General features: G+C 67.4%; 40 protein-coding genes (2 of these 40 cut by a window edge). 25 read left to right on the top strand and 15 right to left on the bottom strand.

What is annotated here, in order from left to right; genetic code table 11:
- The 4 genes from CAP40_RS13630 to CAP40_RS13615 form a co-directional block, all read left to right on the top strand.
- A protein-coding gene (locus CAP40_RS13630) for an ABC transporter ATP-binding protein/permease (RefSeq protein ID WP_086130029.1) crosses the window boundary here: on the top strand, positions 1-825 show its 3' portion. It extends 720 nt beyond the left edge of the window; only the last 825 of its 1,545 coding nucleotides appear in the window; its start codon lies off the left edge, out of view; the stop codon is at positions 823-825.
- Complete coding sequence (locus CAP40_RS13625; RefSeq protein ID WP_086130028.1) at positions 822-2,399, top strand: ATP-binding cassette domain-containing protein; 1,578 nt, start codon at positions 822-824, stop codon at positions 2,397-2,399. The genes CAP40_RS13630 and CAP40_RS13625 overlap by 4 nt, the downstream gene beginning before the upstream one ends.
- Before the next feature lie 528 nt (positions 2,400-2,927).
- Positions 2,928-3,245: a hypothetical protein gene (locus CAP40_RS13620; protein WP_086130027.1), complete on the top strand. Its 318-nt coding sequence runs from the start codon at positions 2,928-2,930 to the stop codon at positions 3,243-3,245.
- Positions 3,246-3,287: 42 nt separating this feature from the next.
- A complete protein-coding gene (locus CAP40_RS13615; RefSeq protein ID WP_086130026.1) occupies positions 3,288-4,754 on the top strand; it encodes an aspartyl protease family protein in 1,467 nt (488 codons plus the stop codon).
- Positions 4,755-4,850: 96 nt separating this feature from the next.
- On the opposite strand, the gene CAP40_RS13610 is transcribed toward CAP40_RS13615, so the two are convergent.
- A complete protein-coding gene (locus CAP40_RS13610) occupies positions 4,851-7,700 on the bottom strand; it encodes a TonB-dependent receptor (RefSeq protein WP_256924190.1) in 2,850 nt (949 codons plus the stop codon).
- A 210-nt stretch (positions 7,701-7,910) separates the two neighbouring features.
- On the opposite strand from CAP40_RS13610, the gene CAP40_RS13605 reads away from it, so the two are divergent.
- Complete coding sequence (locus CAP40_RS13605) at positions 7,911-9,113, top strand: histidine-type phosphatase (RefSeq protein ID WP_256924189.1); 1,203 nt, start codon at positions 7,911-7,913, stop codon at positions 9,111-9,113.
- A 9-nt stretch (positions 9,114-9,122) separates the two neighbouring features.
- Here CAP40_RS13605 and CAP40_RS13600 read toward each other — a convergent pair whose 3' ends face one another.
- Positions 9,123-9,878, bottom strand: a complete 756-nt coding sequence (locus tag CAP40_RS13600; protein WP_086130113.1) for a DeoR/GlpR family DNA-binding transcription regulator — start codon at positions 9,876-9,878, stop codon at positions 9,123-9,125.
- A gap of 119 nt (positions 9,879-9,997) precedes the next feature.
- Between CAP40_RS13600 and CAP40_RS13595 the strand changes: the two genes are divergently transcribed.
- Together CAP40_RS13595 and CAP40_RS13590 are read left to right on the top strand one after the other, a co-directional pair.
- Positions 9,998-12,040 carry a phosphocholine-specific phospholipase C gene (locus CAP40_RS13595; protein ID WP_086130024.1) on the top strand — a complete coding sequence of 681 codons (2,043 nt, stop codon included), beginning with the start codon at positions 9,998-10,000 and terminating at the stop codon, positions 12,038-12,040.
- Positions 12,037-13,068, top strand: coding sequence for a Ca2+-dependent phosphoinositide-specific phospholipase C (locus CAP40_RS13590; RefSeq protein ID WP_086130023.1), 1,032 nt, complete (start codon positions 12,037-12,039; stop codon positions 13,066-13,068). Before CAP40_RS13595 ends, CAP40_RS13590 begins: the two co-directional genes overlap by 4 nt.
- Here CAP40_RS13590 and CAP40_RS13585 read toward each other — a convergent pair.
- From CAP40_RS13585 to CAP40_RS13550, 8 genes are all read right to left on the bottom strand, one after another.
- Positions 13,052-14,377 (bottom strand): MFS transporter, encoded by a 1,326-nt coding sequence (locus tag CAP40_RS13585; protein ID WP_086130022.1) that lies wholly within the window; start codon positions 14,375-14,377, stop codon positions 13,052-13,054. The two genes, CAP40_RS13590 and CAP40_RS13585, sit on opposite strands and share 17 nt — an antisense overlap.
- A gap of 133 nt (positions 14,378-14,510) precedes the next feature.
- Positions 14,511-15,953: a glycoside hydrolase family 125 protein gene (locus CAP40_RS13580; RefSeq protein ID WP_086130021.1), complete on the bottom strand. Its 1,443-nt coding sequence runs from the start codon at positions 15,951-15,953 to the stop codon at positions 14,511-14,513.
- 13 nt (positions 15,954-15,966) lie between these two features.
- Positions 15,967-17,526: a tryptophan halogenase family protein gene (locus CAP40_RS13575; RefSeq protein ID WP_086130020.1), complete on the bottom strand. Its 1,560-nt coding sequence runs from the start codon at positions 17,524-17,526 to the stop codon at positions 15,967-15,969.
- Between the two features lie 185 nt (positions 17,527-17,711).
- Positions 17,712-20,684, bottom strand: a complete 2,973-nt coding sequence (locus tag CAP40_RS13570; RefSeq protein ID WP_256924188.1) for a TonB-dependent receptor — start codon at positions 20,682-20,684, stop codon at positions 17,712-17,714.
- Positions 20,685-20,967: 283 nt separating this feature from the next.
- Positions 20,968-22,725 (bottom strand): glycoside hydrolase, encoded by a 1,758-nt coding sequence (locus CAP40_RS13565; protein WP_144034356.1) that lies wholly within the window; start codon positions 22,723-22,725, stop codon positions 20,968-20,970.
- Entirely contained in the window at positions 22,726-25,308 is a 2,583-nt protein-coding gene (locus tag CAP40_RS13560) for a glycoside hydrolase family 2 protein (protein ID WP_086130017.1), read from the bottom strand.
- Positions 25,305-28,340 (bottom strand): GH92 family glycosyl hydrolase, encoded by a 3,036-nt coding sequence (locus CAP40_RS13555; protein WP_086130016.1) that lies wholly within the window; start codon positions 28,338-28,340, stop codon positions 25,305-25,307. The genes CAP40_RS13560 and CAP40_RS13555 overlap by 4 nt, the downstream gene beginning before the upstream one ends.
- A complete protein-coding gene (locus CAP40_RS13550) occupies positions 28,337-30,232 on the bottom strand; it encodes a sodium:solute symporter family protein (protein WP_086130015.1) in 1,896 nt (631 codons plus the stop codon). Before CAP40_RS13550 ends, CAP40_RS13555 begins: the two co-directional genes overlap by 4 nt.
- A 229-nt stretch (positions 30,233-30,461) precedes the next feature.
- Between CAP40_RS13550 and CAP40_RS13545 the strand changes: the two genes are divergently transcribed.
- From CAP40_RS13545 to CAP40_RS13490, 12 genes are all read left to right on the top strand, one after another.
- Positions 30,462-31,445, top strand: a complete 984-nt coding sequence (locus CAP40_RS13545; RefSeq protein ID WP_086130112.1) for a LacI family DNA-binding transcriptional regulator — start codon at positions 30,462-30,464, stop codon at positions 31,443-31,445.
- A 166-nt stretch (positions 31,446-31,611) separates the two neighbouring features.
- Positions 31,612-32,529: an ROK family protein gene (locus tag CAP40_RS13540; RefSeq protein ID WP_179188164.1), complete on the top strand. Its 918-nt coding sequence runs from the start codon at positions 31,612-31,614 to the stop codon at positions 32,527-32,529.
- 65 nt (positions 32,530-32,594) lie between these two features.
- Complete coding sequence (locus CAP40_RS13535; protein WP_256924187.1) at positions 32,595-34,874, top strand: GH92 family glycosyl hydrolase; 2,280 nt, start codon at positions 32,595-32,597, stop codon at positions 34,872-34,874.
- Positions 34,874-35,596: a copper homeostasis protein CutC gene (locus CAP40_RS13530; RefSeq protein ID WP_086130012.1), complete on the top strand. Its 723-nt coding sequence runs from the start codon at positions 34,874-34,876 to the stop codon at positions 35,594-35,596. Before CAP40_RS13535 ends, CAP40_RS13530 begins: the two co-directional genes overlap by 1 nt.
- The gene (locus tag CAP40_RS13525; protein ID WP_179188161.1) at positions 35,593-36,600 is read left to right on the top strand and encodes a N(4)-(beta-N-acetylglucosaminyl)-L-asparaginase; all 1,008 of its coding nucleotides are present in this window, start codon (positions 35,593-35,595) and stop codon (positions 36,598-36,600) included. Before CAP40_RS13530 ends, CAP40_RS13525 begins: the two co-directional genes overlap by 4 nt.
- Positions 36,601-36,625: 25 nt before the next feature.
- Positions 36,626-37,972: an MFS transporter gene (locus tag CAP40_RS13520; RefSeq protein ID WP_086130010.1), complete on the top strand. Its 1,347-nt coding sequence runs from the start codon at positions 36,626-36,628 to the stop codon at positions 37,970-37,972.
- 251 nt (positions 37,973-38,223) lie between these two features.
- Positions 38,224-38,946 (top strand): GDSL-type esterase/lipase family protein, encoded by a 723-nt coding sequence (locus CAP40_RS13515; protein ID WP_086130009.1) that lies wholly within the window; start codon positions 38,224-38,226, stop codon positions 38,944-38,946.
- The gene (locus CAP40_RS13510; RefSeq protein WP_086130008.1) at positions 38,943-40,892 is read left to right on the top strand and encodes a glycoside hydrolase family 97 protein; all 1,950 of its coding nucleotides are present in this window, start codon (positions 38,943-38,945) and stop codon (positions 40,890-40,892) included. The genes CAP40_RS13515 and CAP40_RS13510 overlap by 4 nt, the downstream gene beginning before the upstream one ends.
- A gap of 78 nt (positions 40,893-40,970) precedes the next feature.
- A complete protein-coding gene (locus CAP40_RS13505; RefSeq protein WP_086130111.1) occupies positions 40,971-41,414 on the top strand; it encodes a cupin domain-containing protein in 444 nt (147 codons plus the stop codon).
- A 17-nt stretch (positions 41,415-41,431) separates the two neighbouring features.
- Positions 41,432-42,577, top strand: a complete 1,146-nt coding sequence (locus CAP40_RS13500) for a Gfo/Idh/MocA family protein (RefSeq protein ID WP_086130007.1) — start codon at positions 41,432-41,434, stop codon at positions 42,575-42,577.
- Between the two features lie 19 nt (positions 42,578-42,596).
- Positions 42,597-43,940, top strand: a complete 1,344-nt coding sequence (locus tag CAP40_RS13495) for a Gfo/Idh/MocA family protein (RefSeq protein WP_086130006.1) — start codon at positions 42,597-42,599, stop codon at positions 43,938-43,940.
- A gap of 108 nt (positions 43,941-44,048) precedes the next feature.
- Complete coding sequence (locus CAP40_RS13490; protein WP_086130005.1) at positions 44,049-45,071, top strand: oxidoreductase; 1,023 nt, start codon at positions 44,049-44,051, stop codon at positions 45,069-45,071.
- An 85-nt stretch (positions 45,072-45,156) separates the two neighbouring features.
- On the opposite strand, the gene CAP40_RS13485 is transcribed toward CAP40_RS13490, so the two are convergent.
- Positions 45,157-47,376, bottom strand: coding sequence for a beta-glucosidase (locus tag CAP40_RS13485; protein WP_086130004.1), 2,220 nt, complete (start codon positions 47,374-47,376; stop codon positions 45,157-45,159).
- 280 nt (positions 47,377-47,656) lie between these two features.
- Positions 47,657-49,708 carry an NAD(+) synthase gene (locus tag CAP40_RS13480; protein WP_086130003.1) on the bottom strand — a complete coding sequence of 684 codons (2,052 nt, stop codon included), beginning with the start codon at positions 49,706-49,708 and terminating at the stop codon, positions 47,657-47,659.
- Positions 49,709-49,805: 97 nt separating this feature from the next.
- On the opposite strand from CAP40_RS13480, the gene CAP40_RS13475 reads away from it, so the two are divergent.
- Entirely contained in the window at positions 49,806-51,317 is a 1,512-nt protein-coding gene (locus CAP40_RS13475) for a hypothetical protein (protein ID WP_086130002.1), read from the top strand.
- Positions 51,318-51,322: 5 nt separating this feature from the next.
- On the opposite strand, the gene CAP40_RS13470 is transcribed toward CAP40_RS13475, so the two are convergent.
- Positions 51,323-52,036: a murein L,D-transpeptidase catalytic domain family protein gene (locus CAP40_RS13470; RefSeq protein WP_086130001.1), complete on the bottom strand. Its 714-nt coding sequence runs from the start codon at positions 52,034-52,036 to the stop codon at positions 51,323-51,325.
- A gap of 263 nt (positions 52,037-52,299) precedes the next feature.
- On the opposite strand from CAP40_RS13470, the gene CAP40_RS13465 reads away from it, so the two are divergent.
- The 5 genes from CAP40_RS13465 to mtnA all read left to right on the top strand — a co-directional run bounded on the left by CAP40_RS13465 (position 52,300) and on the right by mtnA (position 56,015).
- Positions 52,300-53,016, top strand: coding sequence for a L,D-transpeptidase family protein (locus CAP40_RS13465; protein ID WP_086130000.1), 717 nt, complete (start codon positions 52,300-52,302; stop codon positions 53,014-53,016).
- 44 nt (positions 53,017-53,060) lie between these two features.
- A complete protein-coding gene (gene mtnB / locus CAP40_RS13460; RefSeq protein ID WP_086129999.1) occupies positions 53,061-53,678 on the top strand; it encodes a methylthioribulose 1-phosphate dehydratase in 618 nt (205 codons plus the stop codon).
- Complete coding sequence (locus tag CAP40_RS13455) at positions 53,675-54,217, top strand: acireductone dioxygenase (protein ID WP_086130110.1); 543 nt, start codon at positions 53,675-53,677, stop codon at positions 54,215-54,217. Before mtnB ends, CAP40_RS13455 begins: the two co-directional genes overlap by 4 nt.
- Positions 54,218-54,333: 116 nt before the next feature.
- Positions 54,334-54,972: an acireductone synthase gene (gene mtnC / locus CAP40_RS13450; protein WP_086129998.1), complete on the top strand. Its 639-nt coding sequence runs from the start codon at positions 54,334-54,336 to the stop codon at positions 54,970-54,972.
- Positions 54,969-56,015: an S-methyl-5-thioribose-1-phosphate isomerase gene (gene mtnA, locus CAP40_RS13445; RefSeq protein ID WP_086129997.1), complete on the top strand. Its 1,047-nt coding sequence runs from the start codon at positions 54,969-54,971 to the stop codon at positions 56,013-56,015. The genes mtnC and mtnA overlap by 4 nt, the downstream gene beginning before the upstream one ends.
- 67 nt (positions 56,016-56,082) lie before the next feature.
- Here the strand turns inward: mtnA and CAP40_RS13440 are convergent, their stop codons facing one another.
- Positions 56,083-56,778, bottom strand: coding sequence for a hypothetical protein (locus CAP40_RS13440; protein ID WP_144034355.1), 696 nt, complete (start codon positions 56,776-56,778; stop codon positions 56,083-56,085).
- Between the two features lie 113 nt (positions 56,779-56,891).
- On the bottom strand, positions 56,892-57,671 hold the 3' portion of the coding sequence (locus CAP40_RS13435) for an aminotransferase (RefSeq protein WP_086129995.1). Its footprint extends 381 nt past the window's final position; the window shows 780 of its 1,161 coding nt (coding positions 382-1,161); its start codon lies beyond the right edge, outside the window; the stop codon is at positions 56,892-56,894.

Here is a 57,671-nt window from a genome sequence, read left to right as displayed (position 1 = left end):
TATTGCGGCTTCGCGCTGCTCGGGCTGCTGCCTTTTCCGGCGCCCGAGAAGCTCTCGCTCGGCCAGGCCTTTTTCGCGCTGGCCATGGCGCCGGAATTCTACCTGCCGATGCGGCGCCTGGCCGCCACCTATCACGAGAAGCAGCTCGGCGACGCCGCCATGGCCGCGCTGGCGGAAGTCGAGGCGCCGGTGCCTGCCCTGCCCGCGCCGGCGCGCTTCGACGGCCTGCGCGTCGCGCAACTCGCCATCGCCTGGCCGGGCCTGCGCATCGGCCCGGTCGGCTTCGAACTGGCCCAGGCCGATTTCGCCGCGCTCACCGGCCCCACCGGCAGCGGCAAGTCGAGCCTGCTCGCCGCGATCGCCGGCCAGGTCGTGCCGGCCGGCGGCACCGTCACCACCGCGCGCGGCGGCGGCCTCGATCCCGCCGACATCGCCTGGGCCGCGCAGACGCCGCTACTCCTCCCCGGCACGCTGGCTGAGAACATCGCGCTTGCCCGCCCCGAGGCGACGCCCGACGAGATCGCGCGCGTCGCCGGCCGGGTCGGCCTGGATACCGTGATCGCCGCGCGCGGCGGGCTTGGCCTGATGCTCGACCATCGCGGTTCGGGCCTGTCGGGCGGCGAGCGGCGGCGGATCGGCCTTGCCCGCGCGTTGCTCTCGCGCCGGCCGCTCCTGCTCTGCGACGAACCCACCGCCGATCTCGATCCCGAGAGCGCGGCCGCGATCGTCGCGCTGCTGCGCGAAGTCGCGGCGGAGCGCGCGGTGCTGGTGGCCACGCACGATCCCGCGCTCGTCGCAGCGGCGCGGCTGGTGGTGGCGCTGTGAGCGCGCTCGCCCTCGATCCCGCTGGCCGCCGCTGGCTGCGCCGCGCGAGCATCGCCGCGATCCTCGCCGCGATCGCGGGGGTGCTGCTGCTCGCGGTCTCGGGCTGGTTCCTCACCGCGGCGGCGCTGGCCGGCGCGGCGGGCCCGGTGGCAGCGCTCGGCTTCAACTATCTGATCCCCAGCGCCGCGATCCGCGGCCTCGCGATCCTGCGCACCGCCGGCCGCTATGGCGAGCGGCTGTTCTCGCACCAGGCGGCGCTGGGCGCGATGGCGGCCCTGCGCGCCGGCCTGTTCGCCAGGCTCGCCGCGCAGGATGGCCGCATCGGCCCGGACCTTGCCGGCGGCGATGCCAGCGCCCGGCTGATCGGCGATATCGACGCGCTGGAGGAACTGATCGTCCGCAAGCCGGTGCGCCCGGCGAGCTGGGTCGCGGCGGGAACCGGCGTGCTGCTCGCCGCGCTCGCGGGCTGGGCGGCGGCGCTGGCGCTGCTGCTGCTCCTCGCCGCGCTGCCGCCGCTGCTCGATCGCGCCGCACGCCGCCTCACCGAGCGGCCCGCACACGACGCAGCCGAGGCGCTGGGGGCGCTGCGCACCCGCTATGTCGAATATGCCGCCGCCCGGGCCGAGATCGCCGCCTATGGCCTTGCCGATCGGGTGGCGGGCGACCTGTCCCGCTTCACCGCCGATCTCGATGCCGCGCGTGCGCGCCTGCATCGCGGCGAGGGGGCGATCGCGGCGCTGCTCGCCGGCTATGCCGCGCTGGCGGTGGCGCTGGTGCTGCTTTTCGCCGACGCGCCCGCGCCGCGAGTCGCCCTCGCCTTGCTGGCGGCCGCCGGCGCGGTCGAGGCGATGGCCGGCCTTGCCCGCACCGCCTTTCGCCGGGCCGGCGTGGCTACGGGCCTGCGCCGGCTCGACGCGCTCCTGGCTCTGCCCGAACCCGTTGCCGCACCGGCTTCCACAGAAGCGATGCCGCTTCGCCTGGGCGGGCTCGATCTCGCGCCGGGGGCACGGGTGGCGATCACCGGTCGCTCGGGCTCGGGCAAGACCCTGTTGCTCGAAACACTGGCCGGGCTCCGCGCGGCCATGGTCGATGCGGCCATCGGAGGGCTGGCGCCGGCCGCCTGTTCCGGCGCGATGCTGCGCGCCCAGTTCGCGCTCGCGCCCCAGGATCCGGCGCTGATCGCCGGGACGATAGCCGACAATCTCCGCCTGGCGCGTCCCGGCGTCGACAAGGAGTCGATATGGGCCGTTCTGCGAGCCGTCGCGCTCGAGGGTCGTATCGGGGGTTTCCCCGAAGGGCTCGATACGCGGCTCGGCGAGGCGGGCGGAACGCTCTCCGGCGGCGAGCGCAAGCGCCTTTCCCTCGCCCGCGCGCTGCTTGCCGGCCGGCCCTGGCTGTTGCTCGACGAGCCGACCGAAGGTATTGATTCTGCAACGGAATCGGAGATGGTCGCGCGGCTCGACGCCTGGCTGGCGGATTCAAACACCGGCCTGGTCCTGGTCTCCCACCGCCGCGCGCCACTGGCATTGGCCGGGAATGTGGTAGCGATTGAGGATATTACGCCAAGTTCATGAAAAGCGGCCATTATCGGCTCGCATCAAAGTGCCTCGGCCCTGGCGTGCGCAGCAGGCGGAATCATCATCCCGAACTGCCCGTCGCTCGGGCTGCAAGGCACGCGGCTGCGCACTCCTCATGAATATGTGCGACGCCGCACCGGCCGCGCCTTTCGAGAATATTCGTGCCGGCATCGCAACACATTATCCATTCAAAACAAACAGATAATCAATTCCTAGTTTTTATCTATAAAAATTGCATTCGCATCTGTCAATTCGGTGCAAATAGGACTTCATAAATCTCGATTCTCGCGCATTTTACCTGACATGCAGCGCGAGTTAGGGACCCGTCTCTCGCACATTACAGTAATTCTTCGCACATGAACGCCGTTCGCGTCATGCATTAAAATAGATTCCTGCGGATTTGGATGATTACGCACATCATACATCATAGACACCAACATAGGAGAATCCCGAGTAAGACAAATATTTTACCAGATGCGTCAGAAACTCAGGCAGGTTTTCACTAGTAGGAGAAGGATTATTCCCATGATCCGCGAACTTACTATGGACGAGATTGGCTTCGTGGCCGGTGGCCGCATGCAGGACCGCAGCCCCATGCCGAAGCCCATGGGCCCGGACGCGACCTCCGATGTCGGCGGCGGCGGTGGTATCCCCGTCTGGAACGGCGGTGGCGTGTCGGTCGGTGTCGGCCCGGTGGGCGGTTTTCCCCCGAACGGCGGCGTCGTGACCGTTACCGTCGGGGGCAGCTCCGGCGGTAGCAGCGGTGGTAGCACGGACTGGGCTGCAGAAGCTGCTCGCCTCCGCGATGTGAATGAGCGCAACAGCGGTTCGCCCAACGACTGACGGGGCCGCCGGCAATCCTGCCACTGGTAGGTGGGTGGCGGCATGTTCGCCGCCCACCGTTTCGAGAAGATCGGGTCTCTCATGAATCGCATGCTTCCCCTGGCGATCGCCAAGCTCTGCCTCGTCGCGTTCCCTCCGTATACTTATGCCCAGACCCAGACCGAAACCCAGCCGACCTTCAGCTTCAACGCGACCCGGGCGATGCAGTGGCTTCCACTGTCCGGCGACGAGGCAGACGGCATCATCTTTCCGGTTACGGTGAATGGGCAGGCAACCTACGCCGATATCGATACCGGCTCGACCGTGTCGGATGTAGCGCTGTTTTCCTCCAAACTCGTGCCCCTGGCCGACGGGGCCAAGGATGCGAAGACCATTTCAGCCAAGGGATATGGTGGTGTCAGCCACTATCCTATCCGGCGCGCCGATAGCCTCGTGATCGGAGGCCTCACGCTCCTCAATCAACAAGTGGCTGTCACCGATCAGCCCTTGTCGCGCGACGATCGTGTTGGCGTTACAATCGGTATCAATCTGCTCATGGGCCTCACACTCCAAGTCGATTGGGAGAATCGTCGCGCCCGTTTCCTGCTGGGCGGCGACCTTCCGAAGGACTCGGGCACCGTGACGGTAGCGATCGAAACACGAACCCGCTTTCCCGTCGTTGATGCTGAGATTTGCGGAATCCAGGTCAAGGCGTTGCTCGACACCGGTACGGACAGCGATGTTCATCTTGTGCCCGAGCAGGAGAAGCTGTGGGAGTGCGCCGCTCCAGTGCGCAGCGACATTCGCAGCATCGGCGCGGGCGGCCCGATCATCAAAGGGTTGGCAAGCTTGCCCACCGCGCGCATCGGAGGACGTCCGATGGGGCCGACCATGGCATCGATCGACCCCGAGGGCGGGCCGCTTTCCAGATGGGGATTTTCTGCATCGGTCGGCACCGGATTGCTCCGACGATCCAATTTCGTGCTCGATGCGGGAAGCAGTGCCCTGGCCTTCTACGGCCCCGACCGCACGGCCCGAGTCACCGATCGCACAAGAATAGGCATCCAATACCGCCCGGATGGGAACGGGCTGCTGATAACCCATATCATGAAGGCTTCGCCCGCCTCGCAGACCATCCTAAAACCCGGCGACCGGATCTGCACACTCAATGGCAGGACGATCGAAGCACTCGCGGGAAAATATGGCGATATCAGTCCCCCTGTCGGAAAGACCGCCAGGATCGGCGTCTGTGCCGGTCCGACCGTTTCGATCGTCGCCAGCGATTATCTGGCCTTTCCCGGCACCCCGGACATCGCCTTTCCAGCCGGCACTCCGGCGGTTCCCGAGCCCGCTGGCGTCGGCCGCGTTACCGAGGCTTTCTCCCGCTGCATAAGCCTGTCCGGCGAGGAGATGGCCGAGGCCTGCTCGATCGTGCTGAACGCTCCCAGGGTAGCGAATTTCTGGAAGGAAACCGCTCGCAAGAGGCAGGCAACGGCATTTCCGAATGCCGCGACTCCCGGGATACCCTAATGCCGCCGGCGGCTGGAGCGTCCTCGATCCCAAGGCCCATGAAACGAGACGGACAGTGAGTTACCCATGGGCGGCTCACTGCCCGTTACGCCGGACTTAGAAACTATAGCTCAGGTTCAGCGAATAGACCCGGCCCGTTTCGATATAGCCGCCCTTGCGGTCGTTGGAGAGATAGGCCTGACGCTGGCTGGTCGTCGCCCAATAGGTGTGGGCGTTGAGCAGGTTCTCGATCGACGCGCCGATCGCAACATGCTTGCCCAAGGTGTAGCCGAGCATCAGGTTCATCTTCGACACGGGCTGGATGTAGGTATCCGGCCGGCTGGAGCGCAGGTCGTACAGCTTGTCGCCCGTGTAATTATAGTTGAGCGCCGCCTGGAAGCCGCCGTGATTGTAGAACAGCTCGACATTGTACATGAGGCGCGGCGCCTGCGGCATGCGCTGGCCACGCCACTGGCCGTTCACGAACACCTTCGCCTGGGCACGCTGGAGCGTGATGTTGCCGCCAACGCCCAGCCCGTCGAACAATCCCGGCAGGTCGCGGAAACTGTATCGACCGACCAGCTCGATGCCATAGACGTCGCCCTTCCCGCTCGTATCCAGCGTCGAGGTCTCCACGCCGTTCACCTTGATCGGGCTGCTGGTTCCCCAGACGTTGAGATCGCCGCCCGCATTGGTGGTGCCCGTCGAGAACAGCACATGGTTGATGCGCTTGTAATAGGGGCTGATCGAGAAGAAGTCGGTGCCCTCTCCCTTCAGTTCGACGGACGCATCGACGTTCCAGGCCGTCTGCGCGTCCAGATTCGGATTGGGAATGAACACCGACAAGGTGCCGTCGTCGCTGAGCGAAACCTCGGTCGGCCCGAGCAGCAGGTCGAAGGCCGGGCGCGAATAGCTGCGGCGGACCGAGGCACGATAGACGACGCGATCGTTCGGACGATAGCTGGCGATCACGCTCGGCAGCCACTGATTGTAGCTGCGCGCCGTGGTGACGAAGCCGTTGCCCGTCTTCTCGTTGCTCTGCCAATAGGTGCCCTCGAAGCGGTTATGCTCGAAACGCACGCCCGGGATGACCGTCAGATCGCCGGTACGGAACGTCGCCATGGCATAGGCACCGATGCGCTGCTCCTTGCCGTCGAGCCGGTTCTCCTTCAGCTTGACCGGATTGAGACCGGCGAGCTTCGGCGTCGACAGGCGGCGAATCTGGTCCTCGATGAATTTGGTGTCGAGCAGCTTGATCGGCACCTGCGCGGAATTGTGCATGAAGCCGCCCAGCATCTCGCCGGGAATATCCGCAACCGACGGCCCCTGGGCATTGTAGCGCGGAGCGTTGCTGCCATTGGCGAGCGGAAAGAAATACTGGAGCGCGCCGTCGTCGCCCAGGCTGTTCGCATAGCGCTTGGTCCCTTCCACCTTGGCGCCCGCCGCGATCGCTTCCAGCCCCTGATCCGCCAGCTTCCAGGTCGCGTCGAGCTGCCCTTCCAGGCGACGCTCCCAGGTATTCTCGAACTGCTGCGTCACATACCATTGCTTCAGCGTCGAGAGATTGAGCAGCGCCGCGCGCGCCGCGTCGGTCAGCACCACCTGCGGGCTGGTGCGATCGCCGATGCTGGTCACCATCCGCGTGATCGCCAGGCCGCTATTGTCCGCGGTGCCGATATAGGGCTTCCCGGCGAAGCCCGACTGGACACGCAGCGGATAGTCCTGCTCGCCGCGCGAATAGGCGGCGTGATAGTCGAGCGTGAGGTCGCCGAGCCGCGACTGGCCGCCGAACTTGGTCGAGAACAGCTCCTGGTTGGAGTGCTCGGTACGGAAATAATGGGTGGCGGTCAGCCCATAGTCGGCGCGGAAGCCCGCCGCGTCATAGGATCCCGTATTGCCGGGATTGGGATTGATCTGGCCGGGCGCGAGATCGGTCTGGCGCAGCGCCGTCTGGTCCATCCAGCTCTTGAGCTTGTAGCGGCCATAGGTGGTGTACGAATAGAGATCGAGGTCCTCTCCCTTCCAGTCGAGATTCAGCGTGCCGCCCAGCCGCTCGATCCGGTTGCGGAAGACGTTCCACTGCACGCCGCGCGGCGCGATATTGTCCAGGTTGTCGCGGATCATGCCGGGGATCTTGTTGTCGTATTTCTCCCAGTCGTGCTGCATCGCGGTCGATTCACCCAGCGTGTGCTTCAGGCCGTAATAGACCGACGCATAGATGCCGAGATTGCCGAGGCGCTGCGCCGTTTCGATCTGCGCCGTGCCGCCCCACGGATTCTGCCCGCGTGCCGCGGCCCGGCCGGCGACCTGGCCCTGCGCGCGGATCTGCACATGGCCGGCCGGCAGGTTGAAGGCCGAAGCGGTGCGCAGGTCGATCACGCCCGCGATCGCGTCGCCATCGAAATTCGCGGTCGGCGCCTTGTTCACGCGTGCTTCGGCGATGGAGAAGGGCGACAGCAGGTTCATCGAGATCGCGCGGGTGCGCGCGTCGGTCTGCGCGAGGCGCACGCCGTCGAGCATATAGGCGTTATAGGCCGTATCGAGTCCGCGGATCGACAGATACTGCGCCTCGCCCGTCGCCGCCGCGTTGCGCGACTGGTCCACCGAGGAGTTGACGCCCGGCAGGCGCGTCAGCAGGTCGGCCAGATTCTGCTGCGGCTGCGCGCGCAGTTCCTCGCCCGAGATGATCGAGACCAACGACGAACTGCGGATCTGCGCGTTCTGCGTGTCCTGAACGGCGTGGCGGCGGCCGTTGACCACGATGTCGTCGTCCTGCCTCTCGATGCGGTCCTTGTCCTGGTTCGCGCTCCGATCCTGATCGGGTGACGGGGCGGGGACCGGGTCGGCCGGCTTGACCGTCTCCGGGCCTGCCGGTGCTGCCCAGGCCGGGCCGGTGGCGAGCAGCGCCATCGCCGTGCCGGACAGAAGATACAGCGCGCGAAGATGTGCCGTTGAGATGGTCATCATTGCTTACCCCCAAAGAAACTGGATCGGCGGCGGCATCTTGCCCGCCGCCGCCGGCCGGCTAGGGGCGGCCAATTACGTATTGATGACAAAATGACCGTATCAATTAATTTTTGACCACATCCTTGGAGATCAAATCGATTTCATTGCGCTATCGATCGCAATGTCATCAAATTGACCCTTCAGAGCCGCATGAGTTCGCGAATGATTCGCATGGCCCGCCCCCTCCTCGCTCTCTTCGCCGGCGGTGCCATGCTGCTCCCCGGCCCGGCCCTTTCGGCTTCGTCGCGGCCGAAGGGACTTGCCGTCGAGCGAGTCGTGATCGTCATGCGCCATGGCATCCGGGCGCCGCTCGGGGGCGAGGTGCCCGACGGCACGCGCACCGCCGCGCCCTGGCCGCGATGGCCGGTGGAGGAGAGCCGGCTCACTCCGCACGGCATAAGAGCGCTTGAAACGATTGCCGCAGCCGATCGCCGGCGCTTCGTCGCCCAGCGCGTCCTGCCGCGGAATTGCGCCGCGGCCGGCACGATCCGCATCCGGACCAACGTCTCCGACCGGACGATCGCCAGCGGCGAGGCCTATGCGCGCGGCATTGCGCCGGGCTGCGGCGTCGCGCCGGAGCATCTGAAGGCCGGCGCGATCGATCCCATCTTCGAGCCCCTGCGCGCCCGCGCCACGCGCTTCGATGCGAACGAAGCCGTCGCCGCGATCGAGCGGTTCACCGGCGGGATGGCGGCGCTTGCGAGCCGGCACGCCGCCGCGATCGCATTGCTCGACCGCGTATTGGGATGCGCGCCCCGCAACACGGGCTGCACGCCGGCATTGCCGGCGCAGGTCCGCCCTGCGCCCGATGGCCATGGGATCGAACTCCAGGGTCCGATCCGCGACACGTCCGGCATCGCGCAGGTGCTGCTGCTGCAATATGTCGAAGGGCTACCCCCGCGGGACATTGGCTGGGGACGCGCCGATCCCGCGACGCTCACCCGGCTCGGCGCGTTGCACGCCGCCCTGTTCGACGTGTTCACCCGCGCACCCTATATGGCCTCGCACCAGGCCGCGATCCTCGGACGACATGTCCTGGAGACACTCGCCGACCCGGCGGGCCCGCGCATCGAAGTGCTGATGGGCCACGACACCAACGTCACCGCACTGGCGGCTGCCCTGCGGACCAGCCTGTACGCGCCGGGCTATGCGATGGACGACGTGCCGCCCGGCGGGGCGATCCTGATCGAACAGCTGCGCGATCGGGAATCGGGGCGTCGATATGTCCGCCTTTCCTATCGCACCCAGTCGCCGCAGGTGCTGCGCCGCGGCGGCGCGGCCGTATCGATCAGCGGGCTGAAGATGGCGGGATGCGCCCGCCTCTGCCCGGCCGACCGCTTCGCTCGGATATTGCGCAGCCGCCTCGCCGATTGAGCGCGCCGCTCAGGCGGTCACCCACTCCGTCCGCGTCAGTACCGCGTCATAGCCGTCGGGCGGCGGGCAGTCGGCAACGACAAGGTCGACCGACTGGAAGTCCGCGACCGTCAGCGTGCCATGTCGCCCGAATTTCGAGGCATCGACGGCGATCAGCACGCTTCGCGCCCGCGACACCATCAGCCGGCAGACCCGCGCCTCCCCGGCATGATAGGAGGTGAAGCCGTGGTCGAGGTTCACGGCCTCGACCGAGATGATGGCGAGCGAAGGCGTGGACAGCGACAGGAAGTCGGTCGCCGTCTGATCGAAACAGGCGCGATAGTCATAGTCCATCTCGCCGCCGGCCAGCAGAACCCGGTTGCCGTTGCGCCCGCCAAGCTCGGTCGCCACGCCCACTGCATTGGTAACGACCGTCAGGTCGCGATGGTCGCGCAGGGCCTGGGCGACATAATGGCCGGTCGTGCTCGCATCGATGTAGATCGCCTGCCCATCCGCGACGAGCGGCGCGACGGCGCAGCCGATGCGGTGCTTCGCATCAGCATTGCGCTGGAGCCGCACGGCGAACGACCCCTCGGTCTCGACCCGCGCCAGCCGAACCGTGCCATGCGCACGCATCACCTGGCCGCCCGGTTCCAGCGCGCGAATCTCCCGTCGTATCGTTTCGTCCGACACGTCGAGCGCCTTGGAGAGCGCCGGCACGCTCCACACATCGCCGGCAGCCAGCAGTTCCAGCAACCTTTGCTGCCGGCGAAAACGCTTGGTCATCATCATTCCATGGTTGGGAGGCCGAGTGCCGGCGCGCCACAAGCTAGCGCGCACGGGCAAATGGTCAACAATCGATCGGATTACGCGAGGATGTAATCAAGATCGGGCAATCGACGGTCATGAAGAGTTCCCATATCGACCGCCGCACCTTCGTGGCCAGCGCCGGCGCCCTGGCCGCCGCACCCGCGACGCTTGCCATGCCCGTCCGCGCACGCGGCACGCTCGCGGATGTCGAGCATGTCGTGATCCTGATGCAGGAGAACCGCTCCTTCGACCATTATTTCGGCACGCTGCGGGGCGTGCGCGGCTTCGCCGATCCGCGCCCGGCCATGCTGCCTTCGGGCCGGACGATCTGGGAGCAGCGGCAGGACGACAAGGATGGCGGCGCGATCATCCGCCCCTTCCACCTCGACACCCGCGCCACCGCCGCCGGCTGCCTGCAGGGCCTCGATCACAGCTGGAAGGGAAGCCATGCCCGGTGGAAGGACTGGGACGTGTGGATGCCCGAAAAGGGCCCGTTCGCGATGGGCTACATGACCCGCGCCGACCTGCCCTATTACTACGCGCTCGCCGATCAGTTCACCATCGCGGACGCCTATCACTGCTCGGTCCACGGGCCGACCGGCCCCAACCGCCTCTATCACTGGACGGGCACCAGCGGCCTCACCGTGGGGCGCGACGGCGCGTTCATCGTCTCCAATGACGGCGTCGATCCGAGCGAGGCCGCCGACATGGACCGCGACGATCCCAAGGCCCATGCGCTGGACTGGACGCCCTATGCCGCCCGCCTCTCGGCCGCGGGGGTCCGGTGGAAGCTCTATCAGGAATATGACAATTACGGCGACAATCCCCTGGCGCTGTTCGCCCGGTATCGCGGGATCGGGAAGGATACCGCCGAATATGCGGCGGCGCGTGCCTGGGTCGACGGTTCCACCCGCGCGAATGCCGGCACGTCGCGCGGGGAGCATCTGGTGCGCGCCTTCGCCGCCGACGTGGCGGCGGACCGCCTGCCGCAAGTGTCCTGGATCGTCGCCCCGTTCCACATGTGCGAGCATCCCGACGCGCCGCCCGCTTATGGCCAGGCGCTCAGTGCCCGGCTGATCGCCGCCCTCGCCGCCAATCCGGACGTTTGGGCCAAGACTGTCTTCATCCTCAATTATGACGAGAATGACGGTTTCTTCGACCATATGAGCCCGCCGCTTCCCGCTACGCTGCCGGGCATGGGGGCGAGCACCGTCGCGCTGGACGGCGAGGAATATCGCGGCCAGCCGGTCGGCCTCGGGCCGCGCGTGCCGATGCTGATCGCCTCGCCATGGACGCGGGGCGGCTGGGTGAACTCCGAACTGGCCGACCACACCTCCGTCCTGCGCTTCCTCGAGCGCCGTTTCGGTGTGCCGGAACCGAATATCAGCCCGTGGCGGCGCGCCGTGTGCGGCGACCTTCTGTCGATGTTCGACTTCGACCTATCGCCCGCCGCGCGCCGCGACATGTCCTGGTTCGCCGCGCTGCCGGCGGTGGACGGATATGTCGCCGGCAGCGACGCGGCCTGCCGCCAGGCGAAACCGGTCGTCGCCGAGGCACCTCCGCCCGCCGGCCAGGAGCCGGGCACCCGTCCGGCACGTGCGCTGCCCTATGATCTCGACGTGGAGCAACGCTGGGAAGCCGGCCGCCTGCGCCTGGTCTTCCGCAACCGCGGCACGCGCGCGGCCGTGTTCTGCGTCACCGGTTCCGCCGACGGCAATGGCCCCCGCCACTATACCGTGGGCGCGGGCCGCTCGCTCGACGACAGCTGGCCCGTCGACGCCGCCGCACGGCGCACGCTGACCGTGACCGGTCCGAACGGTTTCCATCGATCGATCATGACGGGCACGCGCTTCACCAGCCATGCCGAGCGGGTGGGTGCGGCAACCCATGTCCATATCGCCAACCGCGATACGGCGCCGGTGGAACTGCGCATCGCCTCGCGCCATGCCGTGCCGAGCGCCGGCCGGCTCCGCCTCTCCCCAGGGCAAGAAGCAACGGTGAAGCTGGCTCCCGTCGAAGCACATCGCTGGTACGACCTGCGCATCGAAGCCGGCGACGGCACCGTCCACGGGCTCGCGGGGCATTGGGAAACCGGCGCTCCGGGCATCAGCGAACCGGTGACGGGAGAGCGGGCATGATCCGCACCCTCGCGTTGCTGGCGATCGCCGCCGCTTCGGGCACCGCGGCGCCGCCGCGCCAGGACCTGCGGCTCGATCAGGTGCAGCTCATCGGTTCGCACAACAGCTATCGCCCCTATCCCTCGCCGCAGCTGCGCGCGCGCCTCGGCGGTGCCGGCGCGGCGGAATGGGCGGGCCTCGCCTATGGCCATCCCCCGCTCGAGGCGCAGCTTGCCCTTGGCTTGCGGCAGCTCGAGCTGGACGTCGCGCCCGATCCCGATGGCGGCGCCTATGCCGCGCCCTATGGCAATGCCGACGCGGCGACCCGCCGGATCATGGCGGCGCCGGGCGCCAAGGTGCTGCACATCGCCGGCTTCGATACCGAGACGCATTGCCTCACCCTGCGCCTGTGCCTGGCGACCCTGCGGCACTGGTCGGACCGGCATCCGGGCCACAGCCCGGTCATGGTCCTGGTCAATACGGGGGATGCCGGCGGCGCGCGCTTCGATGCCGGCAACCTGGCCGCGCTCGATGCCGACATACTGGCGGAGATCGGGCGCGAGCGGCTCGTCACGCCCGACGATGTGCGACACACGCTTCTGAGCCTGCGCGCCGCAACGATCGCGCACCGCTGGCCGAGCCTGGCACGGGCGGCCGGCCGCTTCCTGTTCGTACTCGACGGCAGCACCGCGCATGAAGAGGCCTATCGCGCCGATCACCCGTCCCTGCGCGGCCGGGCGATGTTCGGCTTCTATCCCGAAGATGCGGACGAGGCGGCGGTCTTCAACATCCAGGATCCGGTTGCGGAGGGCGAGCGTATTCGCCGGCTCGTGCGGGCCGGGTTCATCGTCCGCACCCGCGCGGATGTGGGCCTGAAGGAAGCGCGCGTCGCAGATCGCCGGCGGCTCGACGCCGCCATCGCCTCGGGGGCGCAATGGATCAGCAGCGACTTGTACGAAGGAGCCGCCGATCCGGAGCGGCTTGCCTATCGTGCCGCGCTGCCGGGCGGGGTCCTCTCGCGCTGCAACCCCGTCACGGCGCGGTGTTGAGGCGCCAGGGCATTCCGAGCGCGCGCTTCTCGCCGTCGAATGCCCGCAGCACCAGCGACACCAGCACCGCGCTCCCGGCGATGCCGGCGTGGATCGCCCAGAATGTCGCGATCGGCACCCGGTCGTACAAGGCGCCCAGCGATCCGACCACCAGATTGGCGAAGAAGCCGTGCAGGTAGAATATGCCGACCATCACGCCCGCGAGCCGCTGTGGCGTCGCGCCGGTGATGATCGCCAGCCCCGCGGGCCAGACCAGCGCCACGCCGAGATCGAGCAGCAGCAGCACCGCCAGCGGCCCCGCCATCGAACGGGATCCTGCTCCCGCCACCAGCACGAGCAGGCCGTAGCCGAGCATCATCGCCGCGCATCCCATTGCGAGCCGGTCCCAGTCCCGCAGCGACGCGAGCCATCGCCATCGCATCGTCAGGATGACCATCAGGATGGTGAAGACGCCGTCCGCCGAGGCGAACCAGGCCGGCGGCACGGACAGCCCCCAGATGGTCGGGCGGATCGCATCCGCCACCCACAACAGGAAGATGTTGGACACCTGCTCATAGGCGCAGAAGGCAAGGATGACGACGAGGATCGCCCCGATCGCCGTTACGGGGCGATAGGCGCGATCCTCGCCGGGCACCGGGCGTGCGCGCACGTGCCGGGGCGTGGCCGGAATGGTGAGATAGACGCCGAGGCCCGCGAGCATGGCGACTCCCGCGGCCCCGAAGGCATAGCCCCAGCCAAGCGCCTGCGCGAGCAGCCCGCATACGAGCGGCCCCAGCATCACGCCGATGTTGAGAAATGCGAGATAAAGCGCGAACGCCCTGTCCCGCCGGCCATCCGATGCCGGAAAGAGTTCGCCGACCTGCGCGGCGAGATTGCCCTTGAGCAGGCCCGTTCCCAGGATGAGCAGCAGCAGCGCCGGCAGCAATAGATAGGCGTCGGTCAGCAGCAGATGGCCGCACGAGATGAACACCGCGCCGGTGACGACCGCCGCCCGCCGTCCGACGAGGCGATCCCCCACCAGCCCGCCCAGGGGCAGCACGAAATAGGTCAGCGCCGCGTAGAGCCCATAGATGTTGGACCCGAATGCCACGGGCGAAAGCGGCCCCCACAGGGACTCGAGCATCGTGCGCAGCCCCGCCATGCCCCAGGGCAGCCGGGCGCCGTCGGCCAGTACCTCCCGGACCAGGTACAGCGTCAGCAACGCCTTCATGCCATGGAGCGAGAAGCGCTCCCACAATTCCGTGCCGGCCAGCCTGTAGAAGACGGGCCAGCTTGCCGGCCGTGCCCGCCCATTTTCCGCGATACCCATGGGCCCATGGCTATGCGGAACGAATATAACAGGCGCGGGTCGGCTCCATGACAAGCCGCGTAACCAACCGAGGCTCAGCGGGTCCGGGCACCCCCTCCTCTTCCTCCGCGAGCGACCTCGCGGATCGGCACGCTCATGCGATCAAGGGGACGGAAAGGAGTTTGGGGCGGGTCCTGGCCACGTGCAGGATCAGCTCGCCGAACAGCCCGTTGGCCCAGGCGAACCAGTCGCGCGTGAACTTCGACGCATCGTCCTTGTGGAATGCCTCGTGCATGAAGCCGGTGCCGGCATGCGTGGCCTTCAGGGTGCGCAGGCACGCGAGGATGGTCGCATCGTCGCCGGCGGACAACGCCCGCACGATCAGCGACATCGGCCAGATGAAGTCCTCACCCTGGTGTGGCCCGCCAATGCCTTCGCCGGCCTTGCCGTGGAAGAACCACGGATTGGCCTCGCTCCATGCCGCATCGCGGGTGCGCCGCCAGCGTGCGTCCTTCGCCGATACGCAGCCGAGCCAGGCCAGGCCCGACAGCGAGGGCACATTGGCATCGTCCATGAACAGCGCGTTGCCATAGCCATCGACTTCATAGGCCCAGACTTCGCGCCCGTCCGGCAGGGTCATGGCCCCGTACCGGGCAAGCGCCCGCTCGACTTCGTCCGCCAGCGCCGCCGCGTCCTGCGCCAGCGCAGTATCTCCGCGCGCCTCGTTCGCCACCGCGGCCAGTTCGCGCAGGGCAGTCATCGCGAACAGGTTGGCGGGCACAAACAGCGGGAAGATGCAGGCATCGTCCGACGGGCGGAAGGCCGAATGGATCAGCCCGACCTTGCGCGTCGGCAGGCCGAGGCCCGCCTGCAGCGTCTCGCTCGGCTGCTTGTTGGATCGCTGGAACTTGTAGGGGCCGGGCCCGTCCTTGCGCTGCTGCTCGCGGAAGGTGCGGACGATCGCCCGCGCGCTTTCGGCCCAGGCGGCATCGAACGGCGCCTTGTCCCCCGTCTCGCGCCAATAGCCGTGAGCGAGCCGCACGACATAGCAGAGCGAATCGATCTCCCATTTGCGCTCGGCGACGCCCGGCCGCATCTCCGTGTCATCCTCCTTCGCCCAGACCAGCGACGTCTTCTCGTCGGGGTTGTGCATGAAGGCGTTGGCATAGGGATCGATCAGGACCGACCGCGCGTGGCGGCCGATCAATCCGCGGAACAGCTCGCGCAGCGCCGCGTCCTGCTTCACCAGGTGAAGATAGGGGCGAACCTGCGCAGCCGAATCGCGCAGCCACAGGCACGGAATGTCGCCGGTGATCACAAAGGCATCGGGCTTGCCCTCCGCGGTGCCCATCGCGACCGTCGTATCGAGGGTGTTGGGATAGCAATTACCGAACAGCCAGGCGAGTTCGGGATCGGCGATCATCCCGGAAACCCGGGCGATCTCGCGCTCCACCGCCTGGCTGACGAACCGCCGCTCGGCCACGGGCGGGCGCTTGCTGGGAAACCCCGCTGCCCGCGCGATGCCCATCCGGCCCAGCATCGCCGAAGTCGCGATCCCGCCGCCAGCCGCGAGCACCGCTCGCCTGGTGATGTCCATTACCGAAGCTCCCCTATGCCTTGACCCTGTGCGGCACTGCGTCGGCCCCGGCTAGGTCCGGCGGCGCCTTGCAGTGCTCGTCGATGAATGTCTGGTGCAGGGGCATGGCCCCGGCGCAGTTCGCCAATGTCGCGCGCGTCCGCTCGATATACTCGGCCAGTTGGTCCTCGGGCATCTCGTCGACGATCGGGTGATAGCCGTGCGGCACGATGCGCTGGCCCAGCATCACCTGCACCCAGCTCGGCAATGCGAAGAAATCCTCCCCATTGCGGAAATAGCGGCCATCGCTGCGGAACAGGGCCATGGTCTCTTCCAGGGGCGCCGGGACCGACATGGTGCGGCAATGGTCCCAGAACGGCGTGTCGGCGCGCTCGGTCGCATGATAGTGCAGGATGATGAAGTCGCGCACGCGTTCCCATTCGAACGCGGATTCCCGGTTGAATCGCTCGGCGAGCAGCGGATCGAAATCCTTGTTCGGGAACAGGCCGATCAGCCGCTGGATTGCCGATTGGGCCAGATAGATGCTGGTGGATTCCAGCGGCTCCAGGAAACCGGCGGCCAGGCCGGCCGCGACGACGTTCTTGTGCCAGGACTTCCTGCGCATGCCGGTGGTGAAGCGCAGCGGGCGCGGATCCGCGAGTGCCTTTCCGTCGAGGTTCGCGAGCAGCGTCGCCGCGGCCTCGTCCTCGCTGACGTGCTGGCTGGAATAGACATAGCCGTTGCCGCAGCGATGCTGCAGCGGGATGCGCCATTGCCAGCCGGCCCCGCGCGCGGTGGCGCGCGTATAGGGCGTGAGCGGGCCGACATTCTCGCACGGGACGGCCATCGCCCGGTCGCAGGGCAGCCAGTGCGTCCAGTCCACATAACCGGTATCGAGCGCCTGTTCGATCAACAGGCCGCGAAAGCCCGAGCAGTCGACGAACAACTCGCCCTCGATGCGCTCGCCGCTTTCCATCACCACCGCTTCCACGAAACCGTCGCCGGCGCGCTGGATCACTTCGACGATCTTGCCTTCCGTGCGCTGCACGCCCCTGTGCTCGGACAGGTTCCGCAGGAAGCGCGCATACAGGCTCGCGTCGAAATGATAGGCATAGGCGATGTCCGCCAGCGGCGAACCCTCCGGCGCATTGGCCGGGCTGGGCATGAACTTGTTCAGCGGCGCCGCCACCGTCTGCAGCGAATAGGCACCGATCTCCGCCGCGCGCCCGGCAAGATATTGCTTCAGCCAGAATTGATGGAACGGCAATGGCCCGATGCCCTGGCCGATCTTCCCGAAACCATGGACGTAACTGTCGCCGATGCGGCCCCAGTCGTTGAACTGGATACCGAGCTTGAAACTGGCCTGGGTCTCGACGACGAAATCGACTTCCTTGATGCCCAGCATCTCGGTGTTGAACGTCTTCATGTGCGGAACGCTGGCCTCGCCCACTCCGACGATGCCGACTTCCTCCGATTCGATCAGGCGAACAGAGGCTCCGCGCCCCAGATAGGTGGCCAGCACCGCCGCCGCCATCCAGCCGGCGCTGCCGCCCCCCACGACGACGATGTTCCTGATCCGGTTGTCGGTGCTCATCGCTGCAAAGTTCCCCCTCATGGCATCGACCGACAGCCATGCCTCAAAGATGATCGCCGATCATCAAGCCCATGGCATCGCCCCATCGGGCAGCGACGGATCCGGGCCCTCCGCCGGTTGCGCCGCACTCCTGTCGTAGGGGGCCTCCTCGCGCCCACCGGACGCGAGGAGATTGGATGACCGGCCTAGAACTTATACGTCACGCCGCCATAGACGATACGGCCCGAATAATTGTTGGTCCACAGCCGGGCCTTGGTGTCCTTGCCCAGGTGCGCGCGCTGTTCCTCCTTGGTCAGGTTCAGCACCGACGCGCTCAACACCAGCTGCTTGGTGATGTTGTACGCCACGTTCAGATCGACCTGCTGATAGGGTTCGGAATAGATGCTGAGCCCGTTGTGTAGGCCGCCCACCAGCTCGCCGCGGCGATTGTACGAGGCGCGCGCCAGGAATTTCTCGCTCTCGTAGAAGACCGTGGCGTTGAGCTGGGTCTTCGCGCTGCCGACGAGCGGCGACCGGGCGATTTCCTTCCCGTCCAGGATGACGGCCGCCATGTTGGTGTCGTTGTAGGTGAAGTTCGCCTGGAAGCCGAGGCCGAAGTCCAGCGTGTGCTGGGCATAGAGCTCGATACCCTTCGAAACGCCGTTGCGACCATTGGCCGAAGTCGAGAAATTGCGGACGGTCACGGTATTGCCGCCGATCGTCACCTGCTGGTCGCGAGTCACCGGCACGATGAAGTTCTTCACATCCTTCCGGAACAGGCCGACGCCCACCACCGAGCCGGGATGGAAATACCATTCCAGCCCAACGTCATATTGCCACGCCTCGAACGGCTTCAGATCCTTGTTGCTGCCGGATCCGCTCCAGCCCGGATCGGTGCTTCCGCCCGCCGCGCTGCGATCGGAACTATATTCCTGGGAGACGAAGTTGAGAGCGCCTGGAAAGGCGATGTCCGAATAGCCGGTCCGCGAGATGACCTTGGAAACGGCGCCACGCAACACCAGCCTGTCGGTCAGGTCGACGGCATAGTTCAGGCTGGGCAGGAAGTCGGTATAGGTCTTGTCCAGCGTGTTGAGCTCGAAGGTCTTCTCCTTGATTTCGTTCTTGAGGAAGCCGCTCTCGCAGCCCGGCTCGGTCGTGCAGGGCTGCGGGGTTCCGCCCGGGCCATCCACGAAATAATCAAGGAAACGCTCGATCGCATCGGTCGATTCCGCATGCTGCTTGGTCCGCGCGACGCGCAGGCCGATATTGCCGCGGATACGGTCCGCCTTGAAGTTGAGCTGGGTATAGCCGGAGAGGATCTTCTCGCCGACATTGTAGATGAAGTCGGGCTCCTCGTAGCGAACCGCGTCGCCATAGCGCGCCTTCAGCTGCGCGAGATAAGCCGGGAAATCGATACCCGGGAAGACGTTGGCGTTGAAGCCGCCCTCGATATGGCCGAGCGCCTTGGCATAGAAATATTCCGGACGCGCCACCGACGCCTGGGCATCGCAACCATTCTGGTAGCGCGTGGTCGTGCCCGGGCAGTACCACAAGGTGTTGCCGGTGTTGCGGTGCACCTTGCCGTCGCGATATTTGACGCCGGCCTGGATCGACTGCAGCCACGGGCTTTCGAACAGCCTGGTAAAGTCCGCCTGGACATAGTTCTGCGAAATCGACGTTTCCTTCCAGGAGGAATCGGTCGATCCAAGATCGATCTCGGCAATGCCGGCGCGCAGATTGTCCTGGAGGTCCGGCGAGAAGGTAGCCGATGGCGTGCCGGTCAGGTTCCAGGCGCTCAGGCCGTTGCCCATCTGCCATGCGCCGTTGACGAAGCGACGGGGCTTGGCGGACATGCGGAAGTTCAACGACGGGCCGCCCTCGGACCAGGTACGGCCGCCCACCAGGGCGGCGCGCCACGGACCGCTCTCCCAGTCGATCGAGAAGTCGACCGTCTGCGACAGCGCCTTCTCGCGGCTATAGCCGCCGGAGAGCTGCGGCGTGGGGATGGTGCAGTCGTCGGGGCCCCATCCGCCCGAAGGCTTTCCGCCGGCCGCAGCTTCGGTTTCGTTGCAATAATAGGTCCGGCCCGCGAGCTTCCGATATTCCGCACCGGTCGCGATGGTGCCGCTGGGATCGAGCGTGAGCCCGTTGAGCAGCCTGCCGCCCCCGTAATTTCCGTCCCACGAAACCCGGGCGAGATTCCATTCCGGAATCTTGAGCATGTTGAGCGCGTAATCCCCCTTCAGATCGAAGCGGAAATAGTTGGCGGTCATGGTGAGGTTGTGGAAGGGCTTCAGCTGCGCGGTCGCCTGGATGCCCAGCCGCTCGCGCTTCTCGTCACGCACCGCGAAATTGACCGAGGTCGGCAGGAAGAAATCCGAATAATGCTTGCCGTTCTGGTCGTTGAAGCCCGAGCCGCCCCACCATTTCGACGGCTGCGGATCGAGCGCCTTGCCGTTTACGTCGACCGCGTTCCGCGCATTGTTGTCGGAATACCAGTTCCAGCTTTCGGTGCTGACTTCCATGCTGCGGTTGGTGCGCCGCTGCCAGGTGGTGCCGACGAGGAAACCGACGGTCTCGGCTTCGTTGCGCCACGAGATCATGCCCGAAAGCTGCGGATCGACCTTCGCGCTCGTATCGGAATAGGTGCCCTCGGCGGTCACGAAGCCCGACCAGGCCGGCAGGTCGAGCGGGCGCCGGGTCTTCAGGATCACGGTGCCGCCGATGCCGCCTTCGTCGATCCGCGCCTCGGGCGTCTTGTACAGCTCGGCGCTGGACAGCATGTTCGACGGCAGGAGCACATAGTTGAACGAGCGCGTGGCCTCGTCGTTGGTCTCCGAGGACGCGATATAGTTGCCGTTCAGCTGGGTCAGGGTGAGGCCGGCCTGCAGGCCGCGCACGCTCACCGTCTTGCCCTCGCCGCCATCGCGGGTGATGACCACGCCGGGCACGCGCTGCAGCGCGTCGGCGACGTTCTTGTCGGGGAACTTGCCGATATCCTCGGCCGTGATCACTTCGACGATCGCATTCGCGTCGCGCTTCTGGCGCAAGGCCTGCTGGATCGACGCGCGATACCCCGTCACGAGGATGGCCTCGCCCTCATCCTCCTGGGCTGCGGTCGCATCGGACCGCGCTTCCTGCGCATGCGCGACCCCAAGTGGCGCAATCGTGGCAATCACCAGGCTGGTAGTGGTCAGCAGAACTTTGCGGAACGTACCCGAATCGGATGCGCTCCCGACAGTGCGACAAAAGGCCATTGCCCCTCTCCCTTTCAAGCGGGCGGCCCGTTGACCGCTAGCCGCCATTTCCTCCCCGATTCCATCGTTCGCCCTGACCCTTTCCTGGGCGAAGCCGCCCGGCCGAGTTCGGCGATCCAAATGTAATCGATTACAAAGTTATCGATTACATTTCCTTTGTCAAACGCTTTTATTGCAGCCGGCGAGAGCAGCTGACACCGGTTTCCTAAGTTGCCGGAGAACAGCTGCTTCTAATGGCTATCTTCCCTAGATTCAGGGACTTGGGATGTCCCCGATCGATCACCAGGGAAATTCGCCGCACGACCTTCCCCGCGAACCGCCCGAGGCACCAGTGGCGTTCGTGCCACACTCCCTTCGCGGTCAAGGGGTGAAGTGATTCGCTTCCATCGGCCATCGTCAGGCGCAGCGCATAGCCCGGCGACGCCGCGATCACGACCACCGATAGCCCGGTCCGGGCATCGATCGGCAGGTCCGCGAGGAACAGCGGCACTTCGGCCGGGCTGCGAAGCGCGTCCCGGGGCGCCACGCGCAGCGAGCTGCCGCCCTGCCAAGCGCGTTGGAAATCATAGCCGATCCGCAATGGCGCGGCGGGCGAATAGGCGAATTGCCAGCTCGGGAGCGGGTCTTGTCGCGCCATGTCGTGCCACGGACCACCGACGGCGCGCCCGTCACGGGCATCGACCAGGCCATGACCGGTGTTGAAGCCGGTCTCGAACGGCAGCTTCGCAATCGTCGAGCGCGCCGGCACCAGTGCCGCGATGCCTTCCCACGCGCCGGTTCGCATCGCGTCCGTGGAATTGCCCGCCGCCATGTTGCGATCGTCGCCGGCGAACAGGCGGGCCTCGCCGTCATAAAAGGCTTCCGCGTCACGCGGATTGGCGCGAAAATCGCCGAATTCCCCCCCGGCGTTGAAGTTGAAGTTCGGTGCGAAGAGCGCGACCGAGCCGAGTGCCGGCCCATCCCCATGCTCGCGCAAGCCGCGCAGCCAGCTCCTGTTGCCGAACGCCTGCTGCGCATTGCGACGGGCCGGCCAGAGATCGGCACCGATGAACAGCGCGTAGCGGTCTCGCCCCCTCGCCTCGGCGAGCGCCGCGCCGGCGCGCAGTCCCGCGGGCGTCCACTCATAGTTGAGGAACATCGCGTCCGACACACGGGTCGCGCCATCCTGCAGCAAGGGCGCATTGCGGGCGTTATAGGCATTCTGCCACTGGACGCGACCATCGGGCAGCATCGCGTCATACCAATGGATTTCCATGCCCTGGGGAGCGATCCGCGTCAGATACGCCACGAACCGCGCCATGCGCCGGGCAAGCTCGGGCGAGACGTCCGTCTCCTGGTTGATCAGCCAGCCGTCAAAACCATAGTGGCGGGCGATCTCGACAAGGCGGTCGGCAGCGGGAAAGCGGCCTTCGCCCTCCTCCCGCAGGAACGCCTCGAGCGTCTTCGCCGAACCGCCCCAGGCGAGCGGCGCGAAGAACGCCGTGCCGATCACCTTCACGCCGTTGCGATGCGCGGTGTCGACCCATGGCCGGGCCGGGATCATCACATTGTGCCCTGCCGTGCCGGCGAACCAGGACAGCACGTCGATCTGGGCCCAATGGGTGAAGGTGTAGAGATTGAACCGGGGCTGCCGCGCCAGATAATTGCCGAAATTGTTCATCCCGTCGGGAGCGAACAACACGCGGACCTTCGGATCCAGCCGCGCGGCAGGATCAGGCCCCGGCCCCGGATCGACCATCCGGCCGGCAAGCGGCACGCGCGAGACATTGGCCGCGTCGGCGAGCGGACCGGTCGCCTCCCACGCGAAGAGCTGCTCCACGCTGAGCGCGAAGGGCGGTGAAAGTGCCAGTGGCGCGTCCGCGGACTGCGGCGCCCGGGCGAACGTCGCCGGCCCGGGCAACGCCAGCGCGATGGCGAATGCCGTGCCTCGCCACCAGGCCGCGCGGATGCGCCGACACGCCACTCAACCCTCTGCCGCCGCGGCGCGCTGCGCCGGCCCCTCGAGCGCGATCCGTGCCGGCATCGCCGCATGCGTGTCCCGGACCGAGGTCACGCGGAGCGTCGCCGAATCGAAACGGCGGCCGTCGCGCGCGCGCACCACCCGGCTCTCCCCGGCAAGCAGGTCGAAGAAATTGTCGTCGAAATTGATCGGCGAACCCGGGGTATCGATAGGCGCCGCGGCGATATGGACCGCCCGGGCGAACCGTCGTGCGCGGACCCGTACGGCGCCGGCATCCAGGATTTCGACCTCGATCCCCGGCTCGGGCAGGGCCGAGGCATGGACCGCCGCCGGGTGGACGATGTTCGAGGCCAGCGTCTCGCCCTGCCGCGTCAGCCGCAACGTCAGCACCGCCGAGGCGCGGTCCAGCGCGGGCAGATCGGTGGCCGGGACCAGCAAGAGTTCGCGCGCTTCGTTCGCGCCGAGCCGGACTTCGCGCGCCTCGCGCCACAGCACCGCACCGTCGAAATCGACCAGCTCGGCCACCAGCTGGACCGCAAGGTCCTCCATCAGGTCGGACACGCCATGGATGCGGAAGCCGCCGTCATGCACCTCGGCACAGACCAGAACCGGCGCGAACGAACGCGCGGCCTGATAGTGCAGCGCCTTCCATTGCCCGTAATAGTCGATCCCCGACCAGGAGACTGCCGGCCAGCAGTCGTTGAGCTGCCAGTAGAGTGAGCCCATGCACATCGGCATGTTCCGCCGGTGCGCCTCGAAGGCGACGCGCAGTCCGTCGGCCTGGAGCACCTGGCTGAGGTAGCAGAAATGCTCGAAGCTGCCTGGCTCGCCGAAAGCCTCGCGCACGAAACGGCCGATGATCGCATCGCCCCGCCCATGCTTCTGGTGAACCGAGAGCGCCTGCGAACCGATCGCCCGATCCTCCGGGGCGGTGAAGCGCTTCACGGAATCCAGCAACGGATAGGACTGGAAGCCATATTCGCTCATGAAGCGCGACAGCCGCTCGCCATAGGTCGCGAAGGGCAGCTCGCCGTGCCAGACGCCCCAATAATGGCCATCGCCACGCATGTCGTCGCCCGGGTCGTTCCAGTGGCCGATCGGCGATGACGGAAAATAGAAGCGATCCGGATCGAGCCGCGCGACCACATCGGGCAGCAGCGCATCGAACAACCGGGCATTTCCCGCCACCATCGCCGCGAACTGCTCGGCGGAGTAGCCGAATTTTTCCGGCCATTCCCAATGGGCCACACCCAGGCTGATCTCGTTGTTGCCGCACCACAGCGCGAGACAGGCATGATGCCGCAACCGGCGGACCGCCTGCATGGCTTCTTCCTCGACGCGCTGGAGAAAAGCGTCATCCGAGGGATAGAGCGTGCACGAGAACATGAAATCCTGCCAGATCAGGATGCCGTGCTCGTCGGCGAGATCGTAGAACAGGTCGCTTTCGTACACGCCGCCACCCCAGACGCGGAGCATGTTCATGTTGGCGTCCGCCGTGTCGCGGAAGAGCTGGCGATGGCGCTCGGGCGTGACCGCTTCCTGGAAACTGTCCTGCGGGATGTAATTGGCGCCCTTCATGAACACCGGGCGCCCGTTCACCTTGAGATAGAAACACTCGCCATGCGCATCGGGGTGGTTGACCACTTCGACGGTGCGCAATCCGATGCGCTGCTCCATGGCGTCGATCGGACCGTCCTTGTCGACCAGCCGCACGGCGAACCCGTAGAGACAGGCTTCGCCCAGCCCATTGGGCCACCAGAGCCGGGGGTCGTCGATCGTCGCCGCGATCCGGTGCGGCCGCATGCCGGGTTCGAGCGCCACGGGATGCCGGACGGGAAGCGTGCCCGGCCGGTCGCACGTCAGCTCGAGCCAGGCCTGCCCGTCCGCCTGCCCTTCGATCTCGACGGTGAAGGCCAGCTCGGCCCGTTCGGGCGACAGGCTGACGATCTCGTGCCGCAACTCGGCAATGCGCGCCTTGCGGACGATGTCGAGCCAGACTGGCCGCCAGACGCCCGAAGTGACGTATTTCGGGCCCCAGTCCCAACCGAAATGATAGGGCGCCTTGCGGACATAGACGCTGGCGTGATCCGCGGTCTTGTCGTTTTCCGCCGGATAGAGCACGCCTTCGCGCGCGCGCCGCTCGGCACCCAGCGCCACCGGCGACTTGAACCGGAGCGTCAGTTCGTTGCGGCCCGGCCGCAGCAGCGCCCGGCACTCGGCCCGATGGACGCAGAACATGTTCTCGGCCCGCAACAGCGGCACGCCGTTGAGCGCGACCGAGCAATAGGTATCGAGCCCTTCGAAGACCAGCGCGACGCTGTCCGCGGCCAGATCCTCGCCCGATACCTCGAACGCGCAGCTATATTCCCAGTCCTCGTTCTCGATCCATTGCAACCGAAGCTCGGCGTCCCCCGCGAACGGGTCCTCGATCACGCCGTTGCGCAGCAGGTCGGAGAAGTTCGAGCCCGGCACGCTGGCCGGCATCCATGCCGTATCGCCGGCCCGGCGAAACACCCAGCCGTCGGCGAGCGGAATGCGCCGTCGCAGCGCGATATGTGCGGCCGCAGCCGCGGCAGAACCGGTCATTGCAATAGGATCTCATCAAGGAACAGCCACGCCTTTCGCCCGGGCGGGCTGAGGCCTGGCGGCATGGTGCCCGCGGAAAGCACGCGGACCTGATATTGTCGGAAGCTGCCGCGCACGGGGATGCGCAGGCGATCGACCGCCTGCCGGATCGCGCGCGGCGCGGCGACATCGCGGCTGCCCACCAGCGACAGCGCACCCGCTTCGCTTCCGGCCCAGATCTCGATCCGCCGCGGCACGAGGATGCCGTTCATCGGATCGTCGAGATAGCCGATCGTCACGCTGCGGACAGGCCGCGACCTGCCGAGATCGATCGTCGCGGTGATGTCGCCCAGCCGCCCCGACCATTTCTTGTCCCCATAGAAGCGGGTACCGCGCTGCTGGTCGATCAGCATTGCGCCGTCGGCCCGGCCATAGGGCATGTCCGGCTCCGCGATCGCGATCCGCGGATAGCCCGGCCCGAGCCCGACGGTAGCGGCGCGCGCATAGTGTTTCTCGAAGATCGTGCTCGTCGCCAGTCCTTCGCGCAGGGCAACGGCCTTCAGCACCGTGTCATGGCTGATCCGAAGCGGACCGGCATAGCGTCGCGATCGCCCATCCGGCTCGCGGCCATCGAGCGTGTAGCGAATGACCGCGCCCGGCTCGGCGGTCTGCAGGTCGACCGCGCGCGAACCGGCGAAATATGCAGTGGCATCGGGGTCGAACGGCGCCCAGGCGGCGCGATGCGGCACTTCCGCCGGCACCTTGTCGTCGAACGCGCCGAGGCTGGTCTCCCGCGGATCGCTTCCCCATGCGCGGTTCGGCTTCGGCCCCATCTCGAAACGCAGCACGCCGCCGGCCATGATCCGCTCGTGCCGGATATAGCTATGGGGATAGGGCTTGCCGTCGAGCGTGGCCGACTGGACGAAGATGTTCTCCGGCGTCAGATTGCCCGCCTCGATGACGAAGCGCTTGCCGTTCTCGAGCGCGATCGTCGCGCGGCGATGATGGGGCGCCGTGATCTGATAGGTCAGGTCGCCCGGCGCCACCGGGTAGAAGCCGAGCGTGGCGAGCAGATACCAGGCCGACATCTGGCCCAGATCCTCGTTGTTGACGAGACCGTCCGGCCGATCGGCATACATTTCCCGGACCAGGCGGTTCACATAAAGCTGCGTCAGCCACGGCTCGCCCACGAGATTGAACAGCCAGGCCATGTGATGCCCCGGCTCGTCCCCATGCGCATAGCGGCCGACAAAGCCCGAAATGTCGACATGCTGCTCGCCGCCGATCGGCCGCGTGTCGGTGAAGATTCCCTCCAGCCAGCGCGCATAGGCTTCGCGTCCGCCGTGCAGCCGGATCGCGGCGATCATGTCGTGCGGGGTATAGCTCGAATAGGCCCAGATATTGCCCGAGACATAGTGCCGGTTCAGCGTATCCCAGGTGTCCATCGGCACCGGTACCCTGCTCCCGTCGGCCAGTCGCGGCAGCAGATAGCCGTTCGCCGGATCGTAGAGCTGGCGCCAACCGGTCGCCCGCCTGGCGAAGAGCGCGGCATCCGCGCGCTTGCCGAGCTTCTCCGCGACGCGGCCGATCGCCCAATCCTCGTAATTCTGCTCGGTGGTCTTGGAGACCGAGCTCGCCACGTCGGCGGGCACGAACCCATAGGCCAGGTAACCCGCCATGCCGTTCGCGTCATAGACGTTGCTGTGCTTGGTCGTGTCGAAGGCGCTTGCGCGGATCGCCGCATAGGCGGCTTCGGGATCGACGCCGGGGATGCCCTTCAGCACCGCGTCGGCGATCGGCGAGACGATGCTGTAGCCGATCATCACGCGATTATCGTGGCCGACGGCCTCCCAGCTCGGCAGCAACAGGCCCTGCTCGGCATGGCGCGAGACCATCGAGGCGACGATCTCGCCGTCCTTCTTCGTGTCGATGATGGTCAGCAGCGGATGCAGCGCGCGATAGGTGTCCCAGTTCGAAAAATTGCTGAACTGCGGGATGCGCGACTGGCGGACCTTGCCGTCGAGATAGTAGGTCCCCGTGACGTCCGAGATCAGGTTGGGCGCGATCGCCGCATGATAGGCCGCGGTGTAGAACAGCCGCTTCTGCCGCGCATCGCCTTCGATGGTGATCCGCGACAGGCGCTCCTGCCACAGGCGCGTGGCATCGGCCAGCGCGGCATCGAACGTGCGGCCGCGCGCATCGGCGTCGAAATTGGCCTGCGCACCGGCCCGGCCCGTATGCGACAATGCCACGGCGACTTCGATACTGTCCCCATCGCCCGGCGCGAATTGCACCAGCGCCTTGATCGCGCGCCCCGCCCGCGCGCGCCCCGCGACCGGGCGGTCGTCCTCTGTCAGCTTCGCGCTGGCGAAAGGCTGTGAGAAACGCGCGACGAAGAAGACCGAACGGTCGCCCGACGACTGGCTGATCGCGCGCTTCCAGCCGCGGATCTCACGGTCGGAGACGATCTCGACTTCGGTGCGATAGCTATGGTCCCCCACGCTGTGGGTCGGATCGATCACCACGTAACGTGCCGCATCGCCCCGATAGGCATAGCGATGAAAGCCGGCGCGCACCGTTGCGGTCAGCTCCGCATCCACGTCCGGATCGTCCAGATGGACGCGGTAGTAACCCGGCCGCGCCAGTTCGCGCGCGTGCGAGAAGCGCGAGCGATAGCCCGAGCCCGGCCGCTCCGCCGAGCCCGCCTCGGTCGAGGGCGCGCGCGTCGGCATCAGCAGGATGTCGCCGAGCGCCGACAGCCCCGCCCCGCTGATATGCGTGTGCGCGAAGCCTTTGATGTCGGCGTCGGAATAATGATAGCCCGAGGTCCAGTTCCAGCCATTGCGGTCGTTCGACGGGCTGAGCTGGACCATCCCGAACGGGACGGTGGCGCCGGGGAAGGTGTGGCCATTGCCGCCGGTGCCGATCAGCGGATCGACATAGGCGAGGAGGTCCTCGCCGGGCGTTGCCGCGACGGGCGCTTCCCGCGCCCCCGCGCCGATCGCCGGCAGCAATGCCGCGACTGCGAACCGCATGCCCGTCCGCCGCGTCATCGCGCGATCTCCGGCGCTGAGTCCAGCCGCGCCATGTCGCTCGGCCAGTCCTCGAGCCGGCGGTACCAGGTGCGCCACAGGATCAGCCCGCCGGCGGAGGCGACCGCGATCGCCGCCAGCAGGCCGGGGATATTCTTGAGCACGAGGAAGATCGGCACCGCCACCAGGCTGGTCTGGACGATCGTCCCCACCGCGATGTTGAACATGTCGCGCGGGAAGTTGCGGTTCGGCCGCACCCCCGGCCGCTCCTGCGCGAGCGCCCGGTGCACCGGCCCCCAGAAGCCCCAGGGCCGCACCCGGTCGTAGAAAGTCTTGAGCACGGCCATGTCGGTCGGCGGAGTCACCAGGCTCATGGTGATGGCAACGGTCCCCGCAACCAGGATCACCAGCGGGAAGAGATAGAGCGCCAGCACGGAACCCATGCCGGGCAGCAGCGCCCCGAACAGGAACGGGAAGGTCATCGCGCAGGCCATGCCGGCGACCGTGCCCCAGAAATAACCATGGCCGTTGAACCGCCACCAATACCATTTGATCACGTTCGACGCGGTGTAGCCGCCCCACAGGCCCGACACGATCCATTGCAGGGCATCGTTGATGCTCGAGACGAACAGGCCGATCCCCATGCTGACGAGGACGACGGTGAGCGACACGGCATAGCTCATCCAGATCATCCTGCGCTGCGACGCGTCCGGATTGACGTAGCGGCGATAGATGTCGTTCACGAGGTAGAGCGGCGCCGCGTTGAGACTGCTGGCGAACGTCGCCATGAACGCGGCGAGCAGGCCGGTGATGATGAGCCCGCGCATGCCGGTCGGCGCGAAGCTCTGGATCGCGGCCGGCAGGATGCTCTCATAGTCGATCCGCCCGCCCGAGACGAGATCGAGCCGGTCGACGAAGACCAGCGCCAGCACCGTGAAGCCGGTGATCATCAGATAGCGGATCGGCATCAGGACCACCGAGACGAAGCCGGTCAGCTTCGCCGCGTCGCGCGGCGTGCGCGTCGCCAGGATGCGCTGCATGTCGTAACTCGGCGCGGGGCCGGCGGCGCTCTTCAATATGCCCGAGAAGAGCATCATCATGAACAGCGCGCCGAACAGGCCGTAGCCATCGGCCGCGATCTTGGTCTGGACCTCGGGCTGGATCGCATGCCAGTCCAGGTCGAGCGACCAGCCGAAAAATGGGTTCATCCACCCATGCGGCGTGGCGGCCACCACTTGTTCCGGCGAGACCAGGGTCATGGCGAGGCCGGCGATGAAGATCGCCGCGATGGTCATGATCGAGAATTGCAGGACATCGGTCCACACGATCCCGGGCATGCCGCCGAGCACGACATAGAGCGTGACCAGGCTGGTGAAGAACACTGCATAGATGTTCGGCACCAGCGCGGGATCGACGGCAATCCCGCCGAGCAGCGGCGCCACCGTTTCCCACGGGATGAACAGCTCCATGAACTTGCCGATGCCGACAAAGGCATAGGCGAGGAAGCCGACCACGCAGAACAGCGCGAAGACCACCACCGAAAGATGGGAGAGCCGGCTTCCCGTCCCCTCCCCGAAGCGCAGCAGGATCCATTCGGCCCCGGAACGCACGTTCGAGCGGCGCAGCCACAGCGCGAGGAAGGCCATCAGGAAGACCTGGTTGAACACCGGCCACAGCCAGGGAAGCCAGACGCTCTTCAAGCCGTAGACGAACAGCAGCGTCGTCAGCCACATCGTGCCCGAGATATCGAACATCCCCGACGCGTCGGACAGGCAGAGCAGATACCAGGGCATCTTCTTGTTGCCGAGATAATAGCTGTCGATGCTCTGCGCCGCGCGGCGACGCACCACCAGCGCGATGACGAGCGTTGCGACGAGATAGGCGGCGACGATCGCGCCATCGATAACGGTCAATCCTGCCCCCTCTCCAACGAACCCGTTGGCGCCGCGCCCGCCGGACCTTTGCTATCTGCCCGGACTCGTTGCGCGAATCCGGATTTGCAATCGATTACATTTTTTGTAAAGCCCTTCTCGACAATATTGACAACAGGCCGGCCATCGCCCTCTTTCGTCAGGAACGACGCGGGATCGGGCAATGGGGGAGCGGATGGATGCGGGAAGTGCGAAGGGCAATCACACGGCGATGACCACCATCCTTGACGTAGCACGGGCAGCCGGGCTTTCGACGGCGACCGTGTCGCGGGCGCTCCGCGAGCCGGAGAAGGTGACCGAGAAGACCCGCGCGAAAGTGTTCAAGGCAGTCGAGGCCGTGAACTATCGGCCCAACATGCTGGCGCGCAACCTGCGTACCGACAAGTCCTTCACGCTGCTGGTGCTCGTGCCCGGCATCGCCAATCCGTTCTTCGCCAACGTCACCGCGGGAATCGAGGCGACCGCCTGGAAGCGCGGCTATTCGGTGCTGCTCGGCGACACGCGCGATTCGCCCGAGCGCGAGGAACATTATGCCCGGCTGGTCGAGACACGGCTGGCGGACGGCGTGATCCAGCTCAGCCCCGACTATGCGCCGGCCGAAAGCCGCCGCCAGGCTCCCTACCCCGTGGTCCATGCCTGTGGCTGCGAACTGACGGAAGCGCCTTCCGTCCGGATCGACAATGTCGGCGCGATGCACGAGGTGGTCGCGCACCTCATCGCCCGCGGCCATCGCCGGATCGCGGCGATCAGCGGCCCGCAGGCCAACGCCCATGCCATCGACCGTCTCAAGGGCTATCGCCAGGCACTCGAGGCGGCCGGAATCGCCTTCGATCCGGGGCTCGTACTCCACGGCAGTTTCAGGATGCAGTCCGGCTTCGAAGCCGCGCGCGAGATTCTCGCAATGACACCGCGCCCCACCGCGATCGTCAGCATCAATGACGAAATGGCCATCGGCGCGATCCAGGCGCTCGCGGCGCTGGGCGTCTCGGTCCCCTCGGACATCGCGGTCACCGGCTTCGACGACATCGATTTCGCCGCCCATTCCACGCCGGCACTCACCACCGTCAGGCAGCCGGCCGCCGAAATGGGCGCCAAGGCCTGCGAGCTGCTGATCGACTGGATCGAGGACAAGGCGCGGGACGAGGCCGTGCACATTCTTCCGCACACCCTGGTCGTTCGCGAGAGCAGCGGGTGAGCGCCCCGGCCCTCGCCGATAGCGCCGAGAGCCCGTCCGGCCACCGCCCACGGCCATTTCCACCGACTGCCCTCAAATAAGGCTGGCCTCGCGAGATGTAATGGATTACATTTCGTGCAACGACCGCGTCGCGCGGCGCAACGGGTCCAGGGGGGAGAGGCATGGAATGATCGTCGGGCTGGATATCGGCGGTCACCACGTCGCCGGCGCGCTGCTGAACCGGCAGGGGCACGGGATCCTCGTCAAGAGCTACAGGCATAGCGAGACGCGCAGCGGCGCCGCCAGCGCGGAACTCCTCGATGCCTGGGCGAACCTGATCACGACGATCGCGCCGGACACCGACCAGGTCACCGGAGTCGGCATCGCGATGCCGGGCCCGTTCGACTATCGCACCGGCACCGCCTTCTTCGAAGGCAATGGCAAGTTCGAAAGCCTCTACGGCATCAATGTGCGCGACGAATTGCAGCGCCGCCTGCCCGTTTCGCGCGAGATCCGCTTCCTGAACGACGCGACTGCCTTCGCGGTCGGCTGCGCGGCGATGGGTGCCACGGGGAGTTGCACCCGCGTGCTCGCGATCACGCTCGGCACCGGGCTCGGGGCCGCGTTCCTCGATAGCGGCATCCCGGTGATCGAGGAGGAACCGGGCGTGGTGCCGCCCGGCGGCTGCCTGTGGAATTTGCCGTTCAAGCACGGGATCGCCGATGACTATGTCTCGTCCCGCTGGCTTCTGACCGAGGGCGCCAGGCAGAGCGGGCGTCCGCAGGAGAATGTGGCCAGAATGGCCGCCGACGCCCGGCAGAATGAAGTCGTGCGGGAAGTCTTCGCGGAATATGGCGCCAATCTCGCCGCCATCGTCGCGCCCTGGGCGCGCGGATTCGGCGCGGAGACGATCATGCTCGGCGGGCGCATCGCCGGCGCGTTCGACCTTTTCGCGCCCACCCTGCGCCAGGGGCTCGCCGCGTGCGATATGGCGATACCGATATTGATACACGAGAATACCGAAGATGCGGCGATTGTAGGCGCGGGCCAGATGTTCACCCCCGCCTTCTGGGCCGAGGCACGAACCCGGCTTCCGCGCCGGTGAGAAGGGATAGGGAGACGATGCGGATGGGGGGATTTGCAACGCGGTTTCTGGGGTTCGCCCTGGCCATGCTTCCGGTCCCGCTCGCCGCGCAGCAGGCGCCGGACTATGCCGACCTGGCGAACCCGCTCACGGGAACCGATTCGTCGTTCGAATTGTCCTATGGCAACACCTATCCGGCGATCGCCGTGCCATGGGGCATGAACTTCTGGACGCCCATGACCAACAAGATGGGCGATGGCTGGACCTATCGCTACGGCGACCACAAGATCCGCGGCATCAAGCAGACCCATCAGCCGAGCCCCTGGCTCAACGATTATGGCGCGTTCTCGCTGATGGCGCTCACCGGTCCGCTCAAGTTCAAGGAAGACGAGCGCCAATCCTGGTTCTCGCACAAGGCCGAGACGGCGAGGCCCTATCGCTATAGCGTGTATCTGGCCGATTACGACGTGACCGCCCAGGTCGCTCCCACCGCGCGGGCGGCGCATTTCCGCTTCACCTTTCCCGAGAGCGAGCAGAGCTGGATCCTGCTCGATGCGTTCGACATGGGCTCGATGGTCAGGATCCTGCCGAAGGAGCGCCGGATCATCGGCTATGCGCGCAACAATCATGGCGGCGTTCCGGGGAATTTCCACAACTGGTTCGTCGCCGAGTTCGATCGCGATTTCGAAGTTGCCGATACCTGGGGGGACGGCTGGAAGCGCAACCCGGGAATCGCCCAGGCCGAAGGGCAGCATGTCGGCGCGATCATCGGGTTCAAGACGCGCAAGGGCGAGCAGGTCCATGTCCGCGTCGCCTCCTCGTTCGTCAGCCCCGAACAGGCCGCGCTCAACCTCGATCGCGAGATCGGCAAGGACAGCTTCGAGACCACCGAAGCCAAGGCCAGGGACGAATGGAACGCCCTGCTCGGCCGGTACAAGGTGGAAGACCCGGATATCGACGCGAAGCGCACCTTCTATTCGGCGCTCTACCGCACCCTGCTCTTTCCGCGCAGGTTCCACGAAGTCGATGCGTCCGGCCGGACGATCCACTACAGCCCCTATGACGGCAAGGTGCATCCCGGCCCGATGTTCACCGACAACGGCTTCTGGGACACGTTCCGCGCGGTCTTCCCGCTATTCGCGCTGATGCACCGCGAGGTCGACGGCCAGATCATGCAGGGGCTCGCCAACACCTATGACGAATCGGGCTGGCTGCCCGAATGGGCCAGCCCCGGCCACCGCGACGTGATGATCGGCTCGAACTCGGCGGTGAACATCGCCGACGCCTATCTCAAGGGCATTCGCGGCTTCGACATCGCCAAGCTCTACGAGGCCATCCGCAAGAATGCCGATACCGATCGGGGCCGGCCGAAGTCGCGCGAAGGCAAGACGATCAGCTCCGTCGGTCGCGAAGGCGTCGACTGGTACAACCGGCTCGGCTATGTTCCGTACGATGTCGGCATCAACGAGAATGCCGCGCGCACGCTCGAATATGCCTATGCCGATTTCACCATCTCGCGGCTCGCGCAAGCACTCGGCAAGCCCCGGGACGCTGCCCTGTTCGCGGAGCGGGCACAGAATTACCGCAAGCTGTTCGACGCCGAGAGCGGGTGGATGCGCGGCCGCAACCGGGACGGAAGCTTCCAGTCTCCCTTCAACCCGCTAAAATGGGGCGACGCCTTCACCGAGGGCAACAGCCTCCACTACAGCTGGTCGGTGTTCCAGGACGTGCAGGGCCTGATCGCACTGATGGGCGGCGACAAGGCCTTTGCCGCGAAGCTGGACAGCGTGTTCGACAGCCCGCCCAAGTTCGACGACAGCTATTACGGCTTCACGATCCACGAGATCCGCGAGATGCAGATCGTCGACATGGGCAATTATGCCCATGGCAACCAGCCGATCCAGCACATGATCTATCTCTACAATTATGCCGGCCAGCCGTGGAAGGCACAGGCCCGGGTGCGCGAAGTGATGCGCAAGCTCTATTCGAGCGCGCCCGACGGCTATCCGGGCGACGAGGACAATGGGCAGACCTCGGCCTGGTACGTGTTCAGCGCGCTCGGCTTCTATCCGGTGACGCCGGGCGCGAACCAATATGTGATCGGCTCGCCCCTGTTCCGGCATGCCGAACTGGCGCTGGAGAATGGCCGGACCTTCACCATCGAGGCGCCCGGAAACAGCGCCGCGAACCTCTATATCCAGTCCGCCACGCTAAACGGCCAGCCGCTGAACCGCACCTGGCTGGGCCATGACGAGATCATGGCCGGCGGCACATTGCGCTTCGAGATGGGGCCGCGGCCGAACATGGCATGGGGCACGGGACCCGAGGCCGCCCCCTTCTCGATGAGCGGCCGGGGCAAGCGCTGATGGCGGTCATGCTCGAGATCTGCGTCGACGACGCCGCAGGGGTGGCCGCGGCGGTGGTGGGCGGCGCCGACCGGATCGAGCTGTGCGGCGCGCTCGAGCTGGGCGGCCTCACGCCCTCCCCCGGCCTGATCGAACATGCCGTGGCGACGGGCGTTCCGGTCCACGCGATGATCCGCCCCCGTGCGGGCAGCTTCGTCTACGACATGGACGAGCTGGCGCTGATGGCCGAAGACATCCGGCACGCGCTCGCGCTGGGTGCCGCCGGCGTGGTGGTCGGCGCATTGCGCCCGGACGACACGCTGGATTCGCGCGCCCTGGCCCGCTTCCGCATGGTCAGCCGCGATGCCGCGCTGGTGCTGCATCGCGCGATCGACCTCGTCCCCGATCCGATTGCCGCGGTCGAGGAGGCCTGCGCCCTGGGCTTCGACAAGATCCTCAGTTCGGGCCAGGAAGCGACGGCGCTGGCCGGCGCCCTCACCCTCGCCAGGATGGTGGAGGCCGCCGACGGCAGGCTGTCCGTCATCGCCGGCTCGGGCCTCACCCCCGACAATGTGGTGCGGATCGCGCGCGTGAGCGGCGTGCACGAGGTGCATGCTTCCGCCAGCCAGCCTGGACGCCCCGACCCGCGCAGCGTGGCCATGGGTTTTTCCGCCGGCCCCCGGCGCAGAACCAGCGCGGCCCTGGTCCGCCGCCTGCGTACCGCCATCGAGGAGAGCGCATGACGACAGCAGTGACTCGCCGCACCGCCATGGCCATCGGCCTGACGAGCGCGACTTTCGCCGGTGCCAGCTCCGCCTTCGTGCGAGGCAGCGACCCGGTCGCGCTGGTTTCCACCTGGGATTTCGGAGCCGCGGCGAACGCGGCGGCGCTCGCCCGCCTCAATGCGGGCGGATCGCTGATCGACGCGGTCGAGGCCGGCGCGCGCGTGCCGGAGGCGGATCCGACGAACCATTCGGTCGGGCTCGGCGGCTATCCCGACCGCGATGGGCGCGTGACGCTGGACGCGGTCATCATGGACGATGCGGGCCATATCGGCGCGGTGGCGGCGCTCGAGGACATCGTCCACGCGATCTCGGTCGCCCGGCTGGTCATGGAGAAGACGCCGCACACGATGCTGGTCGGCGAAGGCGCGCGGCGCCTTGCCATCGAACACGGGATGAAGCCCGTCAAGCTACTGACGCCCGAGGCCGAGAAGGCGTGGCGCGAATGGCTGAAGACAGCGCAATACAAGCCCCAGGCGAATATCGAGAACGAGTTGCCGGGCCCGCCGGGCTCGGCGCTGAACCACGACACGCTGGGCCTGCTCGCGCGTTCGGCGGACGGCCGCATGGCGGGTGCCTGCACGACGTCCGGCATGGCCTACAAGATGCACGGCCGCGTCGGGGATTCGCCGTTCGCGGGGCACGGCCTCTATGTCGAGCGCGGCATCGGCGGCGCCACGTCCACCGGCGTGGGCGAGGAAGTCACCCGCATCGTCGGCACCGCGCGCGTGGTCGCGTCGATGCGCGCGGGCCTCTCGCCCCAGGCCGCCTGCCGGGAGGCGGTCGAGTATATCGCCCGCCTGCGCGGGGATGCCATAAGGGAGATGCAGGTCGGCTTCCTGGCGCTGAGCGCGGCCGGCGAAGTGGGTGCCTTCGCGCTCCTGCCGGGATTCACCTACGCCGTGACCCGGCTTTCCGGCAAAACCCAGCTGCTGCCATCCGACAGCCTGACCGGCGCACGCTAGGAACCAGCATTTTCAGGGGGGACAAATGACGACGAAACAATCGGCCGGCGTAACGGCGGCCTATGCCATCGTGACATGCCTGTTTTTCGCCTGGGGGTTCATCACGTCGCTGATCGACCCGCTGGTGGCGGCGGTGAAGGGCATTTTCACGCTGACCGATTTCCAGGCCCAGGCCGCGGCCTTCGCCTTCTTCGCGGCCTATGGCGTGATGTCGTTCCCAGCGGCGGCACTGCTAGCGCGCCTGAAGTCGATCCCGACCATCCTGACCGCGCTGGGCATGATGATCGCCGGATGCCTGGTGATGCTCGCGGCCGCCAATCTCGCGGTGTTCACGCTGGTCCTGCTCGGGCTGTTCATCCTGGCGAGCGGCATCACCATCCTGCAGGTGGCGGCCAACCCCCTTGCGGCCGCGCTGGGCGATCCGCGCTACAGCCATCTCCGGCTGACGCTCAGCCAGACCTTCAACTCGCTGGGGACGTTCATCGGGCCGCTGCTCGGTGCGCACCTGTTCCTGGCCGGCATCGAAGTGAAGGAAGGGGCAGTCGTCACCAGGGAAGTCCGCGCGCAGGCGCTGGCGGGCATCGATTCCGCCTATTTCTGGATCTGCGGCCTGATCGCCGCCCTGGCGGTGTTCTTCTATCTCAGCCGCCGAGTGGTGACCGAGGCGGCGCCGCTCTCCACGGCCGGGCGCCGGGGCATCGGCAGCCTGATCGCCGACGCCGTCTCGTCGCGCTGGGCGATGTTCGGCGGGCTTGCGATCTTCCTCTATGTCGGCGCCGAAGTGGCGATCGGCACGCAGATGGCGCTGTTCCTCAATTCGGATGCGATCTGGGGCCATTCGGATGCCGCGTTCGGGGTGCCGCTGCTCGGCTATGCGATGGGCAGCGACGGCATTCCGGGCGTCTCGCTCCAGGAAGCCGGCAAGGCCGTCGCCTTCTATTGGGGCGGCGCCATGGTCGGCCGCCTGATCGGCTCGCTCCTGCTCACCCGGGTCAAGGCGCACCGGCTGCTCGCCCTCTTCACTGCCATCGCCGCCGCGATGTGCCTCTATGTCTTCGCGGTGGGCGGCGTCACCGCCGGCTTCGTCGCGCTCAGCATCGGCCTGTTCAACTCCATCATGTTCCCCGTCATCTTCACGCTCACGCTCGAACGCTCCACCGCCAGCGCGGAATCGACTTCGGGGCTGCTGTGCACTGCGATCGTCGGCGGCGCGATCCTGCCGCTGCTCGTCGGCCTGCTCTCGGGCGCGCATGGCTATGGCTTCGCGCTGATCCTGCCCGCGGCCTGCTATGTCGCGCTGTGCGTGTTCGCGCTCGCCGCCGGCCGCGCGCCGGTGGTCCGGGCCGAGGGCGAGACTGTGTCCGTGCACTGAGAAGACTGTTCGCTTGCCGCCGGACCTCGGGGATGATCTCCCTCCGGCGGCAAGGAACGAACTGGTGCGCGTAACGCCGTCCAACGCGGTCCCGTCATCCGCGCACAATGCCGGGCCAATCCCCTAAACGGCCTTGTCTGCGGGAACTTGCGGGCTTTTGTTCCGAAAACCTGTCCCGTTCCGGGGCGCTTCCGCCCGGGCCGGCCGGGCGCTAGTGTCGGCGCCATCCGTACGATGCTGGAGGCGCCGTGATGTCGATGGTCCGCCGTGGGTTCCTTGCCGGAATGCTGCTCGTCCCCGCCACGGCCTGTGCCGGCAAGCTGCAGGAGAGCGGCGACGAGAAGCGTCAGCGCCAGTTGAAGGAGGACTGGCCCTGGCTCGGCCATTATGCCGCCGACAACGAAAAGCTGATCGCCTCGGGCCGGAAGGTCGACATCGTCTTCATGGGCGATTCGATCACCCAGATCTGGGCCGACAGCCGACCCGGCTTTTTCACCCCCGGCCGCATCGGCCGCGGCATCGGCGGGCAGACCACCCCGCAGATGGTGCTCCGCATGATGGCCGACGTGATCCGGCTGCGCCCGCGCCTCGTCCACATCATGGCGGGCACCAACGATGTTGCCGGGAACACCGGCAAGATCACGGTCCAGCAGAGCTGCGACAATCTCCAGGCGATGACCGAGCTCGCCCAGGCGCACGGCATCGCGGTGCTGCTCGGCGCGGTGCCGCCGGCGGACCGTTTCCCCTGGCGGCCGGGGCTGGACCCGGTCGAGTCGATCCGGCGGATCAACCTGTTCCTGAGCAGCTATGCCCGCCGCGCCCGCGCGACCTTCATCGACTATACTGCGGTGCTGGCCACCGAGGCGGGGGCGATGAAGCCCGGCATGGCCTTTGACGGCGTCCACCCGACCGGCCAGGGCTTTGCCGCGATGGAAAGCGTGCTCGCGCCGGTGCTGAAGGCGCACAAGGCGTGAGGGCGGCCCTTGCGGCGCTGGCGCTGCTCGTCGCGGCGCCCGCCGGCGCGCAGGTCCTCACCGCCGCGTCGCCCGATGGCGGCAACCGCATCTCGCTTCAGCTGAACGGTGCGGGCACGCCGGTCTATGCCGTATCGCGCGGGGGCAGCCTGGTGCTCGCGCCGTCGCCGATCCTGCTCGACCTCGATGCCGATACGCTGGGCTATGGCCTGGCGATCACCGGCTCGGAGACCGCCAGCGCCGATGCCCGCTATCCGATCGTCGCGGGCAACGCCGCCGAAGGGCGCGACCATTACAACCAGCTCACCGTGCATTTCCAGGAGAAGGGTGGGGCGAAGCGCCGGATGGACGTGGTGCTGCGCGCCTATGACGACGGCGTCGCCTTTCGCACCGTCGTGCCGGTCCAGCCGCAGACCGCGGCCGCGATCGTCCGCTACGAGCGCACCGGCTTCTATTTTCCGCCGACCTACAAATGCTGGGGCTTCAACGTCGGCAAGTTCGGCTCCAGCCATGAAGGCGAGTTCGATCCCGTGGACGTGCCGCGCCTGCGCGACCATAACCTCTTCAGCCTGCCCTTCGCCTGCGAGACCGGCAAGGCCGCCTTCGCGCTGACCGAGGCGGACCTGATCGACTTTGCCGGCATGTACCTCACCGGCCGGGGCGATGGCGGGCCGGGGCTGCAGGTCAAGCTTTCGCCTTCGCTCGACGACTATCGCATCGCGGTGCACACCCGGATCGGCAGTCCGATCGTCACGCCGTGGCGCGTGGTGATGCTGGCGGACCAGCTGGGCAAGCTCAACGAGTCGACGCTGGTCCTCGATCTTTCCAGCCCGAGCCGGATCGAGGACACGAGCTGGATCAAGCCCGGCCTGACGAGCTGGGACTGGTGGAGCGGCCCGGTGATCGCGGCGCTGCCCGGCCAGCGCAGCACCACCGCCGTCGCCAAGGCGCTGATCGACTTCGCCGCCGCCAACGGCCTGCCCTATACGATGATCGACGAGGGCTGGTATGCGGGGGCCGGCGGGGGCGGGGTACGCCGTCCGGGCGTCGACATCACCAAATGGACCGACGCGCTCAACCTTCGCGAAGTGGTCGACTACGCCAGATCGAAGAAGGTCCGCCTCTGGCTCTGGATGCACTGGCAGGCGCTGGACGAGCAGCAGGAAGACGCGCTCGCCGAATATGAGAAGCTCGGCATCGCCGGGATCAAGGTCGATTTCATGGACCGCGACGACCAGTGGATGGTCAACTGGTATGCGCGCACGCTGGCCGCCGCCGCCCGCCACCACATCATGGTCGACTTCCACGGCGCCTATCCGCCGCGCGGGCTGGCGCGCACCTGGCCCAATTTCATGACCCAGGAAGGCGTGATGGGTGCCGAGTACAACAAATGGTCGCGCCGGGTGACGTCGCGCCACAACGTCACGCTCGCCTTCACCCGCGGCCTGATCGGCCCGATGGACTATACTCCCGGCGGCTTCCGCAACGTGACGCCCGAGGCCTTCCGCATCCGCGGCGACCTGCCCTTCGTCCAGACCAGCCGCGCGCACGGCCTGGCGCTGTACGTCGCCTTCCTGTCGCCGGTCGCCGCGGTGTCCGACAGCCCGGACACCTATGCCGCCAGTCCCGCCGGCTTCGACTTCATCAAGGCGGTGCCGGCAAGCTGGGACGAGACGCGCTATCTGGCCGGGGAGACGGGGGAATATATCGTCCTCGCCCGCCGCAAGGGCGCGCGCTGGTTCCTCGGCGCGCTGAACAGCGAGACCGCGCGCAAGGTCACCGTGCCGCTCGACTTTCTGGGCCGGCGCGGCGCGGCGATGCGATTGTGGAGCGATGGCGACAAGCCCGACGCCCCGGTCCTCACCGAACGGCGCGTGGCGGAAGGGGAGGCGCTGACCCTCGATCTCGCCGCGCATGGCGGCGCTGCCGCGGTGTTTGAAAAATAGGGTTCAAAACTCGGACAATTGTGGATAGCATTCTTCCGTCCGACATGGCGAGCGATCGTGCGGGCGAGGAGAATGGGGATGCGAATCACGCAAAGGGACCTGGCCGTAGCGGCGGCCGCGCTGGTGCTCGGCTGGGGCGCCAGCGCCCTGGCGCAGCGGCAGGCCGTGCTCGGGCCGGCGGTGTGGGACTGGAACCGGCTGGCCGTGCAGAAGACCGATGTCGGCGCGCTCCGCAATCTCGTCCGCCAGCCCACCGCGACGCTGGCCGAGCTCGAGATGCACGTCACCACGCTCAACCCGGGCCTGTCCTCGCACCCGCCGCACCGGCATCCGAACGAAGAGCTGGTGATCGTCGACCAGGGCATTGTCGAAGCGCTTTCGGGTGGCAAATGGGAGCGGCTCGGCCCTGGCTCGGTGATCTTCAATGCGTCGAACGCGCAACATGCGTTGCGCAATGTGGGCGGGACCCCGGCCACCTATCATGTCATCAACTGGAAGACCGCCGCCACGCCGGCGCAGTGACAGGGAGCTTCACCAGAATGGACCGTCGTTCGATCCTCGGCATTGCGGGCATCGCCGCGATGCTGCCGCCCGAAGTTCTCGCCCAGTCGCAAAGCTCGGGCAACGCCCCGTCCGAGAATGCCGCGCCGATCGGCCCCGAGCCGGGCGTGAAGCACAAGGTCGATTTCGGCGTGATCGGCCTCGATCATGCGCACATCTATTCGATGACCGACGCGATGATCCGCGGCGGCGGCGTGCTCAAGGCCTTTCATGCGGCCGATCCCAGGCAGGTGGACATGTTCCGCAAGCGTTATGGCAATGCCGTGAAGCTCGCGCGGAGCGAGGACGAGATCCTGGGCGACAAGACGATCAGGCTGATCGCAGGCGCGCCGATCCCCGATCTCCGCGCCCCGCTCGGCATCCGGGCGATGCAGGCGGGCAAGGACTATCTCGGCGACAAGCCGGCGATCACCAGCCTCGACCAGCTCGCCGCGGTCCGCCGCACGATCAAGGAAACCGGCCGCAAGTTCGCGATCATGTATTCCGAGCGGCTCGAGGTGCGCGCCGCCGTCCAGGCGGGCGAGCTGGTGCGGCAGGGCCGGATCGGCAAGGTGATCCAGACCGTCAACCTCGCGCCCCACCGCGTCGGCTCGGGCCGCCCGGACTGGTTCTGGGACAAGGCGCGCTATGGCGGCATCCTCACCGATATCGGCAGCCACCAGGCCGATCAGTTCCTGTTCTATACCGGCTCGAGGACTGCGCATGTCGTCGCCGCGCAGACCGGCAACCTGAAATGGCCCGACAAGCCCGGCTTCGAGGATTTCGGCGACATGATGCTGACCGGCGACGGCGGCACCGGCTATGTCCGGGTCGACTGGTTCACGCCCGACGGGCTGCCGACCTGGGGTGACGGCCGGCTCTTCATCCTCGGCACCGAGGGCTATATCGAGCTGCGCAAATATGTCGACATCGCCGGCCGGCCCGGCGGCAACCATCTGCTGATCTGCGACAGGCAGGGCGTGCAATATATGGACTGCTCCAAGGTCCATCTCCCGTTCGGCCCGCAGTTCATCGCCGATGTCGTCGAGCGCAGCAGCGTCGCGCAGGACCAGGACCAGGCGCTGCTGGCCGCCGAACTGGTGCTCACCGCGCAGAAGAACGCCACCCGGCCGGTTTCGGCCTGAACCAGGGAAGGAGAGGGGCATGCGGCTTTCCAGACGCCAGACGCTCGGAGCCATCGCGGCGCCGATGATCGTGCCAGCGAGCGTGTTCGGCAGGAACGCGCCGTCGAACCGGGTGACGATCGGCGCGATCGGGGTCGGCCGGATCAGCCGGGTCCACGACATGAAGGAGATCCACAAGCACGCCGACGCGCAGATCGTCGCGGTGTGCGATGTCGATACCAAGCGGCTCGGCGCCGGCATGCAGCTGGTCGACGATCGCTATGCCGCCAGCACCGGCAAACCCTATTCGGGCACGCGCGGCCATGCCGATTATCGCGAGCTCCTCGCCGCGAAGGATATCGATGCGGTGCTGATCTCCACGCCCGATCACCAGCATGCCCCGCTCGCCGTGCATGCGGTGCAGGCGGGCAAGCATGTCTATCTCCAGAAGCCCGCCTCGCTCACCATCGCCGAGGGGCGGCGGATGGCGGACGAGGTCAAGCGATCCGGCAGGATCCTCCAGATCGGCTCGCAGCAGCGTGGGCAGGACCCCTGGCCGCAATTCCACCGCGCCTGCGAGCTGGTCCGCAACGGCCGGATCGGCAGGCTGAAGCATGTGGAGATCGGCCTGCCCGGCGATCCCTCGGGGCCCGCGGCGGCGCAGATGCCGATTCCCGCGAACCTCGACTATGACGCCTGGCTGGGGACCACGCCCGAAGTCTATTATACCGAGACGCGCGTCCACCCGCAGAACAGCTTCGAGGATCGGCCCGGCTGGCTCCGCATGGAGCAGTTCGGCGCCGGCATGATCACCGGCTGGGGCGCGCATCATGTCGACATCGCCCATTGGGGCATGGACATGGAGCATAGCGGCCCGGTCGAGATCTGGGGCAGTGCCGAATTCCCCAGATCGGGCCTGTGGAACGTGCACGGCCCGTTCGAGACCCATGCCCGCTATGCCGATGGCGTGACCATGACGATCTCGGGCGCGCTGCCCAATGGCGTGAAGTTCATCGGCGACAAGGGCTGGGTATTCGTCCAGCGCACCGGTGCGGTTTCCTCCTCCGATCCCTCCAAGCCTGCCGACGTGCCGCTCGCGGCGAGCGATCCCGGGATCCTCGATAGCGTGATCGGCCCGAATGAGGTTCGGCTCTACAAGGCGCCCGAGCAGCACCGGAACTGGCTGGACGCGATCCTGAAGGGCGTGCCGGTCAGCGCACCCGCCGAGATCGGCCACCGTGCCTGCTCGACCTGCCTGCTCCATCATATCGCGATGAAGACCGGGCGGCGGCTCAAATGGGATCCCGTGGCGGAGCGGTTCATCGGCGACGATGCGGCCAATGCGATGCTCAGCCGGCCGCAGCGGGCGAAATACGCGATCTGAAGAGGTCCCCTCCGTGATCCCGGCTGGCGGCCGGGGTCACGCTTTTTCTTCGCGCGGCGGCCCGCCTGGCCCTAAAGGGCGGTGGCAGCAGGACATAGGGAGCGTCGCATGATCCGCACAGGAGTGATTGGTTATGGCCTGGGCGGCATGGCCTTCCATGCGCCCCTGGTGGCCGCCGTGCCGGAGCTGGAACTTGCCGCCGTCGCCACCTCGCGCGCCGACCGGGTGCACGAGCGCTATCCGGACGTGGCCGTCACCACGCCGGATGCGCTGCTCGCCGATCCTTCGATCGCGCTGGTCGTGATCACCACGCCCAACGACACCCACGCCCCGCTCGCGCGCCGGGCGCTGGAGGCGGGCAAGCATGTCGTGATCGACAAGCCCTTCGCGACCAGCCTTGCCGATGGCGAAGCGCTGGTCGCGCTCGCCAAGGCGAAGGGCCTGCTGGTCAGTGCCTTTCACAATCGCCGCTGGGACGGCGATTTCCGCACCGTCCGCAAGCTTCTGGACAGCGGCGTGCTGGGCGAGGTGATGCTGGCCGAGCTGCGCTGGGACCGGTTCCGCCCCGCGCTTGCCCAGGCCTGGAAGGAAGATCCCGGAGCGGGGGCCGGCATCCTCGCCGATCTCGGCCCGCATCTGATCGACCAGGCGCTCCAGCTCTTTGGCGCACCGGAGGCGCTCTATGCCGATATCGCGGTCCAGCGCGAAGGCGGACGCACCGACGATTATTTCGAAATCACCCTGTTCCAGGGCCCGCGCCGCGTGACGCTTTCCGCCGGCCGCCTGTTCGTCACGCCGCGTCCGCGCTTCTGGCTGCACGGCACCCGGGCCGATTTTTCCAAGCACGGCCTCGATCCGCAGGAAGCGCGCGTGAAGGACGGCGCCCGCTACACCGATCCCGCCATGGGCGACGAGGAGCCGCAGTTCCACGGCACCCTCACGCACGCCGAGGGCGGCAGCGAGATCGTCCCGACCGAAACCGGCGACTATCGCGGCTATTATGCCGGCATCGCCCAGGCGATAGCCGATGGGGCGCCCGCGCCGGTCAGCGGCGAGGACGCGGTGCTGGGGCTGCGGATCATGGAAATGGCGCGGGAGAGCGCGCGGGAGGGGCGGCGGCTTTCGTTCTGATCGGCCGCCACCTGGCGCCGGATCGCCATCCCGCCCATGACCGTCATCCCGGCTTTCGCCAGGATGACGGGTTCTTCTACGAGCCCTAAGGCCGCCACCCCACCGCGATCGTCCGGGGCGCCACCGTCACCGGCACCGTCGCGACGATATCCCTGGCCGAGGTGCCCAGCATCACCTGCACCGTCCCGCCCGCGATCTTCCAGCCATTGCCCGCCCCGTCCCAGGTCGCGAGCAGGCGCGGATCGATCTTGAGCGAAACCTGTTTCGCCTCGCCCGGCGCCAGCGCGATCTTGTCGAACGCGCCCAGCCGCTTCGGCGCCTCCCAGCCGGCACCGGCGACATAGAGTTGCGGCACGGCCTTGCCCTTCACCTTGCCGGTGTTGCGCACGGTGAAGCTGGCCGAGACCGTTCCGCCATCGGCGCGCGCGCTCAGCCCCGAATAGGCGAACTCGGTGTAGCTGAGCCCGTGCCCGAAGGCGAAGGCCGGCGTCAGCCCCTTGGCGTCATACCATTTATAGCCCACCGTCGCGCCTTCGCCATAGGTCGTGTCGCCCTTGCTGGGGGCGGCGGGCTTGGCCAGCTGGTCGAGGCTCGCCGGAAAGCTGACCGGCAGATGCCCTGAAGGATTTTCCTTGCCGAACAGCAGGTTGGCAATCGCGTTGCCACCCTGGGTGCCCGGATACCAGGCGGCGAGGATGGCGGAGACCTGGTCGCGCCACGGCGTCAGCACCGGTCCGCCGGTCTCGAGCACCACCACCGTTCGCGGATTGGCCTTGGCCACCGCCGCGATCAGCTTGTCCTGGCCGTCCTCGAGCGTGAGCGACACGTCGAACGCCTCGCCCGCCCATTGCGTGGCGAAGACGATCGCGACATCCGCGTCCCTGGCGAGCTTGGCGGCGCTGCCGGCATTGCCGCCGTCGGCGAACACAATCTCGGCGCCGGGCGCCTGCGCCCTGATCGCCGCGAGCGGAGCGTCGGGATAGTACATCACCGGCCCGGGCCAGGTCGTGGGCTTCAGGCCGGGCACGGCATTGCCGCCCACCGGATAGACCAGCGACGAGCCGCTGCCCGCCAGCACGCCCTTGTCGGCGCGCCCGCCGATCACGACGATCTTCTTCGTCATGGTCGAGAGCGGCAGGATCGCGTCGCGGTTCTTGAGCAGCACCGCGCCGCCCTCGGCATCCCGGCGAGTCACTTCGGCATGGTCGGCGAGCATCGCGGGGGCCAGGTCCATCGGCGCGTCGGCGATCGGCTTCTCGAACAGTCCGTTGGCGAACATCGCATGCAGGATCGCCCCCGCCATCGCGTCGAGCCGGGCCGCCGAAACCTCGCCCTTCGCCACCGCGGCTTTCAGCGGCGCCCCGAAATAGGGCTGCTTGTCGAACGGGAAGCCCGAATCCTGGTCGAGACCCGCATTGGCGGCCGGCGCGGTGGAGTGCGTGGCGCCCCAGTCCGACATCACATAGCCCTTATAGCCCCAGTCGCGGCGCAGCACGTCGGTGAGCAGCCAGGGGTGCTCGCAGGCATGGGTGCCGTTCACCCGGTTGTACGCGCACATTACCGAGCCCGGATCGCCCTTCTCGATCGCGATCTGGAAGGCGAGCAGGTCGCTGGTCCGCGCCGCGCCCTGGTCGATGATCGAATTGCCGGTGTCGCGATCGGTTTCCTGATCGTTCACGGCATAATGTTTCACGGTGGAGATGATGTGGTTCGACTGGATGCCGGCGATCTGCGCGCCCACCATCGTGCCGGCGAGCAGCGGATCCTCGCCGCCATATTCGAAGTTCCGGCCGTTGCGCGGCTCGCGCATCAGGTTGACGCCGCCGGCGAGCATCACGTTGAAGCCCGACGCGCGCGCTTCCGCGCCGATCATCGCGCCGCCGGCATGGGCGAGGTCGACGTCCCAACTCGCGGCGGTGGCGAGGCCCGAGGGCAGGGCGGTCCGCCCGCGCTTCCGCGCCGCACCGCCCTGGGTAGCCACGCCGACGCCGGCATCCGTCTGCCACTGGGGCGGGATGCCCAGCCGGGGAATGCCGGGCACATAGCCGGCCGATCCCTGTCGCGCTTCCGCGGGGGCCTTATAGCCGTTCTTCGGCGCGAAATCGGTGCCGAAATAGCCGAAGACCAGCGTCAGCTTCTCATCCTCGGTCATCTGGGCAAGCACTGCCTTTACCCGTGCATCGGCGGCGAGGCCGGCATCCATCCAGGGCCGGGGCTGGTCCTGCGCGGCGGCGGGCGCCGCGGCGGCAAGGGCGATGCCCAGGGCGACCAGCGAACCCGTAAATGCGTGGCGGCGCAGCTTCATGATTCCTCTCCCGCGATTTTTGTCAGCGTTGTCGGGAAGGATATACAGGTCAAGGGCTGGTAACGCTATCACCACAATGACGGGAGAAAGGCTGGCGGTTCCGGAGCCTATGCCCGCCGCGATCATGGAATTGTCATAGCCTTCATTCCCTGCGTCACCCTGAACTTGTTTCAGGGTCCAACGCTCCGCGAGCGGTATCGCCCGTGGCGGGTTGGATGCTGAAACAAGTTCAGCATGACGGTGTCGTTCCTGGCGGCGGCGGGCTGCCGAAACAGGCGGGTTACGGCAGATTCGCCTTCAACTCGTCGATCCAGGGCCGCGCCACGCCGTCCGAGGGCGCGCGCCAGTCACCGCGCGGGCTCAAGGCGCCGCCGACCGAGACCTTGGGCCCGTTGGGCAGCGCCGATCGCTTGAACTGGCTGGTCTGGAAGAAGCGGAACAGGAATTCCTCCAGCCATTTCGCGATTGTCGCCAGGTCATATTGGTGGCGCGCGTCCTCGGGGAAGCCGATCGGCCATTGCCCCGCCGCCGCGTCCTTCCAGGCGTGCCAGGCGAGGAACGCGATCTTGGAGGGCCGCAGGCCGTGGCGGATCGTGTAGTGGAGGAAGAAATCGTGCAGCTCGTACGGGCCGATCCGCTCCTGCGTGCTCTGCATCCTGCCGTTCGCATCGGCGGGCACCAACTCGGGCGAGATCTCGGTATCGAGGATGCTGGTCAGCACCCGCGCCGCCTCGCCGGCGAACTGGCCGGTCTGCACGGTCCAGCGGATGAGATACTGGATCAGCGTCTTGGGCACGCCGGCATTGACGCCGTAATGGCTCATATGGTCGCCCACGCCATAGGTGCACCAGCCCAGCGCCAGCTCGCTCAGGTCGCCGGTGCCGAGCACGAAGCCGTGCCGCTGGTTGGCGAGACGGAACAGATAGTCGGTGCGCAGGCCCGCCTGGACGTTCTCGAACGTCACGTCATAGACGGGCTTGCCGCTGGCAAAGGGATGCCCGATGCCCTCGAGCATCGTCCGCGCCGCCGGGCGGATGTCGATCTCTTCGCCGGTCACGCCCAGCGCGCCCATCAGCGCCCAGGCATTGGCCTTGGTGCCCTCGCTGGTCGCGAAGCCCGGCATGGTGAAGCCGAGAATGTCGGTGCGCGGGCGGCCGAGCCGGTCCATCGCCTTGGCCGCGACGATGAGCGCGTGCGTGGAATCGAGCCCGCCCGAGACACCGATGACGATGTGCTTCGCGCCGGTGGCCTCCAGCCGCTTGCGCAGCCCCTCCACCTGGATGTTGAACGCCTCGTAGCAATCCTCCTCCAGCCGGGAGGGGGTATTGGGCACGAAGGGGAAACGGCGCAGCTTGCGCACCAGTCCCCTGTCGGCAAGGTCCGGCCGATGCTGGAAAGTCACCCGGCGGAAGCGGGTTTCCGGATCGCCCTTGTCGGCGGCGCAATCGTTGAACGTGCCCATCCGCATCCGCTCGAGCCGCAGCCGCTCCAGGTCGATGTCGGCGCACACCACTTCGGTGGTCAGCTCGAAGCGCTCGGTGGTGGCGATCAGCTCGCCCAGCTCGTGGATCATGCCCTGGCCGTCCCAGGCCAGGTCGGTGGTGCTCTCGCCGGGGCCGGAGGCGGAATAGACATAGGCCGCGACAGCCCGCGCCGATTGCGCCGCGCACAGCATCGCCCGCTCGCGCGCCTTACCCACCACGATGTTCGAGGCGGAGAGGTTGCACAGCACCAGCGCCCCGGCCAGCGCGCCTTCGGTGGAGGGGGGCAGGGGAGACCAGTAATCCTCGCAGATCTCGACATGGAAGACGAAATCGGGAAGCTCCTCGGCCGCGAAGATCAGGTCGGTGCCGAAGGGCACTTTCTGCCCCGCCACCACGATCTCCAGCCCCGCCAGGCCGGCACCGCGCGCGAACCAGCGCTTCTCGTAATATTCGCGGTAATTGGGCAGGTAGCTCTTGGGCACGACGCCCAGGATCCGCCCGCGCGCGATGGCGACGGCGCAATTGTAGAGCCGCCCGTTGCGCCGGAGCGCGGCGCCGACCAGCAATACCGGCTTCAGCTCCGCGCTTGCCGCCACGATCGCCGCGATTCCCGCCTCGGTCGCCTCGCAGATCGTGTCCTGCAGGTGCAGGTCGTCGATCGCATAGGAAGTGACGTTGAGCTCGGGATAGACGAGCAGGTCGGCGCCCTGTTCGTCGCCCTGCCGCGCCAACGCGATCGCCGCCTGGGCATTGGCGGCGGGATCGCCCACCACCACGGCCGGCGTGCACAGGCCCGCGCGGATCATTCCCTGGCGGTGGATCGAATAAAAGGGGTGGGACTGGCTCATCGTCTCCGTCTTGCAACCGGTTATGTTTCGATCACGCCACACACCTAGTCGCTCGGGCGCGCTTGTGCCAACCCCGCGCAGAGGATACCCGCAGGCCATGCTCCATTGGATCCGCCGCCAGTTCGACGCGCATCCGGTGCGAGCGGTGATGGTCGTCTTCGCCGCCTATACGGTCTTCAAGATCAACCTGAAGTTCTTCGCGCCGGAAGGGCCGTGGTGGCGCGGCTGGCATGACCAGAAGCAGTATCTGCAATCGGCCAGGGCGTTCCTCCGCTTCGATCTGAGCCCGGACCAGCATTGGTATCCCTTGCTCTATCCGCTGGCGGGGACACCCTTCGCATGGGCGCCGACGCCGTTCGTGCCGATCAACCTGGCCTGCTATGCGCTTGCCTTCTGGGGCTTCCACCGCGTCTGCGCCCGCTTCGGGGTGGGGAGCTTCGCGGCGGGGCTGCTGTTCCTCGCCGCGACCATCGGCGACCTGCGCATCTCCAAATTCTGGCTCGAGCCCTGGACGACGACCATGTCGGCGGCCTTTATCTGGCTCGCCTTTGCCGAGGCGGCGGACATGATGTTCGGCACGCGCCGCCGGCCCTGGCTGCTCGGGGCGTTGCTGGCGGGAATCGCGCTGGTTCGCCCGGCGGACGTCGTGGTGGGGGCCGTAATCGGCGGCTTCGCCCTGTGGCGCCCGGTGCTGATGGAGCGGCGCTGGCCGGATCTCGCCCGGGCGATCGGCGGCGCGGCGGCGGCGTTCCTTCCCTATGCGGCGCTCTATCTCGCCATCTATGGCTGGCGCCTCACCGACTATACCCTGCTCTCCGGCGACTATGGCTTCGCCTTTGGCGATCTCGGCTGGAAGGCGAGCATATTGCTCGTCGATCCCGCGCCCTGGTTCCCCGGCGAGACCGGTCTCCTGCGCGAGCTGCCCTGGCTGCTCACCGGCGCGGCGGGCCTGATCCTGGGCGTCATGCGGCTGCGAGGGCCCGCGCGCTGGCTCACGTTCTGCATGGCGCTGGCCGCGCTGATCTACACCGCGATGATGCTCGCCTATGTCGATCTGGTGCCCAGCGGCATGTGGCGCTTCTTCAACGCCCATTATTTCAAATGGCTGTTCCCGATGGCGGCACTGTTCACCTGGCTGCTCCTCACCTGGCGCGACCTGCGCGGGCTGGTGGTGGTGGCCGCACTGGTGCTGCTCGCCAGCTTCCGCATCGTGCCGCGCCCCGCCATGCCGCAGGAGCCGGCCAAGGCGCTCGCCTTCGCCGCGCCGGCGGCGCCGTGGCAGGACATCTATTTCGCCCGCTCGGCGGTGGTGGACGCGCGGGGCGCGCAGCGCAGCCCCGCCGATTACCACCAGCTATGGATGGGGGACCGCGTGATGGCGATCGCCTTCAAGCGGCCGTTCGCGGGCGATGCGCGCTGGTATGGCGTCACGCCGTCCAGCATCGCGACCTGGCCCAAGGGCAGCGGCAAGGCGGAAGTGGTGCTGCCGGGCCGCTGGCCGCAACGGCCGGTCGCCCGCTACGCGACGAAGCTGGAGTTCGGCTATCCCTGCTGGGCGCCGCCTTTCCCGTGCCGCACCGGGCCGGGGCCCGCGCTGCCGCGGAACTAGCCGGATCAGACCTTGGCGGAGTAGATCATCCGGCCGGGGCCGAGCCGCTCGAACAGCTTGGCCAGCTCGTTCTCGCCCACCGCGAAACAGCCCTGGCTGCGGCCGAGCTTGCCGTGCCGGCCGATCATGTCGGTGTTCGCATACCAGGCCGAATGGACCACGATCGCGCGGTCGAGCGCGTTGTTGTTGGTCGGGTCGAGGCCGAGCAGGCGCTGCGAATCGCCATGCTTGCCGACATAATAGTCGGCGGTGAGGAACGCGCCCTCGCAGGTCGCTTCCGAATTCACTTCGTTCGAGAAGCGCTGGAGCAGCCCGGTGTGCTGCGGGTCCGAGCCGATGCCGTGCGCGACGAGGAAGCGCTCGACCTGGCCGGTGCCCAGGTTCACCACGAAGAAGCGCGGGCTGTAGGAGGGCGAGGCGAAGTCGGCGATCGCGATCCGGTCGTGCGACGGGATGCGCATCGAATGGCGGTTGAGCGCTGCCAGCGCCTTCTTGAACAGTTCCGGGCGAATGCCGGCGGGCACGCCGGGCACCTTGGCGGCGGCCACTTCGGGCGCCTTGGGAATTTCGGGGATCGGCGCCGGGACCGGCAGGGGCGCCGGCGCCATCGCGGTTCCGATCGTGCGCGAGGCGCAGGCCGAAACCGCCGCGCCGCTCGCCATCACCAGCGCCGTCCTCAACAAGGCGCGACGCGACTGAATCGTATCGAGACTATCCATCACTATCCAAAAAGCCCGCTGCTCTCGTCCCCAGGGGGAACCTATACCAGACAGATGGTAAGCGCGTTGCTCAACATCTGTCCCAAGTTGCGCGACTCGCCGCATCGTTCGCCCGGTTCGCCGAAGGCTCTCCGAAATCCGGAACGTTGCCAGCGATTTGGCGGCGCAACTATCGCCGATTCGGCAGCGGCACGAAATTAGGTTAATTTCGTTAAGGAATCGCCCTGAGCCGTCCTGGCTCGCAAGATTCGGAGAGCTGTTCGATGCGTTCCGGCACCTTTGCCGCCCTTCTCCTGGCCTTGGCCGCCATTCTTCCCACCGCTCCCGCCGCCGCGCAGGGGATCGCGTCCGACACGATGCAGGTCGCGCCGGAGGGCCTGCGCAACGGCCAATGGGTCTGGTACGAGCAGCCGCAGATCATCCGGGCGAGCACGAACGACTGGGATCCCGTCTCGATCGTGGTGAGCATTCCGGACCAGCGCGCCTATGTCTATCGCGGCGGCAAGCTGGTCGGCGCGAGCACGGTGTCGACCGGATCGAACCGGCACGAGACGCCCGCCGGCGCCTTCACCATTCTCCAGAAGAAGGTCTTCCATCGTTCGAACCTCTACTCGAACGCGCCGATGCCCTATATGCAGCGGCTCACCTGGGACGGGATCGCGCTGCACGCCGGCCATCTGCCCGGCTATCCCGCCTCGCACGGCTGCATCCGCTTCCCCGCGGCCTTCGCCAGGCAGCTCTATGTGCTGACCGAGATCGGCGGCGACGTGATGGTGACGGACGAGCCGGTGACCAATCCCGAGCGCTCGGGCCCCTCCACGCCGCTTCTGATGGCCGATGCCCGCAACCTGGGCGGCGAGGCGTTCAACATGGTGACCATGCCCGGCACGGCGCCGCGGCTCCAGCCCCAGCCGGCGAGCTGGGTCACCGGCCCGGGCAGCGAGATCGTCCAGCCGCTTCCGCGCCGCGGCTACAAATAAAATCTGTTGCCCTTGGTGCCCGCCGATCGGCTAAGGCCGCGGGCATGACGATGTCCTTCGCAGATGCCGCCGACGCGCTGGTCGAGGTCGGCCGCCGGCTCGATGCGCGCGGCTGGGCCCCCGCCACCGCCGGCAATTATTCGGTTCGCCTCGACGACGGCAGCGTCGCCGTCACCGTGTCCGGCTGGCACAAGGGCCGGCTGACGCCCGCGGGCATCATGCGGGTCGACCTGGAGGGGAAGGGGCTCACCCCCGGCAAGCCCTCGGCCGAGACTGCGCTGCATCTCGCCATCTATCGCCTGTTCCCCGATACGGGCGCCGTGCTCCACGGGCATTCGCCCGAAGCCGTGGGGATGAGCCGCGCCGCCGCCGACGCCGGCGAATGGGTGTTCGCCGGCCATGAGATGCTCAAGGTCTTTCCGGGCAACGCCACGCACGAGGCCGAGATTCGCCTGCCGATCGTCGACAACAGCCAGGACATGGCGGTGATCGAGGCGGCGGTGACGCCCGCGCTGCTGGCGCCGGGCGCGGCGCCGGCCTATCTTATCCGCAGCCACGGGCTCTATGCCTGGGGCAAGGACCTGGCCGAGGCCGAGCGCGTGCTCGAGGGCACCGAATGGCTGATCGCCGCCGAACTGGCCGAAAGGGCATGGAAGCGATGACGCATCTCAGGGTCTTCGACGAGGCGGGCGGCGCGCCGCTCACCGATACGCGCGATCCCGGGGCGATCGCGGCGGCACTGGCGCCGATCGGCGTCCGCTTCGAGCAATGGCCTTCCCGCCCGCTCGCCGCCGATGCCGGGCAGGACGAAGTGCTCCAGGCCTTCGCCCCGGAGGTCGAGCGGCTCAAGGCCGAAAAGGGCTATCAGTCCGTCGACGTGATCCGCATGATGCCCGACCATCCCGAAAAGGGCGCCCTGCGCAGCAAGTTCCTCTCGGAGCATCGCCATTCGGAGGACGAGGTCCGCTTCTTCGTCGAAGGCGAGGGGCTGTTCACCCTGCGCGAGGGCGAGAGAATCTACGCCGTGCTGTGCGAGGAAGGCGACCTGATCTCGGTGCCCGCCGGCACCCGCCACTGGTTCGACATGGGGCCGAGCCCGCGCTTCACCGCGATCCGGCTGTTCACCAATGCGGACGGCTGGATCGCCAACTTCACCGGCGATACGATCGCGGACCGTTTTCCGCGGCACGAGCCGGCCTGAGCCAACCACCGTCATCCCCGCGCAGGCGGGGATCCAGAGTCGTGAAGGACGTCGCTCTGCTATCCTGGATCCCCGCCTGCGCGGGGATGACGAAAGGGGCGGGGGACGAAAGAAGAATGACCCACACCCCGCCCAAAGCCATCCTCCTCGACATCGAAGGCACGACGAGCAGCATCCGCTTCGTCGCCGACGAGCTTTTTCCCTATGCGCGCAAGCATCTGGCGGAGTTCGTCGCGAACAATCCCGAAGTCGCCGCGCCGATCCTGGTCCAGGTGCCGGGCGACGATCCCGTCGCCACGCTGCTCGCCTGGATCGACGAGGACCGCAAGGAAACCCCGCTCAAGACGCTCCAGGGCCTGATCTGGGCCCAGGGCTATGCCGATGGTGAGCTCAAGGGACATGTCTATCCGGACACGCCCGAGGCGCTGCGCCGCTGGACGGCCGCCGGCCTTGCGGTGAACATCTATTCCTCCGGCTCGATCGCCGCGCAGAAGCTGATCTTCGGCCATTCGATCGCCGGCGACCTGACGCCGTTCCTCAGCGGCTATTTCGACACGACTACCGGCCCCAAGCGCGACAGCGATTCCTATACCAGGATCGTCGACGCGCTCGATCTCGCGCCGTCCGAGCTGCTCTTCGTCTCGGACATGGCCGCCGAAGTCGACGCGGCGCACGAAGCGGGACTCCAGGCGCTGCTGATCGACCGTGAGGGCGGCCCGGCCGACATCCATTCTCTGGCGGAAGTGCTCCCATGATCCTCGAAGGCCGTCCCACGCGCTCGATCCGCCGCACCGAAGACGGCAAGGGCGTGGTCATCCTCGACCAGCGCAAGCTTCCCTGGGAAGTGCGATGGGTCGAGCTGCGCGACGTCGATGCCGCCGCGGTGGCGATCCGCGAGATGTGGACGCGCGGCGCGCCGATGATCGGCGCCACCGCCGCCTATGGCTATGCCATGGCGCTCGCGGCCGATCCCGGCGACGCGAACCTGCAGGCGGCATACGAGACGCTGTTCGAGACGCGGCCGACCGCGATCAACCTGCGCTGGGCGCTCGACGCGGTTCGCGCGGCGGTCGCCGGGCTGCCGGAGCGCGAACGCGCCGCAGCGGCGTTCCGGCGCGCCGACGAAATCTGCGACGAGGATGCCGAGCTCTGCCGCGCGATCGGCGAGCATGGCCTGGCGCTGTTCCGCGAACTCCATGCGCGCAATCCCGATCGCCCGCTCAACATCCTCACCCATTGCAACGCCGGCTGGCTCGCCACGGTCGACTATGGCACCGCCACCGCGCCGATCTATCTCGCGCACGATGCCGGCATCCCGGTCCATGTCTGGGTGGACGAGACGCGCCCGCGCAACCAGGGTGCGCTGCTGACTGCGTTCGAGCTGCGCAACCACGGCGTGCCGCATACGGTGATCGCCGACAATGCCGGCGGCCTGCTGATGATGAAGGGGCAGGTGGACGCGGTGGTGGTCGGCACAGATCGCGTCACGCGCAACGGCGATGTCTGCAACAAGATCGGCACCTATCTGAAGGCGCTGGCCGCGCATGACAATGACGTGCCCTTCTATGTCGCGCTGCCCTACACGACTTTCGATCCGAACACCGAGAGCGGCGCCGACATTCCGATCGAGGAGCGCAGCGCCGAGGAACTGACCCGGCTGAGCGGGCCGGGGGCAAGCGGGGAAATCGGAACTGTCCGTGTCACCGACTCCCCCGCCGCCAATCCAGCATTCGACGTGACCCCCGCGCGGCTGGTGACGGGCTACATCACCGAGCGCGGGGTGCTGGACCGGATCTGAGCCCGGGCGCGCGAGCGGGCGTGGAACCCGCGCGGCGCGCTACCGCCCCTGATCGCAGGACTCCGCGTCAGCGCGGCTCGGTCTTCACCGTGGTGGTCGTGGTGGTCGATGCCGTGGCCGGGCGCGACACTGTGGTGCGGGTGGTCCTGCGCACCGGCGCCTTCTTCACCGTCGTCGTCTTGCGTGCCGCCGGCTGGGTCGTAGTGGTCTCGATCGTGGTCGCGACCGGCTGGGCCGCCGCGGCGCGCACCGCCGCCGCATCCGCCGCCGCCGATTGCGCCGCCTGGGCGGCCATGTCGGCACGGGCGTTCGCCGCGGCCGCATTGCCCTGGGCCACCGCCGCGGCATTCTGCGCGGCCTCGCGCTGGCCGGCCTCCGCCGCCGCATCCGCCGAAGCCGAGGCTGCGGCAGCCTGGGCATCGCGGCGTGCGTCGCGCTCGGCCGCCATCCGCGCATCCTTGTTGCGCTCGGCCTCGGCCAGTGCCTGGTCGGCCAGGCCCGAGGCGCGGCGCGCCTCGTTGATCGTCGAATCGCGATGGTCGCGGGCCAGCTGGTCCTTGGCGAAGCGCAGCGCCTCCTCGGCCTTGGCCATGGTCTCGCCGGCATAGGTCTGGGCGCCGGCGGTCTGTGCCGCCTCCACCTTGGCGGTGGCTTCGGTCACGGCGGTGCGTGCCCGATCGATACGGCTCTGGGCGAGCGACGGGGTCGCGACGAGCAGCGCGGTCACTGCCGCGCCACGCATCAGGAACTTCATGTTACGCATGGTACAACTCCAATCTGTCCCGCGGCCCGGCGAACGTGCCGGAAACGAGACGAGTTGCACGCCGCACGGCGAAGCGGGCGGTTCCATGGGTGAACCGCCCTGCGGCCGGCCGGTCAGCCGCCTGCCAGCCGGTCGCGGGCCTCGGCGATTCGCGCGATCGCGGCGTCGAGCGTGGCGTCTTCCTTGACGAAGCAGAAGCGCGCCACATTGGTCACCGGCTGCTCGGCATAGAAGGCAGAGACGGGGATGCAGGCGACGCCGGCTTCGTCGATCAGCCGGTTGGCGAAGGCGACGTCGTCCAGAGCGATGCCCGAGGCGGCAAGATCGACCGACAGGAAATAGGTCGCGGCGCTCGGCAGCACCGCGAAGCCGGCGGCGACGAGCCCGGCGCGCAGCCGGTCGCGGCCGTGCTGGAAGCGGTGGCGGGCCTCCTGCACCCAGCCGTCCTGGGTGGCGAGGCCCTCGGCGACTGCCCATTGCAGGTTGGGCGGCGTGGTGAAGGTGAGGAACTGATGCGCCTTGGAAAGCACGCGGGCGATGGCGGGGGCGGCGCACATCCAGCCGACCTTGAAGCCGGTCAGCGCGAAGATCTTGCCCGCCGAGCCGATCTTCACCGTGCGCTCGCGCATGCCGGGGAAGCCGATCAGCGGCAGGTGGCGGGCGCCGTCGAAGGTGACATGCTCCCACACCTCGTCGCAGATCGCGATCAGGTCGTGCGCGACGCAGAAATCGGCGAGCATCGCCAGTTCGTCCGCGCCGCACATGGTCGCGGCGGGATTGAGCGGGTTGTTGAGGATCAGCACCCGCGTCCGGCTCGACACCGCAGCCTCGAGGGCTGCCCGGTCGATCTTCCATTCGGGCGGCTGCAGGCGCACGAACTTCGGCACGCCGCC

Source organism: Sphingomonas sp. IBVSS2, assembly GCF_002127225.1.
In the GTDB taxonomy this organism is placed as follows: domain Bacteria; phylum Pseudomonadota; class Alphaproteobacteria; order Sphingomonadales; family Sphingomonadaceae; genus Sphingomonas.
Note: the sequence above shows the minus strand (reverse complement) of the source record. Positions and strands in the feature narration are given on the sequence as shown.

Coding starts and splice junctions, on each gene's coding strand:
- CAP40_RS13495 (WP_086130006.1), top strand. CDS start 42,597: ATGCGGCTTTCCAGACGCCAGACGCTCGGAGCCATCGCGGCGCCGATG.
- CAP40_RS13485 (WP_086130004.1), bottom strand. CDS start 47,376: ATGAAGCTGCGCCGCCACGCATTTACGGGTTCGCTGGTCGCCCTGGGC.
- CAP40_RS13560 (WP_086130017.1), bottom strand. CDS start 25,308: ATGACCGGTTCTGCCGCGGCTGCGGCCGCACATATCGCGCTGCGACGG.
- CAP40_RS13475 (WP_086130002.1), top strand. CDS start 49,806: ATGCTCCATTGGATCCGCCGCCAGTTCGACGCGCATCCGGTGCGAGCG.
- CAP40_RS13540 (WP_179188164.1), top strand. CDS start 31,612: ATGATCGTCGGGCTGGATATCGGCGGTCACCACGTCGCCGGCGCGCTG.
- CAP40_RS13620 (WP_086130027.1), top strand. CDS start 2,928: ATGATCCGCGAACTTACTATGGACGAGATTGGCTTCGTGGCCGGTGGC.
- CAP40_RS13455 (WP_086130110.1), top strand. CDS start 53,675: ATGACGCATCTCAGGGTCTTCGACGAGGCGGGCGGCGCGCCGCTCACC.
- CAP40_RS13615 (WP_086130026.1), top strand. CDS start 3,288: ATGTTCGCCGCCCACCGTTTCGAGAAGATCGGGTCTCTCATGAATCGC.
- CAP40_RS13480 (WP_086130003.1), bottom strand. CDS start 49,708: ATGAGCCAGTCCCACCCCTTTTATTCGATCCACCGCCAGGGAATGATC.
- CAP40_RS13525 (WP_179188161.1), top strand. CDS start 35,593: ATGACGACAGCAGTGACTCGCCGCACCGCCATGGCCATCGGCCTGACG.
- mtnA (WP_086129997.1), top strand. CDS start 54,969: ATGATCCTCGAAGGCCGTCCCACGCGCTCGATCCGCCGCACCGAAGAC.
- CAP40_RS13580 (WP_086130021.1), bottom strand. CDS start 15,953: ATGGACATCACCAGGCGAGCGGTGCTCGCGGCTGGCGGCGGGATCGCG.
- CAP40_RS13470 (WP_086130001.1), bottom strand. CDS start 52,036: ATGGATAGTCTCGATACGATTCAGTCGCGTCGCGCCTTGTTGAGGACG.
- CAP40_RS13535 (WP_256924187.1), top strand. CDS start 32,595: ATGCTTCCGGTCCCGCTCGCCGCGCAGCAGGCGCCGGACTATGCCGAC.
- CAP40_RS13585 (WP_086130022.1), bottom strand. CDS start 14,377: ATGGGTATCGCGGAAAATGGGCGGGCACGGCCGGCAAGCTGGCCCGTC.
- mtnC (WP_086129998.1), top strand. CDS start 54,334: ATGACCCACACCCCGCCCAAAGCCATCCTCCTCGACATCGAAGGCACG.
- CAP40_RS13595 (WP_086130024.1), top strand. CDS start 9,998: ATGAAGAGTTCCCATATCGACCGCCGCACCTTCGTGGCCAGCGCCGGC.
- CAP40_RS13515 (WP_086130009.1), top strand. CDS start 38,224: ATGTCGATGGTCCGCCGTGGGTTCCTTGCCGGAATGCTGCTCGTCCCC.
- CAP40_RS13520 (WP_086130010.1), top strand. CDS start 36,626: ATGACGACGAAACAATCGGCCGGCGTAACGGCGGCCTATGCCATCGTG.
- CAP40_RS13575 (WP_086130020.1), bottom strand. CDS start 17,526: ATGAGCACCGACAACCGGATCAGGAACATCGTCGTCGTGGGGGGCGGC.
- CAP40_RS13505 (WP_086130111.1), top strand. CDS start 40,971: ATGCGAATCACGCAAAGGGACCTGGCCGTAGCGGCGGCCGCGCTGGTG.
- CAP40_RS13600 (WP_086130113.1), bottom strand. CDS start 9,878: ATGACCAAGCGTTTTCGCCGGCAGCAAAGGTTGCTGGAACTGCTGGCT.
- CAP40_RS13440 (WP_144034355.1), bottom strand. CDS start 56,778: ATGCGTAACATGAAGTTCCTGATGCGTGGCGCGGCAGTGACCGCGCTG.
- CAP40_RS13590 (WP_086130023.1), top strand. CDS start 12,037: ATGATCCGCACCCTCGCGTTGCTGGCGATCGCCGCCGCTTCGGGCACC.
- CAP40_RS13545 (WP_086130112.1), top strand. CDS start 30,462: ATGACCACCATCCTTGACGTAGCACGGGCAGCCGGGCTTTCGACGGCG.
- CAP40_RS13500 (WP_086130007.1), top strand. CDS start 41,432: ATGGACCGTCGTTCGATCCTCGGCATTGCGGGCATCGCCGCGATGCTG.
- CAP40_RS13530 (WP_086130012.1), top strand. CDS start 34,874: ATGGCGGTCATGCTCGAGATCTGCGTCGACGACGCCGCAGGGGTGGCC.
- CAP40_RS13610 (WP_256924190.1), bottom strand. CDS start 7,700: ATGATGACCATCTCAACGGCACATCTTCGCGCGCTGTATCTTCTGTCC.
- CAP40_RS13605 (WP_256924189.1), top strand. CDS start 7,911: ATGGCCCGCCCCCTCCTCGCTCTCTTCGCCGGCGGTGCCATGCTGCTC.
- CAP40_RS13490 (WP_086130005.1), top strand. CDS start 44,049: ATGATCCGCACAGGAGTGATTGGTTATGGCCTGGGCGGCATGGCCTTC.
- CAP40_RS13465 (WP_086130000.1), top strand. CDS start 52,300: ATGCGTTCCGGCACCTTTGCCGCCCTTCTCCTGGCCTTGGCCGCCATT.
- CAP40_RS13555 (WP_086130016.1), bottom strand. CDS start 28,340: ATGACGCGGCGGACGGGCATGCGGTTCGCAGTCGCGGCATTGCTGCCG.
- mtnB (WP_086129999.1), top strand. CDS start 53,061: ATGACGATGTCCTTCGCAGATGCCGCCGACGCGCTGGTCGAGGTCGGC.